This window comes from Stenotrophomonas sp. YJH_SMC_101-4 (genome assembly GCF_059370395.1).
Genome location: NZ_JCAFTP010000005.1, coordinates 281,903 through 339,573, shown reverse-complemented (window position 1 = coordinate 339,573; position 57,671 = coordinate 281,903). Strand labels below are relative to the sequence as shown.

The 57,671-nt window shown below is 67.1% G+C and carries 45 protein-coding genes, 1 other RNA gene and 1 riboswitch (2 of these 47 running past the window's edge); of the genes, 16 read left to right on the top strand and 30 right to left on the bottom strand.

What is annotated here, in order from left to right; genetic code table 11:
* The 7 genes in view from mraY to mraZ are tightly spaced (at most 14 nt apart) and all read right to left on the bottom strand, a layout consistent with a single transcriptional unit that may run on beyond the window.
* Positions 1-933: the 5' portion of a phospho-N-acetylmuramoyl-pentapeptide-transferase gene (mraY, locus tag AC5P8D_RS18005; RefSeq protein WP_010481929.1), read on the bottom strand. 153 nt of this gene lie to the left of the window's left edge; the window shows 933 of its 1,086 coding nt (coding positions 1-933); the start codon lies at positions 931-933; its stop codon lies beyond the left edge, outside the window.
* Positions 923-2,317, bottom strand: a complete 1,395-nt coding sequence (locus tag AC5P8D_RS18000) for a UDP-N-acetylmuramoyl-tripeptide--D-alanyl-D-alanine ligase (protein WP_049411259.1) — start codon at positions 2,315-2,317, stop codon at positions 923-925. The genes mraY and AC5P8D_RS18000 overlap by 11 nt, the downstream gene beginning before the upstream one ends.
* Entirely contained in the window at positions 2,314-3,822 is a 1,509-nt protein-coding gene (locus AC5P8D_RS17995) for a UDP-N-acetylmuramoyl-L-alanyl-D-glutamate--2,6-diaminopimelate ligase (protein ID WP_029379787.1), read from the bottom strand. The genes AC5P8D_RS18000 and AC5P8D_RS17995 overlap by 4 nt, the downstream gene beginning before the upstream one ends.
* A complete protein-coding gene (locus AC5P8D_RS17990) occupies positions 3,819-5,663 on the bottom strand; it encodes a peptidoglycan D,D-transpeptidase FtsI family protein (protein ID WP_043397940.1) in 1,845 nt (614 codons plus the stop codon). Before AC5P8D_RS17990 ends, AC5P8D_RS17995 begins: the two co-directional genes overlap by 4 nt.
* Positions 5,660-5,923 carry a cell division protein FtsL gene (gene ftsL, locus AC5P8D_RS17985; protein WP_005412242.1) on the bottom strand — a complete coding sequence of 88 codons (264 nt, stop codon included), beginning with the start codon at positions 5,921-5,923 and terminating at the stop codon, positions 5,660-5,662. Before ftsL ends, AC5P8D_RS17990 begins: the two co-directional genes overlap by 4 nt.
* Positions 5,920-6,888 carry a 16S rRNA (cytosine(1402)-N(4))-methyltransferase RsmH gene (gene rsmH / locus AC5P8D_RS17980; RefSeq protein WP_010481940.1) on the bottom strand — a complete coding sequence of 323 codons (969 nt, stop codon included), beginning with the start codon at positions 6,886-6,888 and terminating at the stop codon, positions 5,920-5,922. The genes ftsL and rsmH overlap by 4 nt, the downstream gene beginning before the upstream one ends.
* 14 nt (positions 6,889-6,902) lie before the next feature.
* On the bottom strand, positions 6,903-7,349 hold the full coding sequence (mraZ, locus tag AC5P8D_RS17975) for a division/cell wall cluster transcriptional repressor MraZ (RefSeq protein ID WP_004143635.1): 447 nt from the start codon (positions 7,347-7,349) through the stop codon (positions 6,903-6,905).
* A 323-nt stretch (positions 7,350-7,672) separates the two neighbouring features.
* On the opposite strand from mraZ, the gene AC5P8D_RS17970 reads away from it, so the two are divergent.
* Positions 7,673-8,425, top strand: a complete 753-nt coding sequence (locus tag AC5P8D_RS17970; protein WP_043397934.1) for an NRDE family protein — start codon at positions 7,673-7,675, stop codon at positions 8,423-8,425.
* 101 nt (positions 8,426-8,526) lie between these two features.
* On the top strand, positions 8,527-9,006 hold the full coding sequence (locus tag AC5P8D_RS17965; RefSeq protein ID WP_010481944.1) for a DM13 domain-containing protein: 480 nt from the start codon (positions 8,527-8,529) through the stop codon (positions 9,004-9,006).
* An 89-nt stretch (positions 9,007-9,095) separates the two neighbouring features.
* Here AC5P8D_RS17965 and rnpB read toward each other — a convergent pair.
* Positions 9,096-9,447, bottom strand: an RNA gene (gene rnpB, locus AC5P8D_RS17960) — RNase P RNA component class A.
* A gap of 134 nt (positions 9,448-9,581) precedes the next feature.
* Positions 9,582-10,400, bottom strand: coding sequence for a 16S rRNA (cytidine(1402)-2'-O)-methyltransferase (rsmI, locus tag AC5P8D_RS17955; protein WP_010481946.1), 819 nt, complete (start codon positions 10,398-10,400; stop codon positions 9,582-9,584).
* Between the two features lie 81 nt (positions 10,401-10,481).
* On the opposite strand from rsmI, the gene AC5P8D_RS17950 reads away from it, so the two are divergent.
* From AC5P8D_RS17950 to AC5P8D_RS17935, 4 genes are all read left to right on the top strand, one after another.
* A complete protein-coding gene (locus tag AC5P8D_RS17950) occupies positions 10,482-12,203 on the top strand; it encodes a penicillin-binding protein activator (protein WP_019661062.1) in 1,722 nt (573 codons plus the stop codon).
* Positions 12,193-12,561 (top strand): YraN family protein, encoded by a 369-nt coding sequence (locus AC5P8D_RS17945; protein WP_029379788.1) that lies wholly within the window; start codon positions 12,193-12,195, stop codon positions 12,559-12,561. Before AC5P8D_RS17950 ends, AC5P8D_RS17945 begins: the two co-directional genes overlap by 11 nt.
* A gap of 110 nt (positions 12,562-12,671) precedes the next feature.
* Positions 12,672-13,316, top strand: coding sequence for a metal-dependent hydrolase (locus AC5P8D_RS17940; RefSeq protein ID WP_010481952.1), 645 nt, complete (start codon positions 12,672-12,674; stop codon positions 13,314-13,316).
* Entirely contained in the window at positions 13,313-14,698 is a 1,386-nt protein-coding gene (locus tag AC5P8D_RS17935) for an FAD-binding oxidoreductase (RefSeq protein WP_495203551.1), read from the top strand. The genes AC5P8D_RS17940 and AC5P8D_RS17935 overlap by 4 nt, the downstream gene beginning before the upstream one ends.
* Positions 14,699-14,901: 203 nt before the next feature.
* Here the strand turns inward: AC5P8D_RS17935 and AC5P8D_RS17930 are convergent, their stop codons facing one another.
* The gene (locus AC5P8D_RS17930) at positions 14,902-18,129 is read right to left on the bottom strand and encodes an autotransporter family protein (protein ID WP_495203550.1); all 3,228 of its coding nucleotides are present in this window, start codon (positions 18,127-18,129) and stop codon (positions 14,902-14,904) included.
* A gap of 347 nt (positions 18,130-18,476) precedes the next feature.
* Here AC5P8D_RS17930 and AC5P8D_RS17925 point away from each other — a divergent pair, with 347 nt between their 5' ends.
* Positions 18,477-20,876, top strand: a complete 2,400-nt coding sequence (locus AC5P8D_RS17925; RefSeq protein WP_329759544.1) for an autotransporter family protein — start codon at positions 18,477-18,479, stop codon at positions 20,874-20,876.
* Between the two features lie 538 nt (positions 20,877-21,414).
* The gene (locus AC5P8D_RS17920; RefSeq protein WP_049435629.1) at positions 21,415-21,825 is read left to right on the top strand and encodes a hypothetical protein; all 411 of its coding nucleotides are present in this window, start codon (positions 21,415-21,417) and stop codon (positions 21,823-21,825) included.
* A gap of 95 nt (positions 21,826-21,920) precedes the next feature.
* Here AC5P8D_RS17920 and AC5P8D_RS17915 read toward each other — a convergent pair whose 3' ends face one another.
* The 3 genes from AC5P8D_RS17915 to AC5P8D_RS17905 are packed head-to-tail and all read right to left on the bottom strand — an operon-like array spanning position 21,921 to position 26,004.
* Entirely contained in the window at positions 21,921-22,430 is a 510-nt protein-coding gene (locus AC5P8D_RS17915; RefSeq protein ID WP_236565145.1) for a fimbrial protein, read from the bottom strand.
* 38 nt (positions 22,431-22,468) lie between these two features.
* Positions 22,469-24,985, bottom strand: coding sequence for a fimbria/pilus outer membrane usher protein (locus AC5P8D_RS17910; RefSeq protein ID WP_495203549.1), 2,517 nt, complete (start codon positions 24,983-24,985; stop codon positions 22,469-22,471).
* Positions 24,982-26,004, bottom strand: a complete 1,023-nt coding sequence (locus AC5P8D_RS17905; RefSeq protein ID WP_495203548.1) for a fimbrial protein — start codon at positions 26,002-26,004, stop codon at positions 24,982-24,984. The genes AC5P8D_RS17910 and AC5P8D_RS17905 overlap by 4 nt, the downstream gene beginning before the upstream one ends.
* A gap of 202 nt (positions 26,005-26,206) precedes the next feature.
* Between AC5P8D_RS17905 and AC5P8D_RS17900 the strand changes: the two genes are divergently transcribed.
* The 3 genes from AC5P8D_RS17900 to AC5P8D_RS17890 all read left to right on the top strand — a co-directional run bounded on the left by AC5P8D_RS17900 (position 26,207) and on the right by AC5P8D_RS17890 (position 30,595).
* Positions 26,207-26,719, top strand: a complete 513-nt coding sequence (locus AC5P8D_RS17900; RefSeq protein WP_049435632.1) for a fimbrial protein — start codon at positions 26,207-26,209, stop codon at positions 26,717-26,719.
* Positions 26,720-26,779: 60 nt separating this feature from the next.
* Entirely contained in the window at positions 26,780-27,502 is a 723-nt protein-coding gene (locus AC5P8D_RS17895) for a fimbrial biogenesis chaperone (RefSeq protein WP_495203547.1), read from the top strand.
* 99 nt (positions 27,503-27,601) lie between these two features.
* Positions 27,602-30,595, top strand: a complete 2,994-nt coding sequence (locus tag AC5P8D_RS17890; RefSeq protein WP_495203546.1) for an ATP-binding protein — start codon at positions 27,602-27,604, stop codon at positions 30,593-30,595.
* Between the two features lie 9 nt (positions 30,596-30,604).
* On the opposite strand, the gene thiL is transcribed toward AC5P8D_RS17890, so the two are convergent.
* The 5 genes from thiL to AC5P8D_RS17865 form a co-directional block, all read right to left on the bottom strand.
* On the bottom strand, positions 30,605-31,570 hold the full coding sequence (thiL, locus tag AC5P8D_RS17885; protein ID WP_495203545.1) for a thiamine-phosphate kinase: 966 nt from the start codon (positions 31,568-31,570) through the stop codon (positions 30,605-30,607).
* A gap of 130 nt (positions 31,571-31,700) precedes the next feature.
* Positions 31,701-32,180 (bottom strand): transcription antitermination factor NusB, encoded by a 480-nt coding sequence (gene nusB, locus AC5P8D_RS17880; protein WP_005415268.1) that lies wholly within the window; start codon positions 32,178-32,180, stop codon positions 31,701-31,703.
* A complete protein-coding gene (gene ribH / locus AC5P8D_RS17875) occupies positions 32,177-32,644 on the bottom strand; it encodes a 6,7-dimethyl-8-ribityllumazine synthase (protein ID WP_010481977.1) in 468 nt (155 codons plus the stop codon). The genes nusB and ribH overlap by 4 nt, the downstream gene beginning before the upstream one ends.
* Before the next feature lie 160 nt (positions 32,645-32,804).
* Positions 32,805-33,905, bottom strand: coding sequence for a 3,4-dihydroxy-2-butanone-4-phosphate synthase (gene ribB, locus AC5P8D_RS17870; protein WP_159359791.1), 1,101 nt, complete (start codon positions 33,903-33,905; stop codon positions 32,805-32,807).
* A complete protein-coding gene (locus AC5P8D_RS17865) occupies positions 33,902-34,528 on the bottom strand; it encodes a riboflavin synthase (protein ID WP_478421201.1) in 627 nt (208 codons plus the stop codon). The genes ribB and AC5P8D_RS17865 overlap by 4 nt, the downstream gene beginning before the upstream one ends.
* Before the next feature lie 74 nt (positions 34,529-34,602).
* Positions 34,603-34,748: riboswitch (FMN riboswitch) on the bottom strand.
* Positions 34,749-34,936: 188 nt separating this feature from the next.
* Here AC5P8D_RS17865 and AC5P8D_RS17860 point away from each other — a divergent pair.
* Both AC5P8D_RS17860 and AC5P8D_RS17855 read left to right on the top strand, forming a co-directional pair.
* Positions 34,937-35,557 (top strand): hypothetical protein, encoded by a 621-nt coding sequence (locus tag AC5P8D_RS17860; RefSeq protein ID WP_010481980.1) that lies wholly within the window; start codon positions 34,937-34,939, stop codon positions 35,555-35,557.
* Positions 35,558-35,709: 152 nt separating this feature from the next.
* Complete coding sequence (locus AC5P8D_RS17855; protein WP_262102796.1) at positions 35,710-36,594, top strand: hypothetical protein; 885 nt, start codon at positions 35,710-35,712, stop codon at positions 36,592-36,594.
* Between the two features lie 83 nt (positions 36,595-36,677).
* Here AC5P8D_RS17855 and ribD read toward each other — a convergent pair whose 3' ends face one another.
* The 6 genes from ribD to AC5P8D_RS17825 all read right to left on the bottom strand — a co-directional run bounded on the left by ribD (position 36,678) and on the right by AC5P8D_RS17825 (position 41,389).
* A complete protein-coding gene (ribD, locus tag AC5P8D_RS17850) occupies positions 36,678-37,763 on the bottom strand; it encodes a bifunctional diaminohydroxyphosphoribosylaminopyrimidine deaminase/5-amino-6-(5-phosphoribosylamino)uracil reductase RibD (RefSeq protein WP_191850632.1) in 1,086 nt (361 codons plus the stop codon).
* A gap of 78 nt (positions 37,764-37,841) precedes the next feature.
* Positions 37,842-38,363, bottom strand: a complete 522-nt coding sequence (nrdR, locus tag AC5P8D_RS17845; protein WP_004143350.1) for a transcriptional regulator NrdR — start codon at positions 38,361-38,363, stop codon at positions 37,842-37,844.
* Between the two features lie 149 nt (positions 38,364-38,512).
* A complete protein-coding gene (locus tag AC5P8D_RS17840) occupies positions 38,513-38,962 on the bottom strand; it encodes a hypothetical protein (RefSeq protein WP_495203544.1) in 450 nt (149 codons plus the stop codon).
* A gap of 27 nt (positions 38,963-38,989) precedes the next feature.
* The gene (locus AC5P8D_RS17835) at positions 38,990-39,409 is read right to left on the bottom strand and encodes a hypothetical protein (protein ID WP_043397885.1); all 420 of its coding nucleotides are present in this window, start codon (positions 39,407-39,409) and stop codon (positions 38,990-38,992) included.
* Between the two features lie 67 nt (positions 39,410-39,476).
* On the bottom strand, positions 39,477-40,730 hold the full coding sequence (gene glyA / locus AC5P8D_RS17830) for a serine hydroxymethyltransferase (protein WP_010481990.1): 1,254 nt from the start codon (positions 40,728-40,730) through the stop codon (positions 39,477-39,479).
* Positions 40,731-40,915: 185 nt separating this feature from the next.
* Positions 40,916-41,389, bottom strand: a complete 474-nt coding sequence (locus AC5P8D_RS17825) for an RcnB family protein (RefSeq protein WP_019338039.1) — start codon at positions 41,387-41,389, stop codon at positions 40,916-40,918.
* A 253-nt stretch (positions 41,390-41,642) separates the two neighbouring features.
* Here AC5P8D_RS17825 and ettA point away from each other — a divergent pair, with 253 nt between their 5' ends.
* The 3 genes from ettA (at position 41,643) to AC5P8D_RS17810 (ending at position 45,848) form a co-directional block, all read left to right on the top strand.
* A complete protein-coding gene (gene ettA / locus AC5P8D_RS17820; protein WP_010481992.1) occupies positions 41,643-43,307 on the top strand; it encodes an energy-dependent translational throttle protein EttA in 1,665 nt (554 codons plus the stop codon).
* Between the two features lie 124 nt (positions 43,308-43,431).
* Positions 43,432-44,748 carry an NCS2 family permease gene (locus AC5P8D_RS17815; RefSeq protein ID WP_005408048.1) on the top strand — a complete coding sequence of 439 codons (1,317 nt, stop codon included), beginning with the start codon at positions 43,432-43,434 and terminating at the stop codon, positions 44,746-44,748.
* A 95-nt stretch (positions 44,749-44,843) separates the two neighbouring features.
* Complete coding sequence (locus AC5P8D_RS17810; protein WP_329841026.1) at positions 44,844-45,848, top strand: DUF4434 domain-containing protein; 1,005 nt, start codon at positions 44,844-44,846, stop codon at positions 45,846-45,848.
* On the opposite strand, the gene AC5P8D_RS17805 is transcribed toward AC5P8D_RS17810, so the two are convergent.
* The 6 genes from AC5P8D_RS17805 to AC5P8D_RS17780 all read right to left on the bottom strand — a co-directional run.
* Positions 45,842-48,664 carry an NfrA family protein gene (locus AC5P8D_RS17805; RefSeq protein WP_495203543.1) on the bottom strand — a complete coding sequence of 941 codons (2,823 nt, stop codon included), beginning with the start codon at positions 48,662-48,664 and terminating at the stop codon, positions 45,842-45,844. The genes AC5P8D_RS17810 and AC5P8D_RS17805 overlap by 7 nt on opposite strands.
* Positions 48,661-50,808, bottom strand: coding sequence for a glycosyl transferase family protein (locus AC5P8D_RS17800; protein ID WP_495203542.1), 2,148 nt, complete (start codon positions 50,806-50,808; stop codon positions 48,661-48,663). Before AC5P8D_RS17800 ends, AC5P8D_RS17805 begins: the two co-directional genes overlap by 4 nt.
* A 6-nt stretch (positions 50,809-50,814) precedes the next feature.
* Positions 50,815-53,016, bottom strand: a complete 2,202-nt coding sequence (locus AC5P8D_RS17795) for a hypothetical protein (protein WP_329841024.1) — start codon at positions 53,014-53,016, stop codon at positions 50,815-50,817.
* Positions 53,013-54,197, bottom strand: a complete 1,185-nt coding sequence (wecB, locus tag AC5P8D_RS17790; RefSeq protein ID WP_043397864.1) for a non-hydrolyzing UDP-N-acetylglucosamine 2-epimerase — start codon at positions 54,195-54,197, stop codon at positions 53,013-53,015. Before wecB ends, AC5P8D_RS17795 begins: the two co-directional genes overlap by 4 nt.
* A 267-nt stretch (positions 54,198-54,464) precedes the next feature.
* Positions 54,465-55,499, bottom strand: a complete 1,035-nt coding sequence (locus AC5P8D_RS17785) for a fimbrial protein (protein WP_043397861.1) — start codon at positions 55,497-55,499, stop codon at positions 54,465-54,467.
* On the bottom strand, positions 55,490-57,671 hold the 3' portion of the coding sequence (locus AC5P8D_RS17780) for a fimbria/pilus outer membrane usher protein (protein WP_049453383.1). It continues 383 nt past the right edge of the window; the window shows 2,182 of its 2,565 coding nt (coding positions 384-2,565); the start codon falls outside the window, past its right edge; the stop codon is at positions 55,490-55,492. The genes AC5P8D_RS17785 and AC5P8D_RS17780 overlap by 10 nt, the downstream gene beginning before the upstream one ends.

The following is a 57,671-nucleotide window of genomic DNA, read 5'->3' as shown; positions in this document are numbered from 1 at the left end:
CGAGGCGACCTGGATCATCACCGACAGCGTTTCGATGACGAACACGCCGCCCATGATCACCAGCACCAGTTCCTGGCGGGTGATCACCGCGATCGTGCCCAGCACCGCACCCAGCGCCAGTGCACCGATGTCGCCCATGAACACCATGGCCGGATAGGTGTTGAACCACAGGAAGCCGAGGCCCGCACCGGCGATGGCCGCGCAGATGATGACCAGCTCGCCGGCGCCCGGGATCTGCGGGATCTGCAGGTAGTTGGCGAACACTACGTTGCCCGAGGCGTAGGCGAACACACCCAGCGCGCACGCCACCAGCACGGTCGGCATGATCGCCAGGCCGTCCAGGCCGTCGGTCAGGTTCACCGCGTTGGAGAAACCGACGATCCAGAAGTAGGCGATGGCCACGAAGCCGATGCCGGCCAGCGGCAGCGCGATCGACTTGAACATCGGGATGTAGAAGGTCAGCGCCGCCGGCACGTCGGCCGTGTAGAACAGGAACAGGCCCGCGGCCAGGCCGAAGATCGACTGCAGCAGGTACTTCCAGCGCGACTTCAGGCCGTTCGGGTCGCGGCGGACGATCTTGATCCAGTCGTCATACCAGCCGATGGCGCCGAAGCACAGCATCACCGCCAGCACCAGCCACACGTAGCGGTTGCGCAGGTCAGCCCACATCAGCACCGACAGTGTGATGGTGAGCAGGATCAGCGAACCGCCCATGGTCGGTGTGCCGGCCTTGGAGAAATGGGTCTGCGGACCGTCCTTGCGGATCGGCTGGCCGCCCTTGAACTGGGCAAGCTTGCGGATCATCGCCGGGCCGAGCCACAGCGACAGGAACAGGGCCGTCAGCGCGGCAAGGATGGCGCGGAACGTCTGGTAGTTGAACAGCCCGAACAGGCTCTCCAACTGCTGCAACCATCGAGCCAGTTCATACAACATGCGGGGATTCCTCTCCTTGCGCCAGCAGCGCTTTGACAATCGTGTCCATGGCGCTGCCACGGGAACCCTTGACCAGGCAGCGCACGCCGGCGTGCAGCTCGTCCTTCAGCGCCTGCGACAGCGCGTCATGGGTGGCGAAATGACGGCCGCCTTCGCCGAAGGCGGTGGCGGCAGCGGCGCTGAGCGGGCCCAGCGCATACAGGCGCTTGAGGCCAGCAGCGCGCGCGCGGAGCCCCGCCTGCGCGTGCAGCGCTTCAGCGTCCGGCCCCAGCTCGCGCATGTCGCCCAGCACCAGCCAGCCCTCTTCCGGGGCTGCGGCCAGGGCATCGATGGCCGCAGCCAGCGAGCCGGGATTGGCGTTGTAGCTGTCATCCACCAGCACCGCGCCGTTGCGCAGCTGATGGGCGATCTGCCGACCCGGCACCGGCTGTGCCTCGGCCAGACCGGCGGCAATCAGCGCGAGATCGACACCGGCGGCCAGCGCCAGGCTGGCCGCGGCCAGTGCATTGCTGACGTTGTGGCGACCCGGCAGGCCGAGCACCACGCGCGCTTCGCCGGCCGGCGAAACCAGGGTGAACTGGCTGCCCTGCGCACCGGCGCGGATGTCGCGCGCCGTCACGTCGGCGGTATGTTCCAGGCCATAGCGCAGCACGCGGCAGCGCGGCGGAGTGCCGACGAAATGCTGTTCGAACCAGCGGCCGTAGGCATCGTCGGCGTTGATCACCGCCACACCATCGGCCGGCAATGCGGCATAGATCGCGCCCTTGGTCACTGCCACGCCGAGCAGGCTGCCCATGCGTTCCAGATGGGCCGGGGCGATGTTGTTGACCAGCGCATAGCGCGGGCGGGCGATATCGGTCAGGTAGGCGATGTCACCCGGCTTGCCAGCGCCCATCTCGTAGACGGCGTAGTCGGCATCTTCCGGCGCATCGATCACCGCCAGCGGCAGGCCGATCTCGTTGTTGCGGTTGCCCGGGTTGGCGTAGACCACCTTGTGCGCGTGCTGTGCCACCTGCTGCAGGATCGACAGCAGCAGGCTCTTCACGCTGGTCTTGCCGTTGCTGCCGGTGATCGCGAACACCTCGGTGCCGCGGTCACGCTGCATGCCGGTGGCGATCTTCGCCAGCGCCAGTTCACTGTCAGCCACCAGCACCTGCGGCAGCTCGATCGGCAGCAGGCGCTCGACCAGCAGCGCACTGGCACCGCGCGCCTGTGCGTCGGCGGCGAAATCATGGCCGTCAAAACGCTCGCCGCGCAGCGCCACATACAGGCTGCCCGGACCGAGGCTGCGGGTGTCATGGCTGACCGCATCGATGGCCACGTCGTCGCCGTGGATCTCGCCGCCGGCCCAGTGTGCGATCAGCGAAAGCAGGGTGCGCTTCATGCGATGCCCTCCCCGGCCTGCGAGCTCAGAACACCGGCCTTGGCAGCCAACGCAGCGGCGGCCACTTCGGTGTCGTCGAAGTCATGGCGTACGCCATTTACTTCCTGGTATGGCTCGTGGCCCTTGCCGGCAATCAGGATGATGTCGCCGGCACCGGCGCGCTTCACCGCCAGGCCGATCGCACGCGCGCGGCTGCGCTGCACGGTCACGGCATCGGCATTCTGGAAGCCCGCCAGGATGTCGGCCACGATCACGTCGCCATCCTCGCCACGCGGGTTGTCGTCGGTGACGATGACCTGGTTGGCCAGGCGCTCGGCGATCGCGGCCATCTGAGGACGCTTGCCGGTATCGCGCTCGCCACCGCAGCCGAACACGCAGAACAGCGCGCCGTGCAGGTGGCCGTGCAGGCTGTCCAATGCCTGTTCCAGCGCGTCCGGGGTATGTGCGTAATCGACCACCACGGTCGGCAGGCCGTCTTCGCCGCCGAGGCGGTTCATGCGGCCGCGGATCGGCTGCAGCGCCGACAGCACTTCAGCGATGCGTGGCAGCGGCTGGCCCTGTGCATGCAGGGTACCGGCCACGGCCAGCAGGTTGTCCACGTTGAAGCGGCCCAGCAGCGGCGACTGCACCGCGGCACGTTGGCCGTCGATGACCAGTTCGAACGCAATGCCTCGGCCATCCAGCTGCAGCGCTTCAGCGCGCACGCTGGCATCGCTGGCACCACGCGAGCTCAGTCCGATCGGCTGCACGCCCGCCGGCAGGCCGGCAAACAGCTGGCGGCCGAAGGCGTCGTCAAGATTGATCACCGCAGCCTTCAGGCCCGGACGATGGAACAGCCGCGCCTTGGCCGCGCCGTAGCTGGCCATGTCGCCGTGGTAATCCAGATGATCGCGGGTGAGGTTGGTGAACACCGCCACGTCGTAATGCACGGCATCGACGCGGCCCTGGTCCAGCGCGTGCGAGCTGACTTCCATCGCTACCGCGCGCGCACCGGCGTCGCGCAGCTGCGCCAGCAGCGCGTGCATCTGCAGCACCAGCGGCGTAGTGAAACCGGTCGGTTCAACCGCACCATAAAGTCCGGCGCCCAGCGTGCCGATACTGCCACTGGGCGTGCCGAGCAGGTGCCAGGCCTGGGCCAGCAGCTGCACGGTGGAGGTCTTGCCGTTGGTGCCGGTCACGCCCACCATCGCCATCGCCCGCGACGGTGCGCCATGGAACTGGTCGGCCATCGCCCCCATGCGCGCACGCAGGCCCGGCACCGCGATCGCATCGGCCGGGGCCGGCAACTCGGCAGGGGCCGGCGGTTCGAACAGGATGGCGCCAGCGCCCGCCGCGCGGGCCTGCTCGACAAAGCCCAGGCCATGCGCGCCGAAACCGGCGATGGCGACGAAGGCATTGCCGGGGCGCACGGCGCGGCTGTCCAGCACCAGGCCGGTCAGAACGGGATCATGGCCCGCCAGGGCCACGTCCGGAAGCAACTGCGAAAGCAACATCGAAGGACTCATTGCGTGCCTCCCGTAGCGGGCGGCGTCTGGGCTTGCGCGCTGGGCAGCGCAGCGTCGAATTCAGCGGCGGCATCCACCGGCAGCGCAGCCTCTGCGGGCGGCGCAGGCAGGATCGAGGCCGAGTGGCCGACCTTGCCGGACTGCTGTGCGGCCAGCCACGACTGCAGGTCGTCCAGCGGCACGTCCATCAGGCGCAGAGTGCCTTCCATCACGTTGTGGTAGACCGGCGCCGACACCAGGCCACCGTAGAACTTGCCGGCCTGCGGGTCGTTGATGACGATGACGGTGGCGAAGCGCGGGTTGGTGGCCGGCACCACGCCGGCGAACAGCGCGTTGTAGTGGCCGCGCTCGTAGCCGCCCGGACCGGCCTTTCGCGCGGTACCGGTCTTGCCGGCCACGCGGTAACCCAGCACCGCCGCCTGCTTGGCGCCGCCCTGGGTGACCACCGTTTCCATCATCGCCACCACCTGCTTGGCGACATTCTCGTCGATGATCTGCTGACCTTCATTGCGCTGGCCCTTGACGAAGGTCGGCGCGATCAGACGACCGCCGTTCGCCAGTGCCGAATAAGCCGTAGCGATCTGCAGCGGGGTGACGTTCAGGCCGTAGCCGTAGGACATCGTGGTCTTGGTGGTGCCCGACCAGCGCGCCGGGCGCAGCACCACGCCACCGGATTCACCGGGGAAACCGCTATGCGGCACCGAGCCATAGCCGAAGCGGCGCACGCCGTCGTAGAACACCTGGTCCGGCATCTTCGCCGCAACCTTGGCCGCGCCCACGTTCGAACTGCGGGTGATCACGCCGGTCACGTTCAGCACGCCGTTGTTGCGCGGCACGTCGCGGATGGTGAAGCGACCCAGGGTCATGTAACCCGGGTTGGTATCGATGATGGTGTCCTTGGTCACCGCACCGGCCTGCAGCGCGGTGGCGATGGTCAGCGGCTTCATCGTCGAACCCGGCTCGACCAGATCGGTCACCGCACGGTTGCGGCGCGCATCGGGCAGCGCGCCGGTCAGCGAATTCGGGTTGTAGGTCGGCAGGTTGACCATGGCCAGGATCTCGCCGGTGGTCACGTCCATGATCACCATCGAACCGCCGGCCGCCTTGTTGGCCACCAGCGCGTTGCGCAGTTCCTTGAACGCCAGGTACTGGATGCGGCGATCGATGCTGAGGGTCAGGTCCTTGCCCGGTTCAGCAGCGCGCAGCAGATCGCTCTCGACGGTTTCGCCCTTGCGGTTGCGGATGACCCGCTTCGCACCGGCCTTGCCGCGCAGCCATTCGTCGAACGCCAGCTCCAGGCCTTCCTGGCCGCGGTCGTCAATGTTGGTGAAGCCCAGCACGTGCGCCATCGCTTCGCCCTGCGGGTAGAAGCGGCGGAACTCGCGCTGCGCGGCCACGCCCGGAATCTTCAGCGCGACCACCTTTTCTGCCTCGTCCGGATTGATCCGGCGACGCAGGTACATGAATTCCTTGTCCGACTTCTGCGACAGGCGGCTGCTCAGCTCATCCACCGACATGCCGACCGCCTGGGCCAGCTCCGGAATGCGCTCGGGCGAGCGCAGCAGGTCCTGCGGGTTGACCCAGATCGAGGCGACCGGCGTGGATACCGCCAGCGGCTCGCCATTGCGGTCGGTGATCATGCCGCGCGAGGTCTTGATCGGCAGTTCGCGCAGGTAGCGGGCCTCGCCCTGGCGCTGGTAGAAATCGCTGTTGACGATCTGCACGTAGGCGGCACGACCGACCAGCGACACCGAGCACAGGCCGAGCGCCAGCGCGACCCAGCGCAGGCGCTGGCGCAGGTTGAAGGCGTTGCGCGGGCGGTTGCGGCCGGTCTTGCTCATGGCCGCACCACCACGATGTCGGCGGCCTCGGGGAACTTCATGCCGAGCTTCTCGCGGGCGATGCGATCGACACGGTTGGCTTCGGCCAGGGTCGCCTGCTCCAGCTGCAGGCGGCCGAATTCCAGATTGATGTCATCGCGCTTGCGCTCGGCGCGCGACAACTCGATGAACGTCTGCCGGTGACGGTGACGCACGAACACGACGCCGATCGCCGAGGCCACGGTGGAAGCCAGCAGGATGATCAGCAGCAGCCGGCTCATGCATCGGCCTCCCGCTTCTGGGCCACGCGCAGCACGGCGCTGCGGGCGCGCGGGTTGGCGGCCAGCTCTTCGTCGGTGGCCTTGATGGCACCGCCGATCAGGTCCAGCGTCGGCACGAACGCGACCGCCTCGGGCAGGCGGCGGTTGGCCGGCGGCGCCTTGGCCAGGCGGTTCATGTACTGCTTGACGATGCGGTCTTCCAGCGAATGGAAGCTGATCACCGCCAGGCGGCCACCGGGCTTGAGCCGTTCCACCGCCGCATCGAGCCCGGCTTCCAGATCGGCCAGCTCGCGGTTGATGTGGATGCGGATGGCCTGGAAGCTGCGCGTGGCCGGGTGGATCTTGTCCTTGCCACGCGGCATCACCGAGGCAATCAGCTCGGCCAGTTCGGCGGTGCGGGTGAACGGCTGCTTCTCGCGGCGGGCCACGATGGCACGGGCGATGCGGCGGCTCTGCCGCTCTTCGCCGTAGGTCCACAGCACGTCGGCAATCTCGCGGTCTTCGACGCGGTTGATCCACTGCGCGGCGCTTTCGCCGCTGTCCGGATCCATGCGCATGTCCAGCGGGCCGTCCTTGCCGAAGCTGAAGCCACGTTCGGCCACGTCCAGCTGCGGCGACGACACGCCCAGGTCGAACAGCACGCCGTCCAGGCCTTCGGCCGTCGCATCCCACTGCAGCAGCTGGGCGAAGCTGCCACGGAAGATCGACACGCGCGGGTCCGGCGCGAAATCGCGCTCGGCAACGGCAATGGCTTCCGGATCCTTGTCCATGACCAGCAGGCGCCCCTCGGGACCAAGCTGGGTGAGCACGCCACGTGCATGACCGCCACGACCGAACGTGCCATCCAGATAACGTCCGTTTTCGATCACCCTCAGGCCTTCGATGACCTGGGTGTACAGGACCGGCAGGTGCACCGCCGGCGACTGCGACACCGGAAGGTGACCGGCCTGCGCTTCTGGGCGCATCCGGGCACCCCGGCTCACAACTTCAGGTCGAGCAACCCATCACCCAGATCCTCGTCAGACAACGTCTGCTGGATCAGGGCCCGATGCGCCTGCTCGCTCCACAATTCGAACTTGTCGCCCATACCGAGCAATACCGCCTTCTTCTCAATGCCCACCGCACCGCGGTGGCTGGCGGGGATGCTGATGCGACCGTTGCCGTCGAGCTCCAGATGGGCGGCCGAGCCGACCAGCTTCTGCTGCAACAGGCGCACGACGCGCTGGGTGTTGGGCTTGGACATGACGTCGTCGCGGACCCGCTCCCATTCCGACTCTGCATACAGCCACAGGCAGCCGGCTTCGAACGGGTTGTAGGTCAGCACGAGACGGTTGTTGCTGGCGCGCGCGACGAGGTCGCGGTAAGCGGTGGGAACCGCCATGCGCCCTTTATCGTCAACTGTGATGGCCGTCTCGCCCTGGAACACGACGCGTGCACCTATCCTTCGCCCGGTGAAACATTGAACCACGAAAACCCACAAAACACCCGGATTTCCCTCTGATGCCCACCTTAGCAGCGGCCGAAGGGTTGTCAACAACTTTTCAGCGGGGAAATCGCCAGCCGCATCAATGGCTTGCAACAACCTTTAGAGAATTGTTCAAGGCTTATCCACAAGTTGCTGATCCGTCTCAATTTTTGAGATTGAACGGAAGTTCAGGGGTGTGGACAGAGCGTGAAACATCGCTCGCGCATTCATCCGGGACGGGCAGGAAGCGGCACCAGACTGCGCAAACCGTGCACAATGAGGCCATGTGCCTGCTCGCTCTTGGCTGGATGCACCACCCGCGCTGGCGGCTGGTGATGACCGGCAACCGTGATGAGTTCCACGCCCGCCCGACAGCGGCGCTGGCCCCCTGGCAAGATGAGACCTCCGTCATCGGGGGGCGCGACCTGCGCTCCGGCGGCGGCTGGGCCGGCGTCGGTGCGGGTGGACGCATGGCCGTGGTCACCAATGTCCGCGACCCGCTGGCCGCCCAGACCGGTCCTTCACGGGGTGCGCTGGTGGCCGACTTCCTGCGCGGCCGCGACCCCGCCGCCGTGCATATCGACCGACTGGCAACGGTGGCCGGCGCCTACGCCCCATTCAACCTGCTGCTGGCCGACGGCCACAGCCTGGAGTTCCTGGGCAACCACCCTGCCGAGCGCCAGCGCCTGGGCCCGGGCGTGCATGGCATGTCCAACGGCGCGCTGGACGCGCCCTGGCCGAAGACCCGGCGGCTGATGGCTGCGCTTGAAGCCTGGTTCGAGGCCGGCGATGAGGACCTGACCCCGCTCTGGGCCGCCCTGGCGGACGAACATCGCCCCGCCGACAGCGACCTGCCCGACACCGGCATCGGATTGGAACGCGAGCGCTGGCTGAGCCCGGCCTTCATCCGCGGCGACGACTATGGCACCCGCGCCAGCACGGTGCTGCTGATCGATGCCGAAGGGCACGGGCAGATCCACGAGCGTCGCTTCGGCCCGCAGGGTGTCGCCCTCGGCCAGAGCCAGGTCGATTTCTGACCCTGTACCTGTTTTCTGTGTCTATAAATGTCTGCACGCACGCCACACGATGACCCGGCGCGGTTCTGCCGCGCGCCTCACCGATCCACAGGGAGTCATCGATGCGCCGTGTTCTCGTACTTGTCGTCACCCACCTGCTCGCCCTCGGCCTCGGCTTCGGCCTTGGCATCTACCTGCTGCCGATCCTGATCGCTCCCGACGACCCGCCGGTCGCGCAGGTACAGGCGGCGATGGGCGACGCCCGTTACCACACCACCTTCCGTCGCGACCTCAAGGGCAGCGACGCCGTGCACTGGGCCGACGGCAAGGTCAGCGTCAGCCCGCGCCAGGTCGCGTTCGACGGCAAGATGGGCCCGGGGCCGGACTACAAGGTCTACCTCGTGCGCGACTTCGTCGACAACAAGGCCGATTTCCTGAAGATCAAGGCACAGGCCCAGCGCATCGGCGAGGTGAAGACCTTCAACCGTTTCCTGGTGGACGTGCCTGAAAGCGTCAACGTGGACGATTACACCACCGTAGTGGTGTGGTGCGAACGGTTCGAGCAGTTCATTTCCGCCGGGCAGTACCGCACGCCGGGTTGAACAACATCCCAAGCATCTGGGCGGAGAGCAGCCGAGCATGGCTCGGCTCTACAGTAGAGCCGAGCCATGCTCGGCCTACCGTAAGAAAGAGGCGGAGCCGGCCGATAAGCCGGGTTCTGTCGTGGACAGTCATTCCTCTAGGCGTTACGTCACCGCAACGCTCAAGCAACCTACCCGGATCCAACGCGGGCCGCGCCAAAGGATCCCTATTTGGTCTTGCTCCAGGTGGGGTTTGCCGTGCCGGTCTGTTACCAGACTCGCGGTGCGCTCTTACCGCACCATTTCACCCTTACCGGCCTTCCGAAGAAGACGTAGGCGGTATCTTTCTGTTGCACTTTCCGTCGGCTTGCGCCGCCCAGGCGTTACCTGGCACCTTGCCCTATGGAGCCCGGACTTTCCTCGGCACCCCCGAAGGGATGACGCGACTGTCTGGCCGGCTCCGCCAGCGCACATTCTAGCCTACGCACGTCCTTCCTGCCGTGCTGATCGCGGCATCCGGTTCATCCATCCACGCATGGCGTGGATCTATTGCCACCTCCGCTCTGATGGGTGCGGACCTTGGTCCGCACGATCCATCAACTCCCGTACAACGCCTTGCGCGGCGCGCCGGTCAGCTCGGCCGCCAGCTTCGCCGCGGTCGACGGCGGCAGGTGTTCGCTCAGCGTGGCGTACACGCGACGGCCATGCGCCAGCTGCGCTTCCTCATCGTCGCCGGCGCCCTGCACCATCACCACGAACTCGCCCTTGCGCTGGTTCTCGTCGGCTTCCACCTTGGCCAGCAGCCCCGCCAGATCGCCATCGAGCACGGTCTCGAACAGCTTGGTCAGCTCGCGCGCCAGCACCGCCGGGCGCTCGCCGCCGAAGATCGCCGCCATGTCCGCCAGCGATTCGCCGATGCGGTGCGAGGATTCGTAGAACACCATCGTGCGCACTTCACCCGCCAATGCCTGCAGCCGGTCGCGGCGGCCACTGGCCTTGGCCGGCAGGAAACCCTCGAAACTGAAACGGTCGCTGGGCAGGCCGGCCACGCTCAGCGCGGCGATGGCGGCGCAGGCCCCCGGGATCGGGCTGACCTTGATGCCGGCCGCACGCGCGGCACGCACCAGGCGGAAACCGGGGTCACTGACCAGCGGGGTGCCGGCATCGCTGACCAGCGCCAGCGACTCACCGGCCTGCAGGCGCGACACCAAGCGCTGCGCCAGGGCCTCTTCATTGTGTTCATGCAGGGCCACCAGCGGCTGCTGGATGCCGAAATGGGACAGCAACTGGCCGCTGCGGCGGGTGTCCTCGGCACAGATGGCCGCCACCGAACGCAGCACCTCCTGCGCGCGCGGGCTCAGATCGGCCAGGTTGCCGATCGGGGTGGCGACGACGTACAGGGTTGGGACACTCATTTCAGCGGTACTCACGGGGCAAGGGTAGAATCGTAGCGTGTACCCGGCCAAGGCCGCTGCCCTCATCGCATGGACCCGATCATGAACAAGCCCGCCGCACGGATCTCCGCCCTGTCGCTGTCGCTGATGCTGCTGGCCGGCTGTGCCACCACCAGCCTGACCAGCGCGCCCGAATCGCCGGCCCAGAGCCAGGCGCTGGCGCTGATCGAACAAGGCAAACCGCGCGACGCCGCCCTGCAGCTGGAAGCGCTGGCCGCAACCCTGAAAGGTGGCGCCCGCAGCAACGCCCTGGCCGATGCCGCCTGGGCCTGGCACCTGGCCGGCGACAGTGCCCGCGCGCGCAGCCTGCTCGGCCAGCTCACCGCCCGCCAGCTGTCCGGCGCCAGCCTGCAGCGCTACCAGCTGACCGGCGCCGAGCTGGCACTGGCCGACAAGCAGCCGGCGCAGGCCCTGGCCCTGCTGAAGGAACAGGGCGACAACGTCTTCCCCGCGCTGCGCACGCGCTGGCACGTAGCCCGCGCCAACGCGCTGCAGGGCACCGGCGATGCCTTCGGTGCCGCCACCGAGCGCGCCCGCGCCCACGCCAGCCTGACCGGCAGCGCACGCAGCGAGAACCAGGCCGCCATCGCCGGTCTGCTCGGTACGCTTGACGACGCCACCCTGCGCAGCCGTGCCGCCGCGCTGCCGGCCAACGACCCGCTGTACAACTTCGCCGGCCGTGCGCTGATCGCGCGTGGCCTGCCGCTGCCGCGCCCGTTCGACCGCGATGGCGCCGCCCAGTTCGATACCAGCAAGCGCCCGCCGGCCATGAGCGACGGCTACCGTCCGCCGGCCAAGCTGGCCGTGCTGCTGCCGCTCAGCGGCCGCCTGGCCACCGCCGCGCAGCCGGTGCGTGATGGCCTGCTGGCCGCGTACTACGGCGAGACCCGCCGCCGCCCGGACATCAACTTCATCGACACCGCCGGTACCCCGGCTGGTGCGCTGGCCGCCTATGACAAGGCCGTCGCCTCCGGCGCCGACTTCGTGGTCGGCCCGCTGGGCCGTGACGAAGTGGATGCGGTCTATGGCCGCCAGCAGCTGCAGGTGCCGGTGCTGGCCCTGAACCGTGGCAAGGACGCGCCGCCGGCCGGCAGCGCCGGCTTCTCGCTGGCACCGGAAGACGACGGCATCGTCGCTGCCGAATACCTGCGTGGCCGCGAGCGCGGCAAGGCGTTGGTGATCAACAGCGCCGACGATACCGGCCGCCGTGCCGCCGCCGCCTTCGCCCAGCGCTTCGCCCAGCGTGGCGGCCAGGTGGTGGCCACCGTCGGCGTCAGCGACGCGGTTGGCGATGTCGGTGCGCAGGTGCGCAATGCCGGCCAGGTCGATGCCGTGTTCCTCGCCGTGCGCGCGCCGCAGGCCCGCCTGCTGGCGCCGCAGCTGGCACTGGCCGGTGCCGGTGGCGCCACCCGCGTCGGCACCTCGCAGCTGACCGTCGGTAGCGGCAAGGTGGAAGAAGACGTGGCGCTGGACGGCATCGTCTACCCGAACGAAGCCTGGAACGTGCGCAGCGTGTCCGGCCTGCCCTCGGCCAGCCAGGTCGCCAGCACCCTGCCCAGCGCACGCGGTGCCGCCGGCCGCCTGTTCGCCTTCGGCGCCGATGCCTGGAAGATCACCGCCTACCTGGACAAGCTGTCCAACGAAGGCGGCCTGGACGGCGCCACCGGCACCCTGTTCCTGGACAGCAACGGCAACATCCTGCGCCAGCCGGCCTGGTCCACCTTCAATGGCGGCCGGCCGATGCCGATCGTCGGTGGTCGCTGAGCGCAGCCAACGGGGCTCGGCGGTGGAAGCCGCCGCCGAGCAGCATCTGCAACAGGCCGGACTGCAGCCGCGTGCGCGCAACGTGCGTTATCGCGGCGGTGAACTGGACCTGGTGATGGACGACGCCGGCACCGTGGTGTTCGTGGAAGTGCGTTACCGCGCGCGATCCGATTTCGGTGGCGGTGCGGCCTCAGTGGATGTGCGCAAGTGTCGACGCCTGGCGCATGCCGCGTTGTTGTACCTGCAGGACCATCCCGCGCTTGCCGATGCGCCCTGCCGTTTCGATGTGGTGGAAGCCACGGGTGAACCACCGCAGTTGAACTGGCTGCGCGATGCGTTCCGGCTGGATGATTGCTGATGTGTACCGTCCACTCTGGTAAAGGCCGACCTTGGTCGGCGCTTCTGTGCCAACCAAGGTTGGCACCTACCAGCGCGCAGCCTGGCCGGTACTACCTAGGTGCGTGACTGATGCCTTCGATCATCACCCATGCCGCTGTACCGCTGGCGCTGTGGTGCGCCGCCGATCGCGGCCGCATTCCGGCATGGCTGCTGGCTGCGGGTGTGGTCGCCGCGATGCTGCCCGATGCCGACGTGCTGGCCTTTGCCCTGCACATTCCCTATGCCGATGCGTTCGGCCATCGCGGTGCCAGCCATTCGTTGTTGTTTGCCTGCGTGCTGGCCGCGTTGGCCGCGGTGTGGGCGTTCTTTGGTAGCGGCCGACCTTGGTCGGCACCACACAGCTCCGGCAGTCGCCGACCTTGGTCGGCGGTTTCGCGCCAACCAAGGTTGGCACCTACCCAGCGAGGGCCAACGTTGGCGTCCACCGTACAGGCGGCGGTGTTCGTCTTCATCTGCGCCGCCAGCCATCCCCTGCTCGACGCAATGACCTCCGGTGGCCTCGGCGTTGCCCTCGCCTGGCCGTGGAGCGAACAGCGCTTCTTCGCCCCGTGGCGGCCGATCCGCGTTTCACCGTTTGCGCCGCAGTTCTTCAGCGCGCGCGGCATCGCCACCCTGCTCTCTGAACTGCGCTGGGTCTGGCTGCCGCTGGCCGGCGCCGTTGTTGCCTGGAAACTGATCCAACCCGCTCCTGCTGCCCCACGAGATCTGTCATGAGTACTGCCCTGCCCGCCGCATTGATTGCCGAACTGTCTGCCCTGCTGGGAGCGGAGGGCTGGCGCATGGATGACAACGCGCTGGAGGCGAACGCGCAGGACAACTCGTGGCGCCACCAGCGCCCCGCTGCCGTCGCGTTGCCCGCCAGCGTAGAACAGGTGCAGGCACTGGTGCGTGCCTGTCGCGTGCATGGCGTAGCGCTGGTCGCGCGCGGCGCCGGCACCGGCACCACCGGTGCAGCCGTGCCGTTGCCGGGCAGCATCGTGTTGTCGTTCACCCGCATGGACCGCATCGTGGAGATCCGTGCCGGTGATCGCTGCGCCGTGGTGCAGCCCGGCGTGCTCAATGGAACGCTGCAGCAGGCGCTGGCGCCACATGGCCTGTTCTGGGCGCCGGACCCATCCAGCGCGGAGATCTGCAGCGTGGGTGGCAACCTGGCCTGCAACGCCGGTGGCCCGCGCGCGGTGAAGTACGGCACCAGCCGCGACAACGTGCTGGGCCTGGTCGCGGTCACCGGCACCGGCGAGGTGATCCGCTGCGGTGGCGCCTACACCAAGGACTCCACAGGCTACGACCTCACCCACCTGCTGGTGGGCAGCGAAGGCACGCTGGCGCTGATCGTGGAAGCCACCCTCAAGCTGACCCCACTGCCGGTCAGCCAGGCCGGCCTGCGCGTGCTGTACCGCGACGCCGATGCGGCGGCCGCTGCGGTGTCACGCCTGATGTCGCAGCCGGTGGTGCCCACGCGCCTGGAATTCATGGACGCCCGCAGCCTGGAGCTGCTGCGCCTCAATGGTGCCAAGGTGCCCGAGGCGGGCGCGATGCTGCTGGTCGAAGCCGATGGTGACCACGATACCCTGCCCTACCTGTTGCAGGCACTGGCCAGCGCCGCCGAAGGCGACGGCATGATCGAACTGGACGTGGCAATGGAAGGCCGCGCACGCGACCAGTTGTGGGCCGCACGCAAGGCGCTGTCACCCGCACTGCGGACCGTCGCGCCCGGCAAGATCAATGAAGACGTGGTGGTACCGGTGTCGCGCATTCCGGAACTGGTGGCTGGCGTGCAGGCGTTGGCGCGCGACTATTCGCTAACCATCGTCACCTTCGGTCATGCCGGCAACGGCAACCTGCACGTCAACATTCTTTACCACCCGGACGATGCCGATGAGAACGCACGCGCGCATGCCGCGCTGCCGAAGATCTTCGAACTGACGCTGTCGCTGGGCGGCACGTTGTCGGGAGAACACGGCATTGGATTGGCCAAGCGCGATTTCATGACGCAGGCGTTCAGCCCGGCCACGCTGGCGACGATGCGCGCGATCAAGGCCGCGCTGGACCCGGATGGCATTCTCAACCCGGGCAAGGTGCTGCCGCCGGTGTGATGCTAGCGGGCATGAACCGGCGCCACCAAGGCGTGCAGCTGTAGAGCCGAGCCCACGCTCGGCTGCTCTTCGCTCAGATCACGATGCACCCGCGCTTCGCGCGGTGAGCCGAGCGTGGGCTCGGCTCTACAGAGTCCGCGTGCCGAAACGGTTGGGGTCGGATCCCATTGCCAAGCAATGGGCTCCGACCCCCACACGCCCGCTTACCAGGCCATGCGCACACCCACCTGGCCACCCACGTTGCGGTAGCCATGGTCGCCGCGCTGCACGCTCAGGCCGCCCCAAGCGCCCCAACGCTGGCCCAGCTTCAACTCGGCACCGGCCTGCACTTCATAACGATTGCGCGGCACATCCGCGCCCAGCGTGTCATCGTTGAACTGCAACGTGCTGGTGCCGCTGCCACGCAGCCAGTTCACGCCCAGGTACGGCTGCACGGTGTTGCCGGCCGCAGTGCCATGACCGAACACACGCATGCCCAGGCGCCCACTCAGGCCACCGGCATCGGCGTGGTCGATCACCGTGCCATTGCTCTCCACGTGGCGATCCGCACGGTAGTCCGCATACGTCAGCTGCAGCTGCGGCTGCACGTAGAGCGAACTGCCAGCACCCTGCCACACATTGAAGGTATGGCCCATTTCCAGTGACGCAGTGGCCACGCGCGCATCATAGTGCTCCGGCTCCAGGCCGATACCCTGCACACGGTTGTCGAAGCGGCCGAACTGCATGGCTGCGTCCACGTAGGCACCGCCGGTTCCTTCTGCATCCTGCAGCCAGGTGCCGTACACGCCCAACGCAGTGCCACGCACACGCCCCTTGGCGCTGTAGCCGGTCAGCTCGGATAGCACACTGCTGTCAGCGCGCCCGTTGCCCAGCATCACACCGAACGCGGCGTTGCCACGACGCAGCAGATCACTGCCGATCTGCAGCACCGAGGTGTTGCCATCCACCGACAGCTGCCCCCCCACTGCAGTGAAGTCCGCATTGCTGCGACCCACGCGTGCCCATGCAGTGCGCTCACCCGTGAGGGCACCGGTACGGTCATGCATCCGGTGCACGAACATGTTCACCGCAGCCGACTGGTTCGCAAGATAGGCACCCGCCTCCGGGCGCAACACAGGCGGCGGCCGGATCGGGTCGACGATGCCGCCGCCATCCTCACCTTCGCCACCCTCGATCGGGTCCGGGCCCGGATTCACCGCACAGCCCGGCGCCGCCGGGTCGTCCTCGCAGACATCGAACCACTGCGAACGCAGATACCAATGACCATCGGTGGGATCGGTCAGACCACCCTGGAACAGGAAGTATTCGTACGAACCACCCACAGCACGCCCGGTCAGCGCATAGCTGGCCAGCGATGCGCCGTCAACTTCGATCAGCTGGATGCCGTCAACAGTGGGCGCCCCCACACCGCCGATGTTCCTCACCGCAATCAGGGCATCACCGGAGGCATCACCACGCACAAGCAGGTGGTCGATGGCCGAATCATCGCCAGCCAGCGCGCCCTGGAACAGGAAGGTGGCGCCCTCGCTGTGCAGGTCACCCTCCACCGTGAGCGTATTGAAGCGGCCGCTGCCATCGGACAACGCCACCACGCTGTCGCGCGCCTGCAACTCGCCCACGGTCGCATCGCCGGTCAACGTCCATTGGCTGCCGCTTTCAAGCGCAAGCGTCTGCACCAGATTGGAAGACCCCTGCCACAGCGCACCATCCGCCAGACGCACATGCACCTCGGACTGCGGAACCAGCCCGGCGTCTTCGTCCTCGGGCGTGATGACGATATCGCCGTGCAACTGCGAGCCACCGTCCAGCGCCACGTCGAGGCGTCCGGCCACGGCAGCATCCAGTGCCAGGCCGATGCCGATGCCGTTGCCACCGGACACCACCACACCGTTACTCAACGTCAGCACTGGATCACGGCTGCTGCGCAACCAGATGCCACCGTGCTGCGCACTCACCAGCGAGCCGCCGTCGATGCTCATCTGGCCGTTGTCGTTGATCACCGCCGCCCAGGCACCTTCGCCTTCAGTGCGCACATGGGTGTTGGCCAGCGTCATTTCGCCCCTGCCCCCCGACAGCACACCGTATGAATTGATGCCGGTGGTGCGCACCACGCTGTCGGCAAGGTGTACGGTGCCGCCAAGGCGGGCGATCGCACCAATGGCGCCGTCGCCTTCGGTAAGAATATCGATCATGTTGCCGTTCGCTAGTGGTGCAGCAGATACACCGCCTTCGGCATACAACCCATGACCATTCTGGCCAAGGGTCCGCAATCGGCTGCCGGTAACCTGCGCGGCACCTCCCAGCACCGATATCGCCTGCCAATAGGTGCCATTGGCCGTAATGGTCGATCCGTCGACTACCAGATCGCCATTCGTCACTCGAATGCCAACGCCATTGCGAGTGGTGATGAACGAATCGGTCACACGCGCAACCACATCGCGCTGGTTCATGTCGATGCCGATCGACACGCTGTCGAGCCGGCTGCCGTGCAGGGTAAGGTCCGCGCCTTCGGTCATATGGATGCCGAAGTGACCGGACAGCTCCACCCCATCCAGGCGCAGCACGCCGCCGCCACCGGTGGCGAAGCTGACCGCGGTGGCGTTGTCGCCACGTGCATGCACGCTGCCTCCGCGCATCTCAAGCTCACCGCCGACGAACAATCCCATTCCGGAGCGCTCGTGGGTCAGATCGATGTCGACATCTTCCAACACCACCTTGCTGCCCAGCCCCACCAGCACGCCCGATGCACCGGCGCCGCTGCCATCTATCCGCGCCGAGCGCAGGGTGACATCGCTGCCACCCTGCGCCCACACCCCATGGCCTGCCCCCGCCACAGCGATCTGCAGACGTTCGGCCAGCAGTGTTCCATCACGCACGTCCAACCCATTGGACTGGTCACCAAGAATCTCGATCGCGCTGTCGCGCACTACTGCCTGCCCCTGCTGCACGCTGATGCCATGGGCCAACCCGCCACGGGTAGTGATCCGCACGTTGTCCAGTGACAGCGCACCGGACAGCGCTTCCGCCCCCGACGCTGCCGTGCCGCGCGTTTCGATATGCGTTCCGCTGGCGTGAACCTGGCCGCCATTGGCGGCGGAAAGGCCGGCAGCACCATAGCCGGAGGTCAAGACGCTGCCCGCCTGCAGTTCAATACGACTTCTCGCACCCTCGGCGCGTGCAGCGGCAGCACGCAGCCCTTCGGTAATCAAATTGACCGGCCCGGTTGGAATGAGGCTGCCACCGTTGATGGCGAGGAACGCATGCCCACCCGGATTGCCCGGCTCCACCGGATCAGTGGTGCGGTAATCGCCTGCAGCCGGGTTCTGTTCGTCGCCATCGGCGATGACCTGCTGTGCCATGGCGACCGACGACGCCAGGGCGGCGGACAACCCCACGGCAAGCAGATGGGGGCGGGGAAGTACACGACGCATGCGGGGGACGCTCCAATGGAAGGGCCCATACCGTAGGAAGCGGCCGCAATGGCGCCTATCGAATTGGTTGCATACCGCAGCCGCTGCGTCGTCCTGTCGCGCCCAAGTACGGACCGGATTCACTGTGCTGAACATCGGCCGACCCGAGCGTCCAGACGGCCAGCGCTTTGCAACTAATTGCATGGGCCGGAGCCGTGCCCGCGGCCAGAATTCGTGCCGATCAAGACACAGGTTGCCTGGTTAGGCTCATCACGCGCGCTTCACGCGAACAGGTCGAAAAGGCCACATCCGTGAACGAGCACCTGAACGACTCCCTGTGTCGACTCTTTCCCAGAAAGGACAGGACCATGAACCGTCATCGCACCCGCACTGCTCATCCTCATCAACGCCCGCTGGCGCGTGGAATCGTCCTCGCACTCTGCATGCTGCCGCTGGCCGGCGCCTGGGCCGGTGATCTGGACGGTACCGTGGGAACGGTCAACGATGGCGACCCGATTGAGGAATGGACGCTGCGCAACGACGCGATATTGAACGTGACGGGTGGCCAGACCAACAACATCCGTGCCGTTGATTCACGCGTGACCATATGGAATGCCACCATCAACCGCAGCGGCTCCCACCAGCGTGCAGTGGAACTGGACGGGACGGCACGCTTCGAATCAGAGTTCAGTACGATCCGAGGCGGCGGCATCCTGGTGCAGGGTTCGTCGTCGGCGCACCTGATCGGCAGCCGCATTCTTGTCACCGCTGCCGACGGCCTGTTGCCAGGCAATCCACTCAGCATCGGCCTGACGCTGGGCAGCACCCCCGGCGGCATTCCCTTGCTTGGCGCCTGGTCCATTCTGGATTCCACCCATGTGCGCGTGGAGGACACGACAAGCGGTAGCGATATGTCCAGTGGTCTGGGCGTGCGCATGGAAAACGGCCGGGTAGACATCGTCAATGGCTCGGAAATCGACGCCGACAACGTGGGGGTGTTGATGTACGGCTCGATCCATACGCCCGACACGCTACGTCTGGGTATTGACGGTTCCACTATTCGCTCCGGGCGCGGCGCGGCGATCCGCGTGGGCGCCGACGAGGCTGCCGACTTCGAGATCACCGTGGCAAACGGTGCACGGTTGATCGGGGGGAATGGCAATCTGCTGCAGGTGGACTCGCTTACCGGTAGCAGCACGCCGGGGGCCAGCCATGTGCGCTTCAACGTGGATGACGCGCGCCTGATCGGCAATGTCAGCTTCGATGCCGCAACGGTTGATGGCAGCCTGGACGTCTTCCTGCGCAACAAGGCGCAGATCGACGGCCGCTTCATCAACGTCACCAGCGCCACCATCGATACCGACAGCGCCTGGCTGATGACCGGCGACAGCAGCGTGGGCCATCTCACCCTGGGCGCCGGCGGTACCGTGGCGCTGGGCAATGGCAGCAGCTTCAACACCCTCAGCCTGGACGAGTTCACCGGCAACGGCGGCACCCTGTTGTTCAACACCCAGCTGGGTGACGACGCCTCGCTGACCGACAAGCTGGTGATTGCTGGTGATGCCAACGGCCAGGCCAACGTGCGCGTGCTCAATGCTGGCGGTGCTGGTGCCAAGACCGATCGCGGCATCGAGCTGATCGATATCGGCGGCGCCTCCAACGCGCAGTTCGATCTGGTCGGCCGCGCCGTGGGCGGACAGTACGAGTATTTCCTGGTGAAGGACGCCAACGGCAACTGGTACCTGCGTTCGGAACTGGCAACCACGCCGGATCCGTGCCTGGCTGACCCGACCCTGCCGCAGTGCAAGCCGATCATTGATCCGATTGATCCCATCGACCCGATCACCCCCATCCCGATCCTGCGCCCGGAGACCGGCGCCTACCTGGCCAACCAGTTCGCGCTCGACCAGATGCTGCGCCACAGCTACCGCGATCGCCAGGGCGGCGCCGCGGCGGCGGAGGGCATCCGTGGCTGGGCCCGCGTGGACGGCACCCAGAGCAAGCTCGGTGCAGTGGATGACCAGCTCGACCTGCGCGTGGACCGCTCGCGCCTGCAGCTGGGTGCGGACATCGGCGTGTTCGATGACGGCCGTGGCCGCGTCGGCGTGATGGGTACCGCGGCACGCAGCAGCGCCACCTCGCGTTCGGACGTGACCGGTTTCAGTGCACGCGGTAAGGTGGAAGGTGGTGCGCTGGGCGTGTATGGCAACTGGGCCAATGATGCAATGTACGTGGACGCCAGCGTGCAGCGCGGCCAGTTCCGCAACCGCGTGCAGGGTGATGGCCTGGCCGAGGAGCGCTATGACTCGGACATCTGGCAGTCGTCGCTGGAAGCGGGCTACCGCTTCGACATCGGCCAGATCGGCAACACCGCGTTGAGCCTGCAGCCGGAACTGCAGCTGATCTACACCGATGCGAAGACCGACGTGCATACCGAGACCAACGGCACCGTGGTGCGTGCGCACGGCAACAGCGGTCTGTCCGGCCGTGCCGGCCTGCGCCTGCAGGGTGAATCGCGCTCGGCAGCGGGTGCCTCGGTCAGCCCTTATCTGGCGGCCAACTGGTACCGCGATGGCGCCGGCAATGGCATCGCCTTTGACGACGAAGTGCTGAAGGCCGGCATTCCGCGCAACCGCTATGAACTGAGCGCAGGTGCGCGTGTGGAATTCCGTTCCGGTTTCAGTGCATGGGGCGGGTTTGGTGTGATGCGTGGTGACAGTGGGTATCGCGAGGCGACTGCCAACCTGTCTGTGGCGTACAGCTGGTAAGGGAAAGAGAACGGCGCCGACATCTCCGGCGCCGTTCCAATGTGCACGATGCGCTTTCTGTAGAGTCGAGCCCACGCTCGGCTGATCTCCGATCAGATCACGAAGAACGCCGCGCTTCGCGCGGTGAGCCGAGCATAGGCTCGGCTCTACAGTGAAGCCGTGCGAACTCTGACGCAATCGCCTCACTCTGCATGACTACCATTCGCGTGCATGCAGATTGCAACAACTTTGAATTTGAAACTTTTCTGATTGGTACAGCGGTACCTTCGTGCGCATCATGTGTCCGCCACCGACAACGGGTGGCACGGGCTTGCAATCCCGTTTGGTAACTACGTTGTTTACGCTTGTCTGTCGGCGTCGCTCATCCATCGGGCGGCGTCGGCAGACATTCTGTCCGCGCTTACATGGCGGACGGTGTGTGGGGGCCTCGTGCCCGCCGGCGTTTCGCGTAGTTACCACCGGTATTGCAACCACGCACCGTCCGCCACCCTCGCTGTTAAGCGGGGTGGCCCCTTGCTTCGCACACAAGGACGCCGCCATGACCACATCACACTATCCCCACCTGTTCGCCACTCTGGGCGAGGCCGCCACGCGCCTGCCTGACGATCTGGCGCGCACGCTGGAAAGCACCTTCGCCGCACTGCAGGAAGGCGAAGCGCCCGGCACCATCACGCTGCTGCATTGCCTGCAGCACATCCGCCAGGGCGACGCCGCCGATGGGCAACCGTGGCCGGGCAAGGGCCGTACGCCGGGGCAGCGGCTGGCACTGGCGCGCATCGACCGCGCCAATGCCGGGCTGACGTTTCTACTTGAGCTGCTGCACGCTACAGAACGCGTGCGCGTGGATGGCGAGATCAGCCAGCAGGTGGACGATGACACGCGCGAGGGGTTGCTGCTGGCGTGCCGCGGGCTGGCCGAGTATGTGGATGTGCAGCTGCACGCAGCTTAGCGGCTTCTGTAGAGCCGAGCCCACGCCCGGCTTGCCCGGAACCTGACCGAAGAGCAGCCGAGCGTGGGCTCGGCGCTACAGGGCCGTACCGGCTTTCAATCGTAGGCGGCGGTGACCACGATCTCGGTGGAGATATTGCCGGCGTTGATACCACTGGTGTTGGGAATGAAGTAGCCCGCGCGCAGCGGATAGGACGCCGTCGCGCCAGAGACAGCCACCGGAATGTCGGCATCACCCTTCTTCAGGTAGGTGTTGCCGGTCGCGCCGGCCAGCAACGCGATCGTCACACCCGTTGCTGGCGTGGTGGCGGCAGTGTTCTTCCAGCGCTCCGGGTCGCCATCGGCGGCCGCGCCATCGAAGGACAGGCGCGCACGGCTGACGCCCACGCAGCCCGTGAAGTTCAGTGCACCGGCCTTCACGCTGTTGGCGGCACCTGGCGTCATCTCATCGGCCTTCACCGGATCCAGTGCGATGGTGGGCGCTGCCAGCGTGCAGGTACCCGGCAGCACGCGGCCGCTGATGGTGAGGGTGACCTGGGCATGCGCGGCTGAAGCAATCAGGCACAGCATCGGCACTGCAATCAGTTGAAATCGGGTAGGGAACATGGCGTTGCTCCTGCAGGTTGATTTGAGGAAACGAGGGATCACGGTGCGGTGATGTCCATTGGATCGGCTGCACGTACTTGCAGACCCTCCGGCGGCAGCGGCAGCGGCACGCACACGGCCTGGCTCCACGACAACCCGTACGCATCCGGCGCGTCGGGCATGCGGTAGTCGATGCGGCAGCGCCGCTTGCCATCGGGGTCGACGATCAACGCGCCGCTGTCCTGCGCACCGCGCAGCTGGATCACCCCGCCCTGCCCGACTGCACCGGCCGGCGCGCCGTCTTCGCCCTGCACCACCGCCGCAAACGGCAGCGGCTGGCCCAGCGCGTCGGTGGCGTCGATGAACAGCGTGCGCTCGCGGCGCACCTGGAACGGCACGCGCACGATGCCACCGGCGGTGGGTGCCACACGCTGCGAGGTCTGCAGCAGCTCCACCTCGATCGGCAGGCCGGAGGGATCCAGGTCGATGGTGTTCCAGCGATAGGGGCTGATGTGCGGCAGCAGCGCGTAGCCGTTGCGCGCCACGCGCAGGTCGGTGCTGCTGCCGATGCGTGCGCCCTGCGCACCCGGCGCCTGCACCAGCGCGAAGCCGTCGCCCACGGGAGCACCCAGGTTCAGGCCACCGCTGTGCAGCGCCACGCTGCCCGATGCGCCAAGCGACAGGCTGCGGTAGTCGCCGCTGCGGCTGTAGCCGGCGTTGAGGTTGCCACGGCTGCCCTGCCACGCGGCATAAGCACTATGGCTGTTCTGCCCGTTGCCCTGCGTGCCGGACAGGCTGTAGTTGAGCGCGCGTGACTCGCCCAGGCTGCCGGTGATGCCCAGCTGCGACTGCCGCCCGCTGTCGGCATGGTTGAGCTGGGTGCTGGCACGCGGTGCGTTGGCGCTACGGCCCAGCGGTACACTGAGGGTGAATGCGTAGCGGGTGTCCTGGCGGCCATCGCCCACGCGGAAGCGCAGCGCGGACACACCGTAGTTGACCCGCCCCAGCGTGCTCTGGAAGCCCACCTGGAAATCGTTGCGGCGTCGGGCGCTGTCCCAATAAGACACATGGCCGCCGCTGAGATACAGGTTGCTGCGCTGGCCCACCCTCTGCGAGAAGTTCACCTGGTAGCGCTGGCGGGCGCGCTGGTGCAGGCCCCAATCGTCGTTCTGCACCCGCGCCACGTCGTTGAGGCTGAGAAACCCACGGGTGCTGTAGCGGTACGCAGCCAGGCCAACATTGGTACCGGTTCGCGCCACATAACGCTGGTAATTGAGGCGGAAGCTGTTGCCCGCAATGGTTTCGCTGCCGCGCTGCCGGGCGCGCGAATGGGTGACATCGGCACCAAATGCACCGATGGCGGTGTTGACCGCAGCACCGGCCAGCAGCGCGCGATAGTCCTCACCCAGCTGGGCGCCACCCAGCACGGTAAGCCGGTTGTTCACGCCGCGGGCATAGGTTCCTTCGGTGAAGCGCAGCGTCTGCAGCGTGTTGCCGGTGTCGCGCAGTTCACCGGCAGTGACCGCGAAGCGCGACGAACCCGCGCGAAGCGCCTGCGGAACGGCCGAGAAGTTGACGCTGAAACGCTGCACGCGGCCATCGGCTTCGGTAACGCTGACGTCCAGATCGCCGCCGAAGTTGGTGGGATACAGATCCTCGATAGTGAACGGGCCTGGCGCCACATTGCTTTCGTGGATGATGCTGCCGTTCTGGCGGATGGTGACCACCGCATTGCCTTCGGCGATGCCCTGCACCACCGGCGCATAGCCGCGCAGCGAATCGGGCAGCATGCGTTCGTCGCTGGCCACGCGCACGCCGGTGAACGGCACGCTTTCGAACAGCTCGCCACCGGTGTTGCCCTGGCCCAGCAGCAGCTGGCTGCTCCAGCGCGGAATGTCGCGTTGCAGATGGCTGCTGATGACCTCGTGCCGGGTGCCCTGTCTGCCATGGGTGAACGATGCGCGGTGGCGAAGCCGCCATGCGCCCAGGTTCACGCCTGCCCGCAGCCCAAGGTAACTGCTGTCGCTGCCTTGGCTGCGGTAGTGGTTGGCGCTGTAATCGATGAAGGCAGCGGTGATGCCGTCGTCGCGCAGTTCCGGTGCCACGAAGCCACGCGCGGCGATGGCCTGTGCCGCCTGCGGAATGCTGAGGGACAACTTCAGCTCGCCACTGTCGAAGGTGGTGCTGGCGCCCTCCACCAGCGCTGACAGATCCACACAGGTGCTTTCTTCGGCGGGCAGTGCCTCCAGGAACGCAGGCTTCAACGGCAGCCCGCGTACCAGCGCCGGTGACAGGCATGGCACCGCAATCTGCGGGTCGTCCTGGATGACGAAGCGGATGTCCTGGCTGCGCAGGAACTCGCCGTTCACATGCACGTCCACCGCGTAGTCGCCGGCCGGCAACGGGTTGCCGTTGGCGTAGCGCGCCATGTCGATGGCTTCGCCGCCGATCAGGAAGCCTTCGCTGAACTCGACCGGCGCGGCGGCGGCATCGAACGCCAGCCCCGTCGACAGCACCGCACCGATGGCGGCGCAGAGCGAGCGCGCGGTGGCACAGGTGCGATCAACGGTGTTCATCGGTAGTCGGCGGTCAGCACCGCCTCGCCCTTGACGTCGCCGGGCACCAGAGGGTCGGCCGTACGCAGATAGCGCGCACTGAACGGAATGGCCTGCTGGCCCTTGCTGGACCAGCCGTGCGACCAGACCTGGCCGAACTGCACCGGCTGGCCACCGCGCAGCAGCTGCACCTGCACGCCGCCAGCGGTGGTACCTGGAGCCGGTGCGAGTTGGCCATTGCTGCTGCCAGGGTCATTGGCGTCAGCCAGCGACAGCTGCACATCGATGTTGTCCATCGGGCAGTTCATCGCGACGTCGAAGCTGGATTCCTTCGCGTTGCTGCCGCTGGCGGCGAGTTCGTTGGCAAGAACGTCGTCGAGGGTGTGGGAGGCGTTGGCGAGCGTGCAGGTGACGGGGGGGACGATGATTTCCAGCCGCACATGGTGCTGCATCGACTGGCTTGGATCACCTTCAACCGACGAGGTGATGGTGCCCAGGTCGGTCATGGGAATGCTCTCCATGGCACCGCCGCGGAAGAAGATCACCATGTAGACATCCACGTTCATCGGCTCTGTTTGGGTGACAGATTCTCCGGGGTGTCGGTTGCGAACTCCGAGCTCGATGGGAGGACCGCCATAGCTTCCCTGGCTGCTTTTCTTCACGCTGAAGCTGAAACCAATCAGTGGCGATCTTGGTCCTGTGCTGTAGACCTTATAGATGTAGCTGTCCATCTGAACATCCCGCACATAGGTGAGACCCGTGAGTGGTGCATCGATGTTGAATGCAGTTTGTCCTGCCGTGCATTCGAAGCCACCAGGAATCTGGCCAGCATTGAACACTCTGTAACGCGTATCCGGCCGATCAATGTTCGGCATCGTCAGCGACACCGTCAGATCCTGATCACCCGGATTCAACCTCACACAGCTCGCGTTGGCCTGCTGTGCTTGCAGCGCCATCGCAGCGATCATCAGTAGCGCCACCAACGCTGGCACACGCGATATGCGCCGCGCAGCGGCGGAGGGAAGGATGGGAACGCACATGGCGATTCCTTCGGCAACGAATCGAGGCCGCGCAGTCTAGGCAGCGGCACTGTCACTTCCTATCGGATTTATTGCAGTTCGCGAACGTCAACGCGCTTTTGCAACTTGTTGCATTCCGCGGCCTGGCGCGCGCATCGAAACTGGTCGCACTGGCTGCCATGGGCGGTCACCGCGTGCCTTCATTCCACAATCGAGAACTGTCATGTCCCTGACGCTCCGTCTGCTGTCCCTTTCTGTCTTCGCCATCGCCGCACCGTCGGTGTCTGCCGAATCGCTGGAAATCACCGGCGAACTGATGACCTCCACCTGCTCGGTGGGCTCCACCGGCGGCACCATCACCGTGCCGATGGGCAAGGTGGACCTGGCCTCGGTCAACGCCAGCGCCCGTGCCGGCCAGAAGAACTTCACCATCGCCCTGGACTGCTCGGGTTCGGGTGCGTCGCAGGATGTGGGTGTGCGCTTCGGCGGCACGCCCGACGGCAGTACCGGCAACCTCGCATTGACCGCCGCATCGACCGCCACCAACGTGGGCGTTGCGCTGTACGACGCGGCCGGTAACCAGCAGAAGATCGGTGAGGACCCGGCCGTGTGGGTGACCATCGCCGCCGGTGGCAGCGGCCAGCTGGACTACAGCGCGTGGTACGCCTCACCGGCGCAGAACGCGCGGGCTGGCACCGCCAATGCCTCGGGCGACTTCGTGGTGGTCTACAAGTAACGCGCTTCCGGCAGGCCGGCGCCACGCAGCGACGGCCTGCCCCTTTCAACGAGGTTGACCATGAAACTCCGCGTCAGGACGTGGATATGCGCGCTGCTGTCTGTTTCGGCAGCCCTGCCGGCATCGGCCGCGGTGACGCTGCAGGGCACGCGCATCGTGCACGATGCCAGCAAGGGCCGCGACGTAACGGTCAGGGCCAGCAACGTGGGCGAGTTGCCCGCGATGACGCAGGTGTGGATCGATGACGGCGACAGCCAGTCGCGCCCGGAGAACGTACGCACGCCGTTCCGGCTGACACCGGCCGAGCCGCGACTGCTGCAACCGAAGCAGGGGCAGGCATATCGCGTCACTTACGCACCACGCCCGTCGGAGTCACCGCTGCCAACCGATCGCGAATCGGTGTTCTATTTCAATCTGCTGGACATTCCGCCCAAGCCCAGCGATGCCAGTAGCAAGAACCTGCTGCAGTTCGCGGTGCGTACGCGGGTGAAGCTGTTCCATCGCCCGGCCGGGCTGCCGGGCAGTGCACGCGATGCAGCGGCCACGCTGCAGTGGTCTGCCGATGGTGATGGCCTGCGGGTTCGCAATCCGAGCGCGTACCACGTCTCGTTGAGTTCATTGACGCTGGCCGATGGCCGCAGCGTGGACGTGGACATGATCGCGCCGGGGGCACAGGTGCGCTATGCGCTGCCGGAAGGTGCAGCGATGCCCGCAACGGTGGCGTTCAAATGGCTGGATGATTACGGCACGCCCCGTGAGGCCGAGGCGCGCGTTGATCGGTAAACGTAGATCGGGCTTCCGCAGTGCTCCGGCAATGACTTGCACTGAGGGTGGCATACGCGTCACGCTGCACGCCACAGCCTCACAACCCAGGTTCGCACCATGGCGTCACCCCCGGGCTCCGTGCTTGCCACCCTGCAAGGCCTGCAGCGCCGGCTGCTGTTCGGCGGCGGTGCCATCTTGACCCTGCTTCTCCTGGCCGCCGGCTGCGCGGCGCTGTGGCTGCGGCTGGAAACGGTGCACCTCAACGAGCGCGAGGCGCTGCAGCGCGGCCAGCAGACGGTGGATCGCTACATTGGCGAGCGCAGGCGGGCCTACGTGGCCAGCTTGAACACCAACGCCATGCTGTGGGCTACCCAGCAAACCGCACTGGTGGCCGGTGGCCTGCCTGTTGCTGCCCGCTTTTCAGCACAGGATGGCCAGGCCGGCGTGGTGGCACCCGGCGCCCTGTCCGTCCCCTGGCTGGCGCTGTCCCCGCGCGAGGGCCGTCTTCCGCCACAGGCGGAGGCGGCGTACCTGGGCATGGTGCAGACCTATTCGGCGTACATGGCCGCCACCGTAGCGGCGCAGGATTCGCCCACTTCCTTGATCTCCTTCGCCTTCGAACCGGAAGGGCGCCTGTTTGCGATCGCCGGGCTGCATGATGAAGCGCAGCTGCTGCAGCACATGAAGGTGCCTACCCGTGAACAGGCACTGGCCGCGCTGGCACAGACCGCCGATGCCGGCTGGCAGTCAGCGGGTGCGGACTCCGAGCTTCAACTGGACAGTGGCCGGCTGCGCGCCTACTTCGACCGCAATCCGTTCACCGGCGAGGATGCACTGGTCACCCAGATGCGCCTGCGCAGCAATGGCACCCCCTTCATCAACCGGCTGACGTTTGAACCGCTTCAAGGCCTGCGCGAGCGGTTGGAGGAGGCCAGCCCGGGAATGTGGGTGGTGCTGGACCGGCAGGGAAACGATGTTCTGCGCAGTGCTGCGGACGCTGCGATTTCCGGGCCTGCGCTGCGCGCCGCGCCATCGCCCCGGCCTACGCTATTGGCACTGCCTGCCGGCCGTGCCTTCGTGATGTCCGCACCCTTGCAGGGCATCGACTGGACGCTGCTGCGGCTCTACCGCTGGACCGACATCTGGACGGCGCAGCAGACCTATCTGCTCGGGGGCGGGCTGGCCCTGACCGCCCTGCTGGCCGCGCTGTGGACGCTGTTGCTGCTGGTGGACCGGCGCGTGCTGCGGCCGGCGCTGGAAGAAGCCGCACGGGTGCATGAAAGCGAAGCGTTGAGCCGCACCTTGATCGAAACGTCGCCGGTCGGCCTGTGCCTGCTCGACCAGCAGAGCGGGCAGTTGATCCTGCACAACCAGGCACTGGAGCAGCTGATCGGCGACACCACCGGCAACCTGTTGGACGCACTGGTCGGCCGCCTGGTGCAACGCGTTGACGGCCAGGTACACGGGCAGCGGTTCGAGGCGCCGTCCGCGGACGAGCACGGTCCATTGCGCTACCTGCAATCCATCGTGGCCGCCGCGCGCTACCAGCGGCGGGCGATCTGGGTCTGCGCGGTGACCGATGTGACCGCACAGACCGAAACCCAGCAGCGCCTGCTGGATGCACGGCGTCATGCCGAACAGGCTCAGCACGATGCCGAGGCCGCGGACCAGGCCAAGACCGCCTTCGTGGCAATGATCAGCCATGAAATACGTACCCCTTTGAGCGGCGTGCTCGGCCACCTTGAACTGCTTGCCCGCCAGACCATGCCGGCGGCGGCGCATAGGCATGTCACGCGCGCGCGCAGCGCGGCCGATGTGCTGCAGGGGCTGGTGAACGACACCCTCGACCTTTCCCGTATCGAAGCCGGGCTGATGACGCTGGAACCGGCGCCTTTCGACCCGCGTGCGCTGCTGCAGCAGACCGCGACACTGTTCGAGCCACAGGCCACCGCGAAGGGCCTGCGCCTGGAGCTGCACATCGGCGATGCACCGGGACCGGCCTACGTGACCGACGCAGGCCGCGTGGCGCAGGTGATCAACAACCTGGTGGGCAATGCGGTGAAGTTCACCGCGTCGGGAACGGTGGCGGTCAGCGTTGATGCCTCGCTGCGGCCCGATGGCAGCGAGTGGCTGCACGTGGAAGTGCGCGATACGGGCCCGGGCATCGATGCCGAGGCGCAGGCCGTGTTGTTCAAGCCGTTCGTGCAGGTCGGTGCCGGTTCGGCACGGCAGCACGGCGGCAGCGGCCTGGGGCTGGCCTTGTGCCAACGCTTCGCCGAACTGCTCGGCGGCACGCTCGGCGTGCGCAGCACCCCGGGTGCCGGCAGCGTTTTCCACCTGGACATTCCGGCACGCCGGACCACCGCCGTGGCAGGCACGCCGCCACGGCCGGCGCCTGTCGAGCGCGCGCATCCCTCGCGCGGCCACGCGTTGTTGGTGGATGACAGCGTGATCAGCCGCGACGTGACGCTGGGGCAACTGCATGCGCTGGGTTGGCAGGTCACCTTCGCGGCCGACGGCGAGGAGGCGTGGCAACGCTGGCGCGCGGGCCGGTTCGACATCGTGCTGACCGATCTGAACATGCCGCACCTGGACGGATACGGGCTGGCCCGGAAACTGCGTGCGGATGACCCCTCCATCCCCATCGTCGCGCTCACCGCCAATGCGATGCCCGAGGACGCGCAGCGCGTACGCGAGGCCGGCATGTCCACGCTGCTGCTGAAGCCGCTCGACCTGCCGTCGCTGGAGGCCGCGCTGCATGGATTCGACCTCGATCGCTCGGCACAGGCACCACTGCCTCCGGTAGTGAGCGCGGCGGTTCAGCGGCAGATGCGCGAGGCGTTCCTGCAGACCGCGCACCGCGACTACGCGGCGCTGACCCAGGCGCTGGACAGTGCCGATGCACCGGCCATGATCGATCAGCTGCACAGCTTCGCCGGCGCGCTGGTATTTCTGGGAGAGCCCCAGGCGGCGCGCAGCTGCCAACAGGCCGAGCAGGCCTTGCGTAGCACCGGTGTGACAGATGCGACGTCGAAGTCAATCGTCATTGAGGCTATCGCGTTGATCGCGGCGAGCATCGAACGTCAGGTTGCCGCGCAGCAGCAGGCATGACCTGCGTGCTCAGCCGGCGAAGTGCTCGTACCCGCTCGGGCCGTCGTGGCCTTCGGTATGCACGCCCTGCCCTTCCATGATGCGGCCGATGCGGGTGATCGGCAGATCCAGCGATTCGGCAACGAAGTGCAACGCGTCGCGCTGGTCGGCGGCGGCGGTGAAGCACAGTTCGTAATCGTCGCCGCCGTGCAGCGCGCACTCACGGGCAGCATCGCGGCCCAGCAGTTCGCGCAGCGCCGCTGACATCGGCAACGCATCGGCATCGACTTCGGCGCGCACGCCGCTGCGTGCCGCAATGTGGCCAAGGTCGGCCAGCAACCCATCGGAGATATCCACGGCCGCATGCGCGAACGCACGCAGGCGCAGGCCGAGGGTGACGCGCGGGGTCGGCCGCAGCAGGCGCAGGCGCAGGCTTTCGTAATCGGCCAGCAGCGTGGCGGTGGCCACGTTCAGCGCACCCTGCTGCCATAGCCGCAGCGCACCGGCAGCGTCGCCGAGGGTGCCGCTGACCCAGATGTCATCGCCAATCTGTGCGCGATCACGACGCAGCGCCTGGCCGCGCGACACCTGCCCCATCGCAGTGACCGACAGCGACAGCGGGCCACGCGTGGTGTCGCCACCAATCAGGGCGATGTCGTGCTGGTCGGCCAGTGCGAAGAAACCGTCGGCGAAGGCCTCGATCCAGTCTTCGCTGGCTTCCGGCAACGACAGCGCCAGCGTGCACCACGCCGGGCGCGCGCCCATCGCGGCGAGGTCGGACAGGTTGACGGCCAGCGTCTTCCAGCCGATATCGAACGCCCGCGTTTCGGCCGGGAAGTGCACGCCGCTGTTGAGCGTATCGGCGGTGACCACCAGCTGTTCGTTCGGGCGTGGCTGCAGCAGTGCGGCGTCGTCGCCAATACCGAGCACGATGTCGTCGCGCTCGGCGGTGCGGGCGCGGATGCGGTCGATGAGGGCGAATTCAGCCAGGGACATGGGGCGTTCCCGTGGGGGTGGCGGCGATCTCGGGCATCGGTGCCAACCAGGGTTGGCACCCACCAGAAGCGGAGTCAGGGCCGGTATCGACCCAGCAGGTCACGGCCCGTCCAGGACGAGCAGAACCGGGTCAGTGACCCGATTCGACCTTGCGCCATTCCACGGCGGCACGATCCAGCACGCCGTTGACGTAGGTGTGGCCGTGTTCGGAACCGAAGCGCTTGGCCGATTCGATGGCTTCGTTGATCACCACGCGGTACGGCACATCCAGGCGGTAGCGCAGTTCGTAGGCGGCCAGGCGCAGCACCGCACGTTCGATCGCGTCCACTTCTTCGATGCCACGGTCCAGGTACGGGCCGAGCGCTTCGTCGATGTCGCGACGGTTGTCGAGCACGCCGTGCACCAGCGCCTCGAAGTACGCCAGGTCAGCGATTTCGCGGGCCTGCTCGTGGGCGAACTGGGCGATCAGCGACTGGGCGTTGCCGCCGGAGATCTGCCAGGCGTAGATGGCCTGCACGGCACGACGGCGGGCGCGCGAGCGCAGCACCGGATCGACGCCATCGCGGCGGACGGGTTTACCGGAGGGCTTGCCCTGGGTGTTCTTGTTCATGGCAGCTGCTCCAGAAGATTGACCATTTCCAATGCGGCGAGTGCGACTTCCTCGCCCTTGTTGCCGTGGCTGCCGCCTGCGCGGGCCTCGGCGTCTTCAACGCGTTCCACCGCCAGCACGCCGTTCAGCACCGGCACGCCGAAGTCCAGCTGCACGCGCATCAGGCCCTCGGCGCAGCGGTCGGCCACGTGTTCATAGTGGCGGGTATCGCCACGGATCACGCAGCCCAGGGTGAGGATGGCGGCGTGTTCATGGGCGGCAGCCAGGCGCGCGGCCACCAGCGGCAGCTCCCAGGCACCCGGCACGCGGATCACGTCGATGTTGGCTTCGGTGATGCCGTTGCCGGCCAGGCTCTGGCGGGCGCCAGCGACCAGCGTATCGGTGATGCGGGCGTTCCAGCGGCTGGCCAGGATGGCGAAGCGCGCCGATTCGGGAGTGCGAAGATCGCCTTCGTAGTGGCTCATATGCGGCTTGGGGGACTCGATAAGGGGGTAATTCTAGCGTGGATGGGCCCCGGCCGTGGCTGGCGGGGGCCTGGGGAACCCGCCGGGCATGGCCCGGCGCTACCGGATTAGGGGGCGCCGGGGTAGCGCCGGGCCATGCCCGGCGAGCGCAGCGGGCGGGTTACGGGGTAACCGTCTCCACCACTTCCAGGCCGTACCCGGCCAGGCCGATCTGGCGGCGCGGGGTGCCCAGCACGCGCAGCTTGCCCAGGCCCAGGTCGGACAGGATCTGCGCGCCGGCACCGTTGCGGCGCCACTGGCTAACGTCCTTGTCCTTGCCCGGCACCACCGGCGCCGGCTGCTGGCGCAGGCGGGCCAGCAGGGCCTCGCCATCACGCGGGGCCTGCAGCACCACCATCACGCCACTGCCTTCAGCATCGATCGCACGCAGGGCATCGGTGGCGGCCACGCCGAAGTCATCACGGCGCCAGTGCAGCAGGTCGGCCAGCGGGTTTTCCACCTGCACCCGTACCAGGGTGGGGGTGTCGGCATCCGGCGTGCCACGGACCAGGGCGAAATGCAGGTCGTGGGCGATGCGGTCGCGGTAGGTGACCAGCTTGAACGGGCCGAATTCGGTCTCGATCTCGCGCTCGTCCACGCGTTCGACGGTCTTTTCGGTGGCCAGGCGGTAGGCGATCAGGTCGGCGATGGAGCCCATCTTCAGGCCGTGCTCGCGGGCGAACACTTCCAGTTCCGGGCGGCGCGCCATGCTGCCATCCGGGTTCAGGATCTCCACCAGCACGCCGGCCGGTTCCAGCCCGGCCAGCATGGCCATGTCCACGGCGGCTTCGGTGTGGCCGGCGCGGGTCAGCACGCCGCCCGGCTGGGCGATCAGCGGGAAGATGTGGCCAGGCTGGTGCAGGTCCGACGGTTTGGCGTTGGGTTTCACCGCAGTGCGGATGGTGTGGGCGCGGTCGTGCGCCGAGATACCGGTGGTGACGCCCTCGGCGGCTTCGATACTGACCGTGAAGTTGGTCTGGAACTGCGCGGTATTGGCCTGCACCATCGGCGCCAGGCCGAGATCGGCGGCGCGGGTGCGGTTCAACGGCAGGCAGACCAGGCCACGGCCATGGGTGACCATGAAGTTGATGTCGCTGGCCTTGACCAGCTCGGCGGCCATGATCAGGTCGCCTTCGTTCTCGCGGTCTTCGTCATCGACGATGACGACCATGCGGCCCAGACGGATGTCTTCCAGGATGTCCGGAATCGGGGCGAAATTCATGCGGCATCTCCCTGTGGGTGCTGACCGTTGGTCGGCACACTGATCAGGCGCTCCACATAACGGGCGACCAGATCGATTTCAAGATTGACCGCGCTGCCTACGCCTGCGGCGGAGAAGGCAGTGTTGGCCACCGTGTGCGGGATCAGGGCGACGTCAAACCCTTCATCGTCCACTTCGTTGACCGTGAGGCTGACGCCATCCACGCAGATCGAGCCCTTCTTGGCGATGTAGCGGCGCAGCGCGGCCGGCGCGGCGAAACGCCAGCGCTGGGCACGCGCGTCTTCATGGATGGACAGCACCTGGCCGAGCCCATCGACGTGGCCGCTGACCAGATGGCCGCCGAGGCGGTCGGTCGGGCGCATGGCACGTTCCAGGTTGATGACTGCCCCTTCACCCAGCTGGCCCAGCGTGGTCAGGCCCAGGGTCTCGGTGGAGGCATCGGCCTGGAAGCTGCTGGCGTCGAATGCGATGACGGTGAGGCAGACGCCGTTGATGGCAATGCTCTCGCCCATCTGCACGTGGTCGAACGGCAGATTCCCGACATTGAAGGTGAAGCGGACATCGCCGCCGATGGATTCGCGTGCAGCCAGACGGCCGACGCCTTCGATGATTCCAGTAAACAAGAAACGTTCTCCGCGAAAAGTGAGCGAAAAACGCCGCAAGGCAAACAGGCACGCGCAGGGCATGAGCCCTGTGGCACCGTCTTCTTTCATCCGGACTATGACCGTCGGCTCCGGCATTGGACCGGATCTGCTGACCCCCGGCCGTGGGCCGGGGCGCTCGCGGGCTCGTGCTTGCGCACCTACCGCCGGTGGGGAATTGCACCCCGCCCTGAAGACGTTTGTGTACCGGCGAACCGGCCTGGCTAGTGTACCAGCCCGGGCTGAACGGGGTCGGATGCCACAGCTGTGACGGCCGTCGCTCGCAATTTGTAAAACTTTCATTAAAATTCCACCCCGGACGACATGAGGTCGCCACGGGCAGCCCGCTGGGGCAGGCCCGCCAAAGGACTGAAATTCACAGGAATTCCCATGCGCAAGATGCTGATCGTGGCCGCCCTGCTGGCCGCCGCCCCGCTCTCGGCTTCGGCCGACGCCCTGAGCTACACCTACGTCGAAGGCGGTTGGACGCAGGTCAAGGTTGACGACAACGCACTGGACGACCCGAAGGTCGACGGCGGCTACCTGCGTGGCTCCGTGGCCATCGCCGAACAGGTCTACGTGTTCGGTGGCTGGTCGCGCACCAGCAAGACCTACCATTACAGCGACGGCTCGCTGAAGCTGGAACTGAACCAGCCGGAGCTGGGCATCGGCTACCACATGCCGTGGACCGACCGCCTGGACTTCACCGCCGATATCGCCTGGGTGCGCCAGAGCGCTGAACTGACCGACCGTTACGACGGCTACAGCGACCGCTACAAGGACCACACCAACCTGGGCCGCGCCACCCTGGGCATCCGTGGCAAGCCGTCGCGCATGACCGAAGCCTGGGCCAAGGCCGGCTACATGGACGGCGGCAACAACTTCAAGGGCACCTGGGTCGGCACCGTCGGCGGCCAGATCAACTTCACCAGGACCTGGGGTCTGGTGGGCGAGATCTCCGGCTACCGTGACGTCACCCAGTACTCGGCCGGCGTGCGCGCCAGCTTCTGATCCAACGATCGCTCCTCGTCGTGCGATCGAACGGGCCCCGCAAGGGGCCCGTTTTTTTGGCCGGGGTACACCGCCATGTGACCTCTGGCCGCCATCGAAAGTAGCGCTGGATGCGCTAGGCTTGCGCGCCTCTGGAACAGGAAAACACCGTCATGAAGACCCCCACCCGTACCCTTCTGGCCAGCGTGCTGCTGTGCGCCCCGCTGATTGCCAGCGCTGCACCGGCCCAGCTGACGCCCGAGCAGGCCTTCGACCTGTACGCACGCGTGCTGCTGGAAGACGACGCGGCCGCCACGCGCACGCTCAACGACGCACTGAAGCCGGCGTTCGAAGGCCAGGACGCCGTGACCCCCAACCCGGGTGCGCTGGCCAAGGCATTGGCCGAACCCTGGCAGACGGTACTGGCCAGCACCGGCGCCAAGTCCGACGCTGCGGCCACCGAAGCGCTGTATGCCAAGGCGCTGCGTGATTCGAAGTGCCGCGCGACCAAGAGCGTGGTCGAAGACAACGAATACGTTGAAGACCAGAAGCTGGCGCGGATCACCTACAGCTGCCAGCTGCCCGACCTGGGCAAGGTCCGCCCGCTGTTTGCCGCCAGTCTCGCGTCTGATGCCAGCCCGGCCGCGCGCAAGCAGTTCACCGATGCCTACACCCAGGCACTGCAGAGTGGCGTGCGCGTGCCGGTCAGCGGCACCTTCACCCTGTACCCGGCCAAGGACAACGGCTACTGGTACAGCGGTAATTTCGATGATCTGGTGGGCACCGTAGCCGGTGCGCTGGCGCCGTTCGAGGACTGGATGCAGGATGCACAGGCCGCCAGCGCGCCGAAAGTAACCGGCGTACCGGGCTGCGACCTGCTGCTGCAGCAGCACCGCGCCTGCGTGGCGAAGATCGCGCCGGAGCAGATCAGCGGCGTGGATGCGATGGCCGAGGAACTGAAGGCCAAGGCGCAGGTGCAGTCGGCCGAGGAGATGACGCAGGAGTGCAAGGCACTGCGCCCGATCGCCGAGATGATGTGGACCGACGAATGCGCGTGAGGTGGTAAGCGGTAGCGCCGGGCCATGCCCGGCGGTTCCATCCCACGACATGCGCCGGACAATGCCCGGCGCATGTCATTGCGCTACGACCGCAGCAACAAGCGGATGTCCTCACCCACCTGCCGCTGATCCACCACGTGCAGCCGCCGCTGCTGGTCCATCGCCTCGATGCCGAGGCCGGCCAGCAGCGGACGACCGTTATCGCCCAGCAGCGTGGGCGCCTGATACAGCAGCAGTTCGTCCACCCAGCCGCCGCGCAGCAAGGCACCGGCCAGCGTCGCGCCGGCTTCGGTATGCACTTCGTTGATGCCACGTTCGGCCAGCAGTGCCAGTACCGCGCCCAGGTCCAACCGCCCATCAACGCAGGGTGCGCTGGCAAATTCGGCGTCGGCCGCATCCGGTGCGCTTACTGCTGTGCCATGCAGGTACAAGGTCGGCGCCCCACCCTCGCGCACACGGCTGCATTCCAGCGAGCGCAGGCGTGAATCGAGCACCACGCGCAGCGGTGGCATCACCTCGGTATCGGCCAGGCGCACGGTCAGCATCGGGTCGTCGGCCAGCACGGTGTCGGCGCCGGTCAGGATCGCACCCGCACGTGCGCGCCAGTGCTGCACGTCTTCGCGCGCGGCCGGACCGGTAATCCACTTGGAGCTGCCATCGGCCATCGCGGTACGGCCATCCAGGCTGGCGGCCAGCTTCACCCGCAGCCACGGGCGGTTGCGCTCCACGCGCGACAGGTAACCCTTGTTGAGCTCGCGCGCCTGTGCCGCCATCAGCCCTTCGGCGACGTCGATGCCTGCATTGCGCAGCAGATCGAAGCCACCGCCATCGACCTTGGGGAACGGATCGCGCATCGCCGCGACCACACGCGACACGCCCGCTTCGATCAGTGCAAGCGCACACGGTGGTGTGCGCCCGTAGTGCGCGCAGGGTTCCAGGGTGACGTAGGCGGTGGCGCCACGGGCGTCGCTGCCGGCCTCGCGCAGCGCGAACACTTCAGCATGCGGGCCACCGGCGCGCTGGTGCCAGCCCTGCCCGACCACGCGTTCGCCATGGGCGATCACGCAGCCGACCATCGGGTTGGGGCGGGTGGTGTAGGCGGCACGCTCGGCCAGGCGCAGTGCGTTGGCCATGTGCAGGTGGTCGAGGACGGAGAACGGGGTGGTCATGCGGCCATGGTAACGCCGCCGGTGTGCATCCATGCCATCAGTGCCAACCAAGGTTGGCATCTACCAGGGAAAAGGCGGTCAGCCCTTCTTCTTCTTGGTCAGGGCAATCACGTCGCCCAGCAGCTGCAGCTGTTCGGTGCTGGACGGCAGGTCGCGTTCCAGCTTCTCGATCTCCTCGCGGAAATCGGCCACGTCCTCGAAGCTGCGGTAGACAGATGCGAAGCGCACATAGCCGACGTGGTCGAGCTTGCGCAGTTCGTTCATGACGAACTCGCCGACCTTGATCGAAGGCACTTCGCGCTCGCCGCTGATGCGCAGCTGGTGAACCACCGCACGCACGGCCGCTTCGATCTTGTCTTCGGCCACCGCACGCTTCTGCAGCGCGCGGTCGAAGCCAGCGCGGACCTTGCGCTGGTCGAACGCCTCGCGGGTGCCATCGCTCTTGACGATGGCCGGCAGCTTCAGCTCGACCGTTTCCATGGTGCTGAAGCGCTCGCCGCAGGCTTCGCATTCACGCCGACGACGGATCGTCGCGCCGTCTTCGGAGACGCGCGAGTCGATGACCCGGGTATCGGCATGTTGGCAGAAGGGGCAATGCATGGAACGCCTGGCTCAGGGAAGTACCTATTGCCACGGTCATGGCAGCGTCGCAAAGGTACCTGAGAAAGGGCCCCGCAGCAAATGCTGTCTGCGCGGAAGTGCCTGCATTTCGGCCGAACAGAGCCTCCAGCGCGGTCAGGGCTGTGCGCTCAACCGGGTGCCGGTGGCGCCGAGGCCGCGCGTGCCCAGCGCAGCCATACCAGGTGCCCGGCCATCACCAGCAACGGTGGGCCAAAGCCGAGGAAGGCCAATGTCGAGATCTCCCCGTGCTTGAAGGTGAAGTACAGCGTGGCGGCAACCACGGCCAATGCGGCCAGCCCCCCCAGCGCCAACCCCACCCAGGCGACAACCGGGGAATCGCGCAGGCCGACAAGGCCACGCCACAGGAACAGGCCGCTCAGCCACAACCACGACAGCGGGCCGATGATTCCGGCGGTCGACCACAGCAGCAACAGTGTGTGCTCGTCGCCTGTCAGGTACTTGCCATCCCATACGACCATCAGCCCCAGCACAGCACCCGTGCCGCCTGCTGCCACGGTGGGCAGGCCTGCCAGCAGGCCGGCGATCGCCATCCAGCGTTTGTGCAGACGCTCATCCATGCGTTCGATTTCCTTCCATGGGCCACGTCATGCGCGGCGTTTGATCCACACCAGCATCGCAGCCGGCACCAGCATCGACGGGCCCAGCAGCAACAGGGTGATGCCTTCGGCGTGCACGGTGACGCCCCACCACAGCGCCAGCCCCAGCGGGGGCAAGGCGGCGAGACCGCCCGCCAGCAGCATCCACCACCAGAGACGGTGCACGTGCAGCCCGGCACGCCCCTGCATCAGAAAACCCGCACTGAGCCACAACCAGGCCAGGCAGCCGGCAATGCCGGCCAGGCCCCACAGCGGCATCACCGTCACCGAGGCCAGCGTGCCATGACCGAACTGGCCCAGCCCCATCAGCAGCAGCATGGTCGCTGCCGCGCCGCCCATCACCAGGCTGGGCAGGCCAAGCAGCACCGCCAGGGCGGTGTACAGATACTTGAGGTGGCGCTCATCCATGCGCGGTTACTCCAATGCTGGGGTCAGAGCCCTTCCCTGCGGGAAGGGATCCGACCCCACTCCCCGGTCAGCCGTAGACCGGGTACTTGCGGCACTGCGCGCTGACGGCGTCGCGCACGCGGGCGATCACGGCGTCATCGTTCGGCGCGTCGAGCACGTCGGCGATCCAGTTGGCCAGGTCCACGCAGTCCTGTTCAACGTAACCCCGGGTGGTCACCGCCGGGGTACCCAGGCGCAGGCCCGAGGTCACGAACGGCGAACGCGGGTCGTTCGGCACCGAGTTCTTGTTGACGGTGATGTGCGCCTTGCCCAGCGCCGCTTCCGCGTCCTTGCCGGACACGTCCTTGCCGATCATGTCCACCAGCATCAGGTGGTTCTGGGTGCCACCGGAGACGATCTTGTAGCCGCGCGCGATGAGCGTGTTGGCCATCGCCTGGGCGTTCTTCACCACCTGCTGCTGGTAGGCCTTGAAGCCCGGTTCCAGCGCTTCCTTGAAGGCCACAGCCTTGCCGGCGATGACGTGCATCAGCGGACCACCCTGGATGCCCGGGAACACGATCGACTGCAGCTTCTTGACCAGGTCTTCGTCGGCGCCCTTGGCGACGATGATGCCGCCGCGCGGGCCGCGCAGGGTCTTGTGGGTGGTGGAGGTGACCACGTGGGCGTGCTCCAGCGGGCTGGGGTACACGCCTGCGGCGACCAGGCCGGCAACGTGGGCCATGTCCACGAACAGGTAGGCACCGACCTTGTCGGCGATGGCGCGGAAGCGCGCCCAGTCGATCACCTGCGAGTAGGCCGAGAAACCGGCCACGACCATCTTCGGCTTGTGCTCCAGGGCCAGGCGCTCGACTTCGTCGTAATCGATCAGGCCCTGGTCGTTCACGCCGTACTGCACGGCGTTGAACAGCTTGCCCGAGGCGTTGACCTTGGCACCGTGGGTGAGGTGGCCGCCGTGGGCCAGGCTCATGCCGAGGATGGTGTCACCCGGCTGCAGCAGGGCGAAGTACACGGCCTGATTGGCCTGCGAACCGCTGTGCGGCTGCACGTTGGCGTAGTCCGCGCCGAACAGCTGCTTGAGGCGATCGATCGCCAGCTGCTCGGCGATGTCCACGTATTCGCAGCCACCGTAGTAGCGCTTGCCCGGGTAGCCTTCGGCGTACTTGTTGGTCAGCTGGCTGCCCTGCGCTTCCATCACCGCCGGGCTGGTGTAGTTCTCGCTGGCGATCAGCTCGACGTGGTCTTCCTGGCGCTGGGTTTCAGCGGCGATGGCCTTGGCCAGTTCGGGATCGTAGGATTCGATGCGGACGTCACGCGGGAACATCGGGTACTCCAGCAGGCAGGGAAAAGGGGGTACGGCTCAGCCCCCGATTGTAGCCCCGCACCGGCCTGCTGGGGCCGAAACGGACGGGGCCGGCATCCCCGAAGGAATCCGGCCCCGTATGGTTTCGATTGATGTGGGGTCAGAGCCCTTTCCGTTGGAAAGGGATCCGACCCCGGCCACGATCCTCAGCGGTTGCTGAGCACGTACTGGGCGATCACCCCGGTGGCGATGGCAACCAGCAGCATGTTGCCGCGGTCATCGCGGATCCAGTGGTGCCCGTAGGGCGGGCGACGCAGGTGATAGCGCGGGTAGTCGTTCACCACATAGATCGGGCCGCGGTAATAGTCGCGGTAGCGATGGCCGACCTTCCAGCCATAGCCCGGGCCATAGGCCGGGCGGTACACCACACGCGGCGGTGCCGGGCGGTAGTAGCGGTCATGATCACGGTGCCACTCGCGGCGATCCTGGCGGTAGTCGCGCCGGGCCTCGCGGCGGTCGCGCTCCCAGTCACGGCGGTCGTGGCGCCACTCACGGCGATCCTCGCGCCATTCGCGGCGGTCGTGGTTGCGGCGATGGTCGTTGTCGGCGAACGCCGGGGCCACGGCGCCCAGCGCCAGCACAGAGGCCACGGCACTGGCCATTACTCGATTGATGCGCATGTCAGACCTCTGCTCGGGTGGGTGGTGAGCCCATATTGCGCAACCGATCTGAACCGTTTCCGGCTGGAAACGCTTCCCGTTGCAGGACTGTGACGCAGTATTCAGGCGGCGGCCAGCCCGGCGCCCCTTCCCGGGCGCGGCCCGGAACCGGTTCCGGCTATAATTGGCGGTATTCCATTTCAGTCTGTGCCCGCTGCCGCAACGGGATCTTCCCGTGACGGACCGGGCGCAGGGCCGCGCCTACGGAGACCGCATGTCCTCGCAATACATCTACACCATGAACCGCGTGTCCAAGGTGGTCCCGCCCAAGCGGCAGATCATCAAGGACATCTCGCTGTCCTTCTTCCCGGGCGCGAAGATCGGCCTGCTGGGCCTGAACGGCGCCGGCAAGTCCACCGTGCTGAAGATCATGGCCGGCGTGGACACCGATTTCGAGGGCGAAGCCCGCCCGCAGCCGGGCATCAAGGTCGGCTACCTGGCGCAGGAACCGGAGCTGGACCCGACCAAGACCGTGCGTGAAGCGGTGGAGGAAGGCGTGGGCGAAGTGCTGCAGGCCCAGGCCGCGCTGGAAGCGGTGTACGCCGCCTACGCCGAGGAAGGCGCCGACTTCGACGCGCTGGCCAAGGAACAGGAGCGCCTGGAGGCGATCCTGGCCGCTGGCGACGCACACACCCTGGAAAACCAGCTGGACGTGGCCGCCGATGCGCTGCGCCTGCCGCCGTGGGATGCCGTGGTCGGCAAGCTGTCCGGTGGTGAAAAGCGCCGCGTGGCCCTGTGCCGCCTGCTGCTGCAGAAGCCGGACATGCTGCTGCTCGACGAACCGACCAACCACCTCGACGCCGAGTCGGTGGAATGGCTGGAACAGTTCCTGGCGCGCTACACCGGCACCGTGGTGGCGGTCACCCACGATCGCTACTTCCTGGACAACGCCGCCGAATGGATCCTGGAACTGGACCGCGGCCGCGGCATTCCGTGGAAGGGCAACTACACCGACTGGCTGACCCAGAAGGACGAGCGCCTGAAGCAGGAAGACAACCAGGAAAAGGCCCGCCAGAAGGCGATCCAGAAGGAACTGGAGTGGTCGCGCCAGAACGCCAAGGGCGGCCGCACCAAGGGCAAGGCCCGTCTGGCCCGCCTGGAAGAGCTGCAGTCGGTCGATTACCAGAAGCGCAACGAGACCAATGAAATCTTCATCCCGCCGGGCGAGCGCCTGGGCAATGCGGTGATGGAGTTCAAGAACGTCTCCAAGAAGTTCGGCGACCGCCTGCTGTTCGACAACCTGAGCTTCCTGGTGCCGGCCGGCGCCATCGTCGGCATCATCGGCCCGAACGGTGCCGGTAAGTCGACCCTGTTCAAGATGATCACCGGCCAGGAAAAGCCGGATACCGGCGAGATCGTGGTCGGCCCGACCGTGAAGCTGTCCTACGTGGACCAGAGCCGCGACGCGCTGGAAGGCAACCACAACGTCTTCCAGGAAATCGCGGGCGGCCTGGACATCCTCAACATCAACGGCATCGAGATCCAGTCGCGCGCCTACATCGGCCGCTTCAACTTCAAGGGCCAGGACCAGCAGAAGATGGTCGGTTCGCTGTCCGGTGGTGAGCGTGGCCGCCTGCACATGGCCAAGACCCTGCTGCAGGGTGGCAACGTGCTGCTGCTCGACGAACCGTCCAACGACCTGGACATCGAAACCCTGCGTGCGCTGGAAGATGCGCTGCTGGAGTTCCCGGGCAACACCTTCGTCATCTCGCATGACCGCTGGTTCCTGGATCGCATCGCGACCCACATCCTGGCGTTCGAAGGCGACTCGCACGTGGAGTTCTTCCAGGGCAACTACCGCGAGTACGAAGAAGACAAGCGCCGCCGCATGGGCGACGACGCTGCGCCGAAGCGCCTGCGCTTCAAGGCGCTGAAATAAGGCAACCGGAAAGGCCGCGCTCGCGCGGCCTTTCTCCTTTCGGTAGGTCACCACCGTTGGTGGTGACGCTTCAAGGCGTACCGACCAACGGTCAGTACCCACCACCAACGGGTCGAGATTCCCCATGTCCCTGTTCGAGCGCCTGTTCCAGCTGCAGCAGCACGGCACCACCGTGCGTACCGAACTGCTGGCCGGTGTCACCACCTTCCTGACGATGTCCTACATCGTCTTCGTCAATCCCGAGATTCTCGGCACCACCGGCATGGACGCGGGCGCGGTGTTCGTGGCCACCTGCCTGGCTGCTGCACTGGGTTCGGCAGTGATGGCGCTGGCCGCCAACTTCCCGGTGGGCATGGCACCGGGCATGGGCCTGAACGCGTTCTTCGCCTTCACCGTGGTCGGTGCCGCTGGCCTGCCATGGCAACAGGCACTGGGTGCGGTGTTCATCTCCGGCCTGGTGTTCCTGGTGCTGTCGCTGACCGGCGTGCGTGCGTGGCTGGTGTCCGGCATCCCCTCGTCGCTGCGCTCGGCCATCGTGGCTGGCATCGGCCTGTTCCTGGCGATCATCGCGCTGCAGAAGTCCGGCGTGATCGTCGGCAACGAAGACACGCTGGTGGCGCTGGGCCCGTTGAACACGGCGCCGCCGCTGCTGGCGCTGGCCGGCTTCCTGCTGATCGCGGTGCTGGAAGCACGCCGCATCCGCGGTGCGATCCTGATCGGCATCCTGGCGGTGACCGGCGCGGGCTGGGCATTGGGCGATGTGCAGTACCAGGGCCTGGTTTCGTTGCCGCCGAGCCTGGCACCCACCTTCCTGCAGCTGGACCTGCCGGGCCTGCTGCACCATGACGGCGGCGCACCCATCGCCGTGCTGCTGCAGGTAGTGCTGGTGTTCGTGCTGGTGGAAGTGTTCGATGCCACCGGCACGCTGTACGGCGTGGTCGGCCGCGCCGGCCTGCTGAAGCTGCCGGGCGCGCAGAAGCGTTTCGGCCGCGCGCTGCTGGCCGACAGCACCGCGATCGTGGCTGGTTCGATGCTTGGCACCAGCAGCACCACGGCCTTTGCCGAAAGCGCCTCGGGCGTGCAGGTGGGCGGCCGTACCGGCCTGACTGCATTGGTGGTGTCGGCGCTGTTCCTGGCCGCGCTGCTGTTCTCGCCGCTTGCGGCGATGGTGCCCAGCTATGCCACCGCGCCGGCACTGCTGTTCGTGGCTGGCCTGATGCTGCGTGAGCTGGTGGAAGTGGACTGGAGCGACCTGACCGAATCGGTGCCGGCCGCGCTGTGTGCGCTGGCGATGCCGTTCACCTACTCGATTGCCAACGGCCTGGCGTTCGGCTTCATTGCGTATGCCGCGCTGAAGGCCGGTACCGGGCGTTGGCGCGAAGTGCATCCGGCGGTGTGGCTGGTGGCGGTGCTGTTCACCCTGCGCTACGCGCTGGAATAAGCGGCCGGCACTACCAGAGCACGCTTCGGCCCGCGACCGGGACTACCAGGCGCGGGGTTCACCCGCCACGCACGGCGCTCTGGGATGATGCGGGCATGGCTCGGCCCGACCTTCCCGCGGATCCGTCTTCGCCGTTGCGCCGTCGCTTGCTGCGCGCGGCAGTGCTGGCACCGTTGGCCGCTACGCTCGCCACCCTGCCCGGCTGCTCACTGCCGGTGCAGGTGGATGGCACCTTCCTGCAACCGTGGCGCAGCCACCTGCAATGGGGCCTGGCCGACTGGCAGCGATCCTTGAAGCTTGCGCATACGCTGGGCTGCCGTCAGCTGGTGCTGCAATGGACCGGCATCGTCGGTGGCAGCGACGGCGACTGGTCACTGCCCGACGGCAGCCTGCAGCAGCTGTTCACCGCTGCCAGCGAGAACGACATCCGCATCCGCGTCGGCCTGCCCTTCCAGCAACGCTGGTGGCAGGCTATCGGCGCAGACGACGCCACGCTGCAGGCCTTCCTGGCCGAGAGCCTGGCGCACGCACGCAGCTGGTTGGCACAGGCACCCTGGGCACAGCAGCCAGCCTTCGGAGGCTGGTACCTGCCCTACGAACTGGAGCAGTACCACTGGGCCGATCCGGCCCGCCAGCAATGGCTGGCGCAGTGGCTGCACGGGTTGGTGCAAGCCGCCAGCGCGCGCGGCGGTGACTGTGCGATCTCCTGTTACTTCAGCCGCCTGCAGACCGATGGCAACCTGGTCACGCTGTGGCAGGCGGTGCTGGCACAGGCCACGCTGCGGCCGATGGTGCAGGATGGCGTGGGGGTGGCCGGTGCCGGCAACGTGCAGCAGCTCCAACCGTTGCTCGATCATTTCCATGCACACGGCATCGGCTTCGATGCGATCATCGAACTGTTCCGCGAACTGCCTGGCAGCGCCGCTGATGGCAGCGGATTCAAGGGCGAAACCGCCGATGCCGCACGTATCCAGCGGCAGTTGGCATGGGCACGCGACAGCGGCGCACAGCACGTGCTGGTCTATGCACTGGAGCCATGGCTGACCCAGGACACGCCGCAGGCCGCAGCGCTGCGGCGACGCTGGGGCCTGCGTCAATAGTAGAGGATGGCGGTAGCGAACAGGCCCTTGGCGCGCTGTGTATCACCGCCACCGATCGCGAAGCGGTACTGCACGGTCAGGTCCAGGTAGGAACGCGGCGTGTTGTAGTGGTCCTCGCGGAACCCGTAACGCACGCCCACGCCCGGCCCTGCGCCAAGTGACCAGCTGCGCTGCGTATCGTTGAGCGCGAACGACTGCGCCGGGAACGGCGGATAACGGATGTCGCGCACGCGCGAGCGCTGGTCCAGCCAATCGGCACCCACCACGACATAGGGTGTGACCACCCAATGCGTCTGCCCTGCACCGAAGCGGAAACTGCGCCCGGCGCGCAGTTCACCGGCAGCGAACCACTGTTGGCGATGCAGGCGCCCATTGGCCTCACCCAGGCGCCGCACCGGCGTGCCGTTGGCATCAAGCGCGTCGAGGGTGAAGGTGGCACCATTGTCGTCCCAGGTGTATCCCCCCTGCGCGTAGCCACTGACCATCCACCACTGGTTCACATCGGTGCGCAGATCGGTGCCGTGGTAGTAGCCATAGGTCAGGTAGGACATCCAGCCGCCGGAACCACTGGCCAGCCGGTAGCGCGCCAGCGTGCTGGCTTCCAGTGGCCGGTTCAGGGCCAGCTGCAGGCGGCACTGCACTGCGGCCGATTCGGGGTAGACCTCGCCCTGGCGGGTTGCACTGCCGAGGAACTGTCGGCGCTCGATGCCAGCACTCAGACCGGTCTGGCCAAACGCGTAGCGCATGCCGAAGGACGCGATGGTGGATGGCCAGCCGGTAGTGGAACGCGAGTGACTGAGGCGCTCGGCGCGTGCACGCGCATCCGGCGTTGATTCGCCGGTGCACGGGTCCACCGCGCGGATCGATTCGTAGGTCCCGCCCTCGTCGTACAGCGTGTTGAGCAGGCGTGCGTAGAGTTCCAGCGTGCCATGCTGGTCGTTGAAGGCCGGGGGCCGCCAGAACGCTTCCAGCGTGCTGAACACCGAATCGCCGGGCGTGCTGATCGCAGCGCCGCCCACATTGGTCGCCGCCTGGCGCGCACCGCGGAAACCCGCCGAGGTGATCACGCCCCACTCGCGCGAGTAATTGGCGATGGCATTGCGTACGTTGTAGCGCTGGTGCGCATCCAGTGGCAGCTCGCCGGCATCGGCGCGATCAATGGCGCTACGCAGCAGCGTCACCGCCTGCGGATGGTCACCGTTGGCTGCGCTGGCGTAGGCCTGGTCGAGCACTACGCTTTTCGGTGCCTTTCCGGTGGCCTCGGCGGCACGGAAGTCGGCCAGTGCGCGCGCCGGTTCGTGGGCCTTCTGGTTGAGGTAGCCGCGCTGCATCAGTGCGCCCGCGTCATCAGGACGCTGCGCCAGTGCCGTATCCAGGCGCTGCCGCGCTTCGTCCTGCTGGTCACGGTTGCCCGCCGCCAGCGTGGTGGTCAGCAGGCCTTGCAGGTTCGCGTCGTCCGGTGCGAGTTGCACGGCCTGCCGCGCTTCACCGATGGCATCGGCGTAATCCTGGCGCGCGTAGGCAGCGTAGGCACGCTGTGCGGCACCGCCATCCCCCTGCAGGTCGGCCGGCACCAGTTCGCAGACGTTGCCGCTGTCCCCGGACGGGCAGTGCTGGACCGGTGCCGGGTAGGCCTCGGCGCTGATGCGGGGAGGCTCGCGACTGGCACGGGTCGCCCGGCTGCGCTGCGCGATGCCCTGCTGCAGCAGCTGCCGTGTCCGTGCATCGCCTTCACCTGCCGGTAGCGCCGCCTGCAACGGTGCCAGCAGTGCAGCTGCGCGTACCCGATCACCTGCGGCCAGCGCCGCATCCACTGCCAGCAGTCGCACGTTGCGCTGCTGCGCGGTTGATCCCGGCGTGGCAAGCGCGGCATCGAAATCCTCATTGGCCCGCAGCGTACTGCCCTGGCGCTGGCGCAGGTAGCCACGCATCACCCGGGCATTGAGATCGTTGGCGTCCACCTGCAATGCCTGATCAGCACTGTGCTCAGCGTCGGCCAGCTGATCGCCCTGCAGCTGCGCGGTGATCAGCAGCAACCGGTATGAAGCAACGTCGGGTGCCAGTTCCACGGCGGCGTGCGCCTGCTCAATGGCGGCGGCATCCTCGCCTGCGGACAGCGATTGATAGGCCAGCTGGGCTTGCAGCAGCGCGCGTTGGCGGCCCAGTGTCACGCGCCGCGCGCGCAGCGCTTCGACATTCGGTGCGCCCAGCTGCAGCGCGGTGCCGATGGCGGCGTCGGCCTGTTCGGGCTGTTGCTGTGCCTCCAGCGCCGCCACCCACAGCAGGGCCCATGCGCCCTGTTTCGGCTGCTGCCGGAACGCCTGTTCGGCCTTGCTGGCGGCGATGCCCATCTGCCCGGCGTCGTAGGCCGCATAGGCTTCGGTTGCCAGCATGTAGGCCTGCCGGTTGTTGCGGTCGGCCACCGTTGCGGGTGCGCGCGGTACGGCTGTGCTACGCGCTGCACCTGTGGTCGTCCTGGGCGCAGCGGCCGCCAGCGCCGGCAAGGCCGGATCCTTCATCCCCGCGTCCAGCGCACGGCGCGCCTGCTGCTGCGCTTCTGCGCCACGACCAAGCTTCTGCAGCGCATAGATCTGCAGCAGGCGCAGCCGCACCACGTCCGGGCGCAGCCGGATCGCTTCGCTGGACTGCCGGTAGGCCGTGGGGTAATCGCCACGTTCATAGGCAGCAAACGCCTGCTCGGCGATGCGGTAGGCCGCACCGGACAGCGGCAGTGGCACCTCGGCCTGCGCCATCACCGGCGCGGCGGCCGTGGCCAGTGCCACGGCAATGACGGTGGACAGCAGCGTGGTCTTCATGCCGGCAAGGCTCCGGGCGGCGGCGACTGCAGCGTGGCCGCACGCCGGCGCTGCTCCTGCATGGCCTGGGCCACGGCCTCCTCGGTGGTGATGCCCTGCTTGACCAGGTAGTCGCCGATGCGACCGTCGCGCTGCGGCATGTAGTCGTCCAGTGCGATCTCGAAGCGTACGTGATCGATCAGGCGCATTTCCACCAGCAGGTCGCCCAGCAGGGGCACGTTGTCCAGGTGCCACTGCCGTTCGCCACCGATCAGGCGCAGGCCCGCGTTGATCTCGCTTTCGCGGGCAATGCTCTGTTCGATGTGCTCGCTGCGCGTTTCCTGCTTCAGCAATGCCACGGCGTCCTCGGGCAGCGGACTGGCCACGGCCAGCCGCAGGGTGCCTTCCTGGCGCGGCGGCAGCGGCAGCATGCGCCATTGCACGCAGGCATCGGCACTGACCGGGAACTGGCAGGCACGCAGGTAATCCACGTCGATCACCGCGCGTGGCAGGTCGCCCTGGAAGGCGATGGCCTCGGCCAGGGTCTCGTCATCCAGCCAGCCCTGGGTGAGCAGGATGCGGCCCAGCGGTTGCTGGCGGCCTGCCTGCTGCTGGTCCAGCGCCTGCTGCAGGCGTTCGGGTTCCACCGCCTGCCAGGTGGTCAACAGCTCGCCCAGCTGCTTGCGGGTCTGCACCAGCTGCGCCGCATCGGGGAAGTCGTGCATGGTCTTGTCCCAGACCATGCGCTTGCCGAACAGCAGGTAGGCCAGGAACACCTTCCAGGCTCGGGCGGTGGCCATGAAATTGATCATGTTGCCGACCACCATGCGCGGGATCGACATCAACGCATGCTCCCAGCCGTACAACCGGTTGACGAAATAGAAGCGCTGCACGACCCGGGTCGCCAGCGCTGCGGTGGTCAGCAGCGCGACATTCATCTGCCAGGTACCGGCCTGGAACACGCTGGGAAACTGCATCGTCCACAGCCCGGTCATCTTCAACAGCCAGAACAGCAGCAGCTGCAGGAAGATGATGTAGGCGATGATGCTGACGAACGAGGTGATGATGCCCTTGCGGTCGCGCGCCAGCAGGTACTTGGTGGCCAGTGATCCACGCCAGCCCAGCGACTCCCAGCTCTGCAGGCCGATGCCCAGCACCCACCGCGCCTTCTGCCGGTACGAGGCACGGAAGTTGTCGGGGAAGTACTCGCGCACGCACAGCGCCATCTGCTGGGTACGCTCGCGCACCGGCCCCCAGCCGAACCATGACGGACGGCGCACGCGGAACTGCACCGGGAAGCGGGCGAAGATCGACTGCATGCCCATCGCCGCCAGCCGCGCACCGACGTCGTAATCCTCGGTGAGGCTGTCGGTATTGAAGGGCTGGTTGTCGGTCTGCGCGCTCAGCGCCAGCAGCGCGCGCCGCGAGAAGCAGGTACCGACGCCCGCGGAGGGCACCATGCCGGACACGCTCTCGCGTACCACCAGATCCTTGGCGTGCCACTCGGCGAACTCGTCCATGTAGACGCCGGCCACCAGTTCGTACCACTCGCGGTCCAGCGAGGTGACCGGCAACTGGATCATGTCCTTGCGTGGCAGCAGGTAGTTGTAGAAGCGCAGTTCCATCGGGTGCAGCACGTCCTCGCTGTCGTGCAGGATCACGCCGGCGAATTCAATGTCGTGGCGCTTCTCGTAATCGAAGATGGCCAGGATCAACCAGTTCAGGCAGTCGGCCTTGCTGGTCGGCCCGTCGTGCGGCACCTCCACGCGGCGCAGGCGCCTGTAGCGGCGGCGCATGCGCTCCACTTCATCGATGGTCTGCTGGTCGTTGGGATAGGTGCCGACGAACACGACGTACTCGCGGTAGTCGAGCACGTTGATCATGTTCTCCACCATCTGCGCGATGACGTCGTATTCCATCCACGCCGGCACCATGATCGCCAGCGGCTGTTGCGGCCGCTGCATCAGGTCTTCCTGGGTCAGCGGCCGGTACGCTTCGCGACGCTTGATGGTGAGCGCGCGCCAGCTCTCGCGCACCCAGTACCAGACATCGATGAACAGGTCATCGAGGCTGGAGATCAGGATCAGCACGGCCACCGCCGCCGCCGTGGTTTCCAGGGCGGCGTAATAGTTGGCCAGCTGGATGTTCCAGAACAGACCGTCCACGGTGAATCAGTGCCCTGTGTTGGCGGACTTGCGGCGGCGCACCTGGGTGACGCGGGCGGCCAGCAGCGCGAACACGATCACGCCGACCAGCAGCAGCAACCAGACCATGTGCCGTTCCCACTTCGATTGCGGATTGCCATCCTGGGCAACGCGGCTTCCGTAAGGATCCTGGCGATCGAACTCGCGCACGGCATCAGTGCCGTCGAGCACCGCAAGATCACCGCGCAGCAGCCGGAACGGTGCGCCGAACGACGGTGCCTGCGCGCCCAGGTCGCTGTACAGCACCCCGAGCTGGCCGCCGGAGGTGCCGACCTGCACCACTGCGGCGCGATCCAGGCCGCCGACATCCAGCAGCGGCTGCGGCTTCCCGCCGATCAGCAGGTGGCCGTCCTTCAGGCCGGCCACATCAACACCCGACGGCGCCACACCGAAGGCCAGCCACGGCGTACCCGGGCTGACCGCCGCACCGGCATCGACCACCTTCAGCACCGACGCCTCCGGCGAGGCGCCCACTGCACTGGCCACCGCGATCACCTTGCGCAGCGATGCCGGCGCATCCTGCAGCCACGTGGCGGGCACGAACACCTGGTTGCCGCGTGACAACTGGCTGCTGGCACCGACGAAATCACTGCTCAGCGCACGCTTGGCCAGGGTCAGGTGGCTGCTGGGCAGGATCGAGACCGGATAGGCGGTGGCCGGATCGTGGCAATAGGGGCGTGCCGGCTGGCGCAGGAAGCTGACGCGGATCTCGTTGCGCGCCGACAGCGCATAGGCCGGCACCTTGGCCACCAGCCGCTGCGGCTGGCCGTTGGCCGACAACACCTTGCCCCCCAGCAGGTAATCGTTGAAATGGATCGTGGCCACCGCGCCCTGCCCGGCCGCGTTGGGGGCCGCCGAGACGTCGATCACCACCTCTTCGGGCAGGCGCCCATCGGCCGACAGCGCGCCGAGGTCGAAGGTGGCACTGCGGTCCGCGCGGGTGACGACATCCATCGTGCCGGCGATGTTGCCGAGCCGGCTCAGCAGCACCTGGTCACCGTCCAGCTTCGGCGTGCCCGCTGCGCTGACCTGCAGGCTGCGGCCCAGCGCATAGCTGCGCCACTGTTCGGCGAACAACCCGGCGACCTTGCCCGCCGCCGCCGGGTCGACCACCAGCGTCGGACGGCCGGCAACGGCCACCACGCTGACCGAGGCGCTGGTCGCGGGCTTTTCCAGGCCACCCATGTCGGTACCGCGCCACGCGGCGAACGCCGTGCCCGCGTCGGCGCCAGTGGTGGCAACCTGTGCGGCCAGCGCATCCAGCGCCGCGCGCACGCCGGCCCGCAGCGCATCACTGCCGATCATCACATCGGCGGCCAACGGCCCGCTGTCCCGCAGCGACAGCAGCGCACCGACTTCGGCCAGATCCTTGATCGCGTATGCCCGCTCGCCCGCGGCCAGCGCGGCATAGGCCGGCACGCCCTGCAGGCTGGCCGGGATGCTGATGCCGGTCAGGTCGACACGGTCACCAACCTTGGGCAGCGCCACCACCTGCACCTGCTTGCCACCGGCCTGCAACGCGGTACCGATGCGCCAGGCCGCATCGTAGGCGGGCGCCTGCAGTGCCTTGCCATCCACCAGCAGGCGCACCTGCGGGGGCAGCGCGCCCCACGCCTTGGCCACGGTATCCACGGCGCGGCCGTCGAAGCGGTAGCTGAAACGCGAGTCCGGCGACAGCCGCAGCACGTTGGCCGGCGCGCTCTGGTCGGCACATTGGTAGTCGGACACGATCGACCACCAGCCGACGCCGACCCGCACGAAGCCGTTCTGGCGGGGTTCGCCATCGATGGCCAGCAGCTGGCTGGCATCGCCCTGGGCATCGGTGATCGAGCGCGCGGCGATTGGATCGCCATCCACCGACCACAAGCCCGAGGTACGCCCAGCGTGCCCGCGTACATAGCGCCCATCGAGCTGCAGCTGTGCATCGCGGGTGGCAACGCCAGCCGGCACCGGCAGGTAGACCTCGCGCTGGCTCTCCTGCCCGCTGAGCACCAGCGGTTGGCGGAAACCGAGTTCGCGCAGGGTCATCTGCCGGTTGACCGTGCTGTCGCCGCTCCATTCGGCGAACTGGCCGGCGACGCTGTCGGCGGCATGGGCACTGCCAACCACGCCCGACAGGACGAACGCGGCGGCGGATGCAAGCAGGGGAGAGCGGCCGGTCTGGGTCATGGCGTCACTTCGCGTGGATGGGAGTGGGCGGCACCGCCGCTGCGGAGGCCAGGCGAGAATTCGGGAAGGGGCGTGCCACGCAGCGCGGCGACGATGCGCGCGCTGGCACGGCCATCGCCGTAAGGGCTGGCATCGGGATCGAAGTGGGTCGGGTGCGGTGGTTGTGCCAGTGCCGCATTGACCGCCTCGACAATGCGCGAAGGCGTGGTGCCGACCAGCGTCACCACACCGGCCTCGACCGCCTCCGGGCGTTCGGTGACGTCGCGCATGACCAGCACGGGCTTGGCCAGCGCCGGCGCTTCTTCCTGCACGCCCCCAGAGTCGGTGAGGATGACGTCGGCGCGCTGCATCAGGCGCACGAAGCGCAGGTAATCCTGCGGCGGCACCAGGTGCACGTTGTCGAGATGGCCGAGGTGGGCGTTGACCGGGCCCTGCACGTTCGGGTTGAGATGCACCGGGTACAGCACCTGCAGGTCCGGCCGCCGGGCCAGCTCGGCCAGCGCGCGGCAGATGTCCTCGAAGCCCTGGCCGAAGCTCTCACGGCGGTGGCCAGTGACCAGCAGCAGGCGACGATCGGGATCAAGCATATGGAAGGGTTCGTCAGCCCGCGCACGCAGCGCCGGGGCGGCATCCAGGCGCTCCACGGTCTGCTGCAGGGCATCGATGACGGTGTTGCCGGTGACCAGGATCTGCCCGCCCAGGTGTTCACCGGCCAGGTTGGCGCGCGAGCTGGGCGTGGGCGCGTACAGCTGGTGGCCGACCACATCGATCACCCGCCGGTTCATTTCCTCCGGCCACGGCCGGTTGATGTCACCGGTGCGCAGTCCGGCCTCGACATGGCCGATCGGAATGCGGTGGTGGAACGCGGCCAGCGCGGCGGTCATCGCCGTGGTGGTATCGCCGTGCACCAGCACCCTGTCCGGACGGACCTGCGTGTACAGCGCGTCAAGCCGCTCGAACAGCTTCGCGCACAAGCCATTGAGGGTCTGGTTGGGGACCATGACATCGAGGTCATGGTCGGCGGTGATCTCGAACAGCGACATCACCTGGTCCAGCATTGCCCGGTGCTGGCCGGTGATGCAGACCACCGATTCGATATCCGCAGCCTCGCCCAGGGCACGCACCAGCGGCCCCATCTTGATCGCTTCCGGTCGCGTGCCGAACACCGACAGGACCTTCACCGCAGCGCTCCGGACGGACGGCGCGAGGAAATGCCAGGAGCTGTAGCCACGTCTGGATCCTTTCGGCGTTCCCGTCCAACACCCGCAGGCAGGAGACGGTCACCTCATGAGGAAACTCCAAAATCGCGACGTACATCACATTCGAATGATGGTACGCGCGTCGTGGCATTGATCTTCATCGTTGGAAGATCAAGACGCAGTCAACGCCGCCCGCGGAACGGGCGACGTTGCAGTGAAACGCAGCAGTGGCCGCAGCCTGGGACCGCCTTACTCGTACTGGATGGTGAACGTGGCCTGGCCGTTCGCGACACCGGCGCCGACCGTGCCGGCCTGGGTCTGCACATAGCGCGCGCGCAGCGGCAGCGCCATGACGCTGGTGCCCGGCGCGGTGGTGCCGACGTTGATGGTCTGGCCGAAGCGGACTTCGCGCTCGGTGGTGCCGTCACGCTGGACCATCTGGATGCCGATGCGGGTGGCGCTGTTGCTGGCGGCGCTCAGCTTCAGCACGCCCGGCATGTTCGAGCTGTCCTGGTCGGCATCCAGGCGGATGCCGATCTTGCTCTGGTAGGCCGCAACATTGCTGCCCTGGCAGTTCAGGCGGATCTCGAAGTCACGATTGACCGCCTTGGAACCGACACCGGTGAAGCTGGTGTTGGGCACACTGCCGAAGTCGACGGCGATGTTCCGGCTGCCGGCCTGCACTTCGCAGGTCGGGCTGACCACGGTGGTGCCCGAGCCCTTGAAGGTCGAGGTCAGCACCGGACGACTGGCGCCATCACCGTCGAAGTAATAGGTGGTGAAGCGACCGTTCGGCGCGATCACGCCCGAGCCGGTCTGCGCGGCGGTCTTGATCAGCTGGATGCGGAAGGTGCCGCCGATCAGCGAGATGGTGGCGTTGCCGGCAAAGTTGATGGAGTGCGGATAGTAGGTCTGGATGGCGCCGGAATCGCGGAACAGGCGGATGCCCACGCCCGCAACGTCGGTTTCATACACATTGGAGAACCCGGCGACCGGCCGACGCTGCGCTGCGTTGACGTACTCGCCGATGGAACGGCCACCGGACCAGTCGCAGCGCGCGACGCTGTTCTGCTGGGTGATCGATTCGCTGATTTCCTTGATCACGCCACCGACCGGCGTGCTGGGCAGGATCACGATCTGGCCCATGTCCATGGTCACGTCCTGCGCGGTGAACCAGCTGGACTGGATGCGGCACGACGCACTGGCCTGCTGCGCCAGCAACACACCACCGAGCACGGCCACGGCAGCCAGCGCCTTGCGGCCTCGGGAAGAAATCATCGGCATGCTGCCTCCAGCGGGATGAAGCCGGTCTTGGACGCATCGGCGCCCGCCGGAACCTGGTAATCGACGGTGCAGCGCTGGTCGGCGCCTGCGCCCCATTCCACCAGCAGGCGGCCCTGGTTCTTTTCACTGCGCACGTACAGGCGGCCGCCCTGGCTGACCATGCCCACCGGCTGGCCCTGCTCGTCCTTGACCTGCGCACCGAACGGCATGGTGCGACCATCCGGGTTGCGCACCTGGATCAGCAGCGCGTTGCCCTTGCGGGTATCAAAGCGCAGGTAGCTGATGGCACCGGCGAACGGCGCGATCGACTGGCTGGTGCTTTCCAGCTCGACGTCGTGGGCCATGCCCTGCGGGTCGAGGGTGACGGTGTTGAGGCGGTACGGCGACACGTACGGCACCACGGCATAGCCGCGGCCATCGACGCGCAGGCCCGGGGCGTTGCTGACGATCGCATCGCGCGCGCCCGGTGCTTCCACCAGCACCATGGTGTCGCCACGCTGCGGGGTGAAGGTGAAACCACCCGGATGCACGACCACGCTGCCATTGGCACCCACCGAAGCCTGACGGAAGTCACGCGAGTGGCTGTAGCTGGCGTTCAATGCGGAATAGCGGCTGCGGTATTCGACGTTGCCGATCGCGGTGGTGCTGCCCTCGCGGGAATCGGACAGGGCCGCGCCATAGCTGAAGTTGTTGTCGACACCGGCCGAACCGGTGATGCCAACGCGGCTGTTGTCGTAGCCCCCGCGGTCGCGCACGCCAAGATCAGCACTGAACGACACAGGGTGGGTACCACGGCCCAGCGGCACGCTCATCGACAGCAGGTACTGGGTATCCGAGCGGCCGAGTACGCCCTCTTCGGTGCGCAGCGCCGAGAAGCCGTAGTTCACCGAACGCCAGGCGTTGTTGTAGCCGACCTGGTACTGCTTGGAGGTGCCGGAACGGTCGTAGAAGTCGCGCACCGAGCCGGTCACGTACAACGCGCCCCCCCGACGGCCCAACGGCTGGTTCAGGGTCACCTGGAACTGGCTGCGCTGGCGACCACGGGTGGTCGGATCGATGCCGCGCTTGTCCGAATCACGGCCATACAGCGCATCCTGCAGGCTGTAGAAGCCTTCGGTCGAATAGCGGTAGGCGGCCAGGGTCAGGTTGGTCCCGGTCTCGCCGATCATGTTGCTGTAGCTCAAGCGCACGCTGGCACCGGTGTGGTTGCCGTAGTGGTCGAACGTCGTACGTGCGTGGGTGACGTCGGCGGCGAACGCGCCAACCGGCGTGGACAGGCCGACGCCGTACAGCAGCGACAGGTAGCCGTCGCTCAGTGCACTGCCGCCGTACAGGGTCAGCTGGTTGCCGATACCGCGCTGGTAGGTGCCCTGCACCAGCCACGGCTCATCGGCCAGCAGCTTGTTGCGCACCTGGCCGGCGGTCAGCGAGTAACGCGACACGCCTTCGCGCAGCATCTGCGGCACCGAACCGAACGGCACCTTGAATTCGCGGCGGCGGCCATCGGCCTCGATCACGCTCACTTCCAGATCGCCGCCGTAGCCCGTCGGGTACAGGTCGTCGATGACGAAGCTGCCCGGCGACACGGTGGAGGAGTAGATCAGCTGCTCGTTCTGGCGCACTTCGATGCGTGCATTGGTCTCGGCGATGCCGCGCACGACCGGCGCGTAGCCGCGCAGCGAATCGGGCAGCATGCGGTCGTCGCTGGCCAGGCTGGCACCGCGGTAACCGATCGAGTCGAACAGTTCACCGGTGGTGTAGGCCTCACCGATGGTGAGCATGCCGCGCACCTGCGGGATGCCGCGCTGCGCATAGGTGGCGATGCTCTGCCAATGGCGGCCGTCACCCTCGGTCCAGGTCAGGTTGGAGTCGTGGCGGAACTGCCAGCCACCCAGGTTCATGCCGGCGTTGAGGCCGAGGTAGGCACTGCGGTTGCGCTGGCCACCTTCGACACGGCTGTCGCTGTCGATGGCATTGAAGCTGTAGCCGACGAAGCCGGCATTGATGCCGCGGTCCCACAGCGCCGGGTTGACGTAGCCGCGTGCCTCACGGCGCAGGAACACCTGCGGGATGCTGAGGTCGTAGCGCAGGTTGCCGCTGTCATAGACACCATAGGCATTGGCCATGCGCTGCTGGACCGGCACGCAGCTGGTCTTGTCGGTCGGCACGGAC

Bases quoted from the DNA above. Each gene is read 5' to 3' on its own strand.
- rsmI (WP_010481946.1), bottom strand. From the start codon at position 10,400: ATGAGTGTCCCAACCCTGTACGTCGTCGCCACCCCGATCGGCAACCTG.
- AC5P8D_RS17895 (WP_495203547.1), top strand. From the start codon at position 26,780: ATGAAACTCCGCGTCAGGACGTGGATATGCGCGCTGCTGTCTGTTTCG.
- AC5P8D_RS17855 (WP_262102796.1), top strand. From the start codon at position 35,710: ATGAAGACCCCCACCCGTACCCTTCTGGCCAGCGTGCTGCTGTGCGCC.
- AC5P8D_RS17990 (WP_043397940.1), bottom strand. From the start codon at position 5,663: ATGAGCAAGACCGGCCGCAACCGCCCGCGCAACGCCTTCAACCTGCGC.
- AC5P8D_RS17905 (WP_495203548.1), bottom strand. From the start codon at position 26,004: ATGTGCGTTCCCATCCTTCCCTCCGCCGCTGCGCGGCGCATATCGCGT.
- nusB (WP_005415268.1), bottom strand. From the start codon at position 32,180: ATGAACAAGAACACCCAGGGCAAGCCCTCCGGTAAACCCGTCCGCCGC.
- AC5P8D_RS17920 (WP_049435629.1), top strand. From the start codon at position 21,415: ATGACCACATCACACTATCCCCACCTGTTCGCCACTCTGGGCGAGGCC.
- AC5P8D_RS17950 (WP_019661062.1), top strand. From the start codon at position 10,482: ATGAACAAGCCCGCCGCACGGATCTCCGCCCTGTCGCTGTCGCTGATG.
- ribH (WP_010481977.1), bottom strand. From the start codon at position 32,644: ATGAGCCACTACGAAGGCGATCTTCGCACTCCCGAATCGGCGCGCTTC.
- AC5P8D_RS17795 (WP_329841024.1), bottom strand. From the start codon at position 53,016: ATGACCCAGACCGGCCGCTCTCCCCTGCTTGCATCCGCCGCCGCGTTC.
- AC5P8D_RS17860 (WP_010481980.1), top strand. From the start codon at position 34,937: ATGCGCAAGATGCTGATCGTGGCCGCCCTGCTGGCCGCCGCCCCGCTC.
- AC5P8D_RS17995 (WP_029379787.1), bottom strand. From the start codon at position 3,822: ATGAGTCCTTCGATGTTGCTTTCGCAGTTGCTTCCGGACGTGGCCCTG.
- AC5P8D_RS17965 (WP_010481944.1), top strand. From the start codon at position 8,527: ATGCGCCGTGTTCTCGTACTTGTCGTCACCCACCTGCTCGCCCTCGGC.
- AC5P8D_RS17940 (WP_010481952.1), top strand. From the start codon at position 12,672: ATGCCTTCGATCATCACCCATGCCGCTGTACCGCTGGCGCTGTGGTGC.
- rsmH (WP_010481940.1), bottom strand. From the start codon at position 6,888: ATGCGCCCAGAAGCGCAGGCCGGTCACCTTCCGGTGTCGCAGTCGCCG.
- AC5P8D_RS17970 (WP_043397934.1), top strand. From the start codon at position 7,673: ATGTGCCTGCTCGCTCTTGGCTGGATGCACCACCCGCGCTGGCGGCTG.
- AC5P8D_RS17810 (WP_329841026.1), top strand. From the start codon at position 44,844: ATGGCTCGGCCCGACCTTCCCGCGGATCCGTCTTCGCCGTTGCGCCGT.
- AC5P8D_RS17910 (WP_495203549.1), bottom strand. From the start codon at position 24,985: ATGAACACCGTTGATCGCACCTGTGCCACCGCGCGCTCGCTCTGCGCC.
- AC5P8D_RS17890 (WP_495203546.1), top strand. From the start codon at position 27,602: ATGGCGTCACCCCCGGGCTCCGTGCTTGCCACCCTGCAAGGCCTGCAG.
- ribB (WP_159359791.1), bottom strand. From the start codon at position 33,905: ATGAATTTCGCCCCGATTCCGGACATCCTGGAAGACATCCGTCTGGGC.
- AC5P8D_RS18000 (WP_049411259.1), bottom strand. From the start codon at position 2,317: ATGAAGCGCACCCTGCTTTCGCTGATCGCACACTGGGCCGGCGGCGAG.
- AC5P8D_RS17840 (WP_495203544.1), bottom strand. From the start codon at position 38,962: ATGGATGAGCGTCTGCACAAACGCTGGATGGCGATCGCCGGCCTGCTG.
- AC5P8D_RS17785 (WP_043397861.1), bottom strand. From the start codon at position 55,499: ATGCCGATGATTTCTTCCCGAGGCCGCAAGGCGCTGGCTGCCGTGGCC.
- AC5P8D_RS17835 (WP_043397885.1), bottom strand. From the start codon at position 39,409: ATGGATGAGCGCCACCTCAAGTATCTGTACACCGCCCTGGCGGTGCTG.
- AC5P8D_RS17805 (WP_495203543.1), bottom strand. From the start codon at position 48,664: ATGAAGACCACGCTGCTGTCCACCGTCATTGCCGTGGCACTGGCCACG.
- ftsL (WP_005412242.1), bottom strand. From the start codon at position 5,923: ATGAGCCGGCTGCTGCTGATCATCCTGCTGGCTTCCACCGTGGCCTCG.
- ribD (WP_191850632.1), bottom strand. From the start codon at position 37,763: ATGACCACCCCGTTCTCCGTCCTCGACCACCTGCACATGGCCAACGCA.
- nrdR (WP_004143350.1), bottom strand. From the start codon at position 38,363: ATGCATTGCCCCTTCTGCCAACATGCCGATACCCGGGTCATCGACTCG.
- AC5P8D_RS17915 (WP_236565145.1), bottom strand. From the start codon at position 22,430: ATGTTCCCTACCCGATTTCAACTGATTGCAGTGCCGATGCTGTGCCTG.
- AC5P8D_RS17900 (WP_049435632.1), top strand. From the start codon at position 26,207: ATGTCCCTGACGCTCCGTCTGCTGTCCCTTTCTGTCTTCGCCATCGCC.
- glyA (WP_010481990.1), bottom strand. From the start codon at position 40,730: ATGTTCCCGCGTGACGTCCGCATCGAATCCTACGATCCCGAACTGGCC.
- ettA (WP_010481992.1), top strand. From the start codon at position 41,643: ATGTCCTCGCAATACATCTACACCATGAACCGCGTGTCCAAGGTGGTC.
- thiL (WP_495203545.1), bottom strand. From the start codon at position 31,570: ATGTCCCTGGCTGAATTCGCCCTCATCGACCGCATCCGCGCCCGCACC.
- AC5P8D_RS17815 (WP_005408048.1), top strand. From the start codon at position 43,432: ATGTCCCTGTTCGAGCGCCTGTTCCAGCTGCAGCAGCACGGCACCACC.
- AC5P8D_RS17925 (WP_329759544.1), top strand. From the start codon at position 18,477: ATGAACCGTCATCGCACCCGCACTGCTCATCCTCATCAACGCCCGCTG.
- AC5P8D_RS17825 (WP_019338039.1), bottom strand. From the start codon at position 41,389: ATGCGCATCAATCGAGTAATGGCCAGTGCCGTGGCCTCTGTGCTGGCG.
- AC5P8D_RS17935 (WP_495203551.1), top strand. From the start codon at position 13,313: ATGAGTACTGCCCTGCCCGCCGCATTGATTGCCGAACTGTCTGCCCTG.
- AC5P8D_RS17930 (WP_495203550.1), bottom strand. From the start codon at position 18,129: ATGCGTCGTGTACTTCCCCGCCCCCATCTGCTTGCCGTGGGGTTGTCC.